Genomic DNA, 55,817 nt, shown 5'->3' with positions numbered 1-55,817 from the left:
GGAAATGATCCGTATGGCTGTTCTTCCCTTCGCCCGTGGCGGCATCATCAGCGCCGTCATGCTGGGCCTTGGCCGTGCACTCGGTGAGACCATGGCGGTAGCCTTGGTGCTTTCCTCCGGACCGCTGATCGCATCTTTGATCCGCTCCGGAAACCAAACTATTGCCGCCGAAATTGCCCTCAACTTCCCTGAGGCTTTCGGATTGCGCATGCATGAACTCATCGCCGCCGGCCTGGTGCTGTTCCTCATCACTCTGGCGGTCAACATGGTGGCCCGTTGGATCATCAACCGCCACAAAGAATTCTCGGGAGCCAACTAATGGCCACGCTCATGACCGAACGCAAACGGTCCGCCCTCACCCGCGGCCGCCTGCCACGCTACACCCCCTATGTGATCGCAGCGGCGGCTATCATCATCGCCGCCGCGCTCATGTCACTCATTGGCTTCAACACCTTTGGGTGGGGCGTACTCTCAGCTATTTTCTTCGCTGCGGGCAACGTCATCAGCTCAGCCCTGGTTGAAGGACGCCGCAAGGCTGTCGACAAGTTGGCCACGTCTCTGGTGTACGGGGCCTTCCTGATCGCTTTGCTTCCGTTGGTCTCAGTGATTTGGACCGTTCTAGTCAACGGTGTTCCCGGCTTGCTGACCTCCGGCTTCCTCAGCACCTCAATGAACGGCGTGACGGGAGCCGTCGACAACGCCTCCGTCGCGAATGGCACACCGGTTGTCGGTGGCGTTTACCACGCGTTGGTTGGCTCCGTGCTGATCACCCTCTGGGCCACCCTGATTTCGGTGCCCGTGGGTCTGATGACAGCCATTTACTTGGTGGAATACAGTGCAGACAACAAGTTCTCCAGGGTCATCACGTTCCTGGTTGACGTCATGACAGGCATCCCCTCCATTGTCGCTGGCTTGTTCGCAGCAGCCTTCTTTGCCCTGATCATGGGGCCAGGGACCAAAACCGGGTTCGTGGCCGCCGTCGCACTTTCAGTGCTGATGATCCCGGTGGTAGTGCGCTCCAGCGAGGAAATGCTCAAGATTGTGCCCAACGAACTGCGCGAAGCCGCCTACGCACTGGGTGTGCGCAAGTGGCGGACCATCACCAAGGTGGTCATTCCCACGGCGATCTCCGGCATTGCCTCCGGCGTCACCTTGGCCATTGCCCGAGTCATTGGTGAGACGGCTCCGCTGTTGGTCACCGCAGGGTTCGCCAGCAGCATCAACATGAATGTTTTTGCCGGATGGATGTCCTCGCTGCCCACTTTTATCTACACTCAGATCATGACGCCCACCTCGCCGTCGAACGCTGACCCCTCAACTCAGCGTGCCTGGGCCGCAGCACTTCTGTTGATCATCCTTGTTATGCTCCTCAACCTTGGTGCCCGCCTGGTCGCGCGCATCTTTGCGCCGAAGACCGGCCGCTAAATTCTTCTGAACGGAAAACCCACCATGTCAAAACGCATTGACGTTACCGATCTGAACGTTTACTACAGCGACTTCCGCGCCGTTGAAGACGTCAACATCAGCATCGAAGCAAAGTCCGTCACGGCCTTCATTGGCCCCTCCGGCTGTGGCAAGTCCACCTTCCTGCGCACCCTGAACCGCATGCACGAGGTCATCCCCGGCGCCCGTGTGGAGGGCAAGGTCCTGCTCGACGGCGACAACCTGTACGGCGACGGCGTTGACCCGGTGACGGTCCGCAGCCAGATCGGCATGGTCTTCCAGCGCCCCAACCCGTTCCCCACCATGAGCATCCGCGACAACGTGCTGGCCGGCGTCAAGCTCAACAGCCGTCGCATGCCCAAGTCCGACGCCGACAACCTCGTCGAGAAGTCACTGCGCGGTGCCAACCTGTGGAACGAGGTCAAAGACCGCCTCGAGAAGCCCGGCTCCGGCCTTTCCGGTGGTCAGCAGCAGCGACTCTGCATTGCGCGCGCCATCGCCGTATCCCCGGACGTGATCCTCATGGATGAGCCCTGCTCCGCCCTGGACCCCATCTCCACGCTCGCCATTGAGGACCTCATCAACGAGCTCAAGGACGAGTACACGGTGGTCATCGTGACCCACAATATGCAGCAGGCCGCCCGCGTGTCCGACAAGACCGCATTCTTCAACATCGCCGGCACCGGCAAGCCCGGCAAGCTCATTGAGTACGCCGACACGGCCACCATCTTCAACAACCCTGCCGAGAAGTCCACCGAAGATTACGTCTCCGGCCGCTTCGGATAAGCACCACTCGCCGGGCTGAGCAATTGCTCTGCGGCACTCCCACGTACGACGGCGACACTCACCACACAGGTGAGTGTCGCCGTCGTACTTGGTTAACCCATAGCTAGGCGGGCTACCGCCGAGGTTCCCTTTTGCGCTGGACCTGGCGTGGGTTCGGCGCAGAGTCTGTTGTGCGTCAGATCCGGCGTGAGTTTGGCGCATAAGGGAAGTGGCGCATAGGGAGACCGTGTGGGTTGCCTGGCGGCTAGGGAATGCCCGGCGGTTAGGCCAGCGGCGAGAGAGCTAGGAAGAACACGGCCCCGAGCGCCAGGCAGACCACAGGGGTGGCGATCCAGGCCCTCGCAATGTGGATCAATACCCGCCCATTGGTGGCAGCGAAGCGCTGATTCGCGCCGGCCCCAGCAATGGCTGCGGTGACCGCGTGCGTGGTGGACAACGGCATGTGGAGCACCATCGCACCAATGAACAACAGCCCGGCGCTGAGCATCTGGGCCACGGAACCGCGCATCGGATCCACCCGTACCAGCCGGTGGCCCAGGGTGTAGGAGATCCGCCAGCCGCCAAACAAGGTGCCCAGCGCCAACAACACCGCAGTGAAGATCGGGACCCACATGGGCAGTTCGCCAGCCCCAATGGAACCAGCGGCCACCAGCGCGAACAGGACAACCGCCGTCGTGCGCTGGCCGTCTTGGAGTCCGTGCCCAAACGCCACAGCAGCCCCGGCCACTGACTGAAGCTGCCGGGCGCGCCGGTTGACCCTGTTCGGGGCCATATTCCGCGCCGCCCAGGACGTGGGGTAAACCGCCGCGAATCCCAGCACAAAGGCCATCAGCGGGGAGATGAGTAGCGGCAGCACAACCAGTGACCACATGGTGACAGTGAGGCCATCGAGGGGACGGTGACCAATAACGGCCGAGCCCAATGATGCGCCCACCAACGAGCTGATCAGGGCATGGGTCGATGACGACGGAAAGCCCCGCCACCACAGGTAAATACCCCACAAAGAGGCAGAGATGAGAGCCGCCAGCAGCAGGATCAGGCCGTCCTTGCCATTCGGGACGATGAAAAGTTTATCCGCAAAAATAGTTGTTAGCGCCACGCTTGCTAGGGCGCCCAAGCAGTTGAAAAGGGCTGCCAACAGGACCGCTACATTCGCTGTCAGGGCGCGGGTACGCACGGAAAGGGCGACGGCGGCAGAGGCATCGCGGAAACCGTTCAGAAACGCAAAAACTGCGGCCGAGACGATCACGGCACCGAGCAGGAACGCGATCAATCTCAGGATTCCTTGACGATGATGCTGCCCACTTGGGCAGCTACCGTCCGCATCTGACGGCTGGCTGCGGCCAATTGGTCAGACAGGCTGCGATATTTTGTAAACGTTGTGGCGCTGTGGGAATCCAGCAATTCTGCGACGACCACTCGATGGGTGTGGTCGGCTCGTTTGGCTAGCCGCAGCACCTCCAACCAGTAGTCCTCAAGGCCATCCAGATCGTTGAGGGATTTCATCGCAGCGGTGGTTAGTTCCGCCTGTCGGGCGAGGATTTCCAACTGATCACTCATACGGGTGGGAATGCGGTCAAGAACGTAGAGTTCGATCAGTTCGCCTGCTCCTGTGAGAAATTCACTGGTTTCGTTCAGGAGCTGGCCCAGCGTGTACAGGTCTTCGCGGGGGAGCGGGTTGACGAAGCTGGTGCGCATGGTCGTCAAGAGGGTGGAGAAATTTGCGGTTGATTCCGCTTCTTGCTTCCGCAACGATTCAGTCAAGGGGCCGAAGCCAGCCCTGCCAGCGCCCAACAGCTCTGCCAGGGTCTGTGTACCTGCCAAGATATGCTCTGACATTTGGGCCAGTGCCTGCAACCCTGCAGTCTCTTGGGGGAAAAGTCGCAACTTCACGGCGAGACCTTTGTTTTAGCGGATTGGATAGGAAAAAATCCGGGCATCTCCAGGGCAAAAAAGTGGTGTCGAACCGGGAGCGCCTCTCGGCACTGGGCCGCTCTAGGCGGCTATAAAATGGAGCCCGGGGGTTCCACGGTTCGACACCACTTTCAGTCTTCTACGTCCGGCCCCGACTGTCAACCGGGGTATCAACCAGAGACAGTTTCAGAGAGTTGATTAGTCCAGTTCGCCCTTGCGCCACGAGGTGGCGGCACCCTCGAGATCCTCCGCAGTTCGCACCAATTGGTGGGCTTTTTTAGTCAGTGCCGAGGCATGCTCGGTGTGGGCAGCTTCACGTTCGGCAGCGAGGGTGGCTTGTCCCAAGGCGACAACTCGGCAGAACGCCGCGGAACGGTCAAGCGCAACGTCGAAGTCGCCGTCGAACGCGCCGGAAAGAATGGCGTTAGCCATGACGGTGATTTCTTCGGCGCCGGGCGGCTCGGCAACACCGGCTACAGCATTGGCCACTTGAGCTCGCTGCTGCCCGGCACGGAAGAACACGCTGATGCCTTCAGGATCCTGCAGTGTTGCGGCCCGCAGCGCGTAGAGACGCCAGAGGGCGCCAGGGAGCGAGCGGGCCGGGCTGGCTGCCCACAATTCGGCGATGGCTTCCAGACCCTGCTTATCCGCCAGCTTGACCAGGCGCTTGGTGACGGCAGGATCGTTGCTCTCCCGGCCGCCACTGACCAGGGCACGGGCGGCAAGATGGGCCGCCTCGGAGACACGGGCCGGATCGATGCCCCCGGCGTAGCTTTCAAAGTCGGCCGGTGAGAACGGCACCGGCTTGTGCGGGCGGGGGACGTTGGTGGCTGGTCGATCATTCATGACACGACACTACCCCTCGCCGCCCGGCCGGGTCGAGAGAATGGGGTTCGCTAGCCAGCAATCTGTGGAAGTCTGTGGAAGACGGTGATCCCAACAGTGGCTGTGAGGAAGTAACCGTGGCGCGATTGCATTCTGGTGCTTGCCGTGCGGTAGTCTAATATGCGTCAACTTTTGCAGGGATGGAAACATTACTACGCTAGTTGTCGTTAGGTCGGGCCTTTAGCTCAGTTGGTAGAGCATCGGACTTTTAATCCGTGGGTCGCGGGTTCGAGCCCCGCAGGGCCCACCGACTTAGCCGCAGGTCAGAACCACTTTTAGTGATTCTGACCTGCGGCTCTTTTTTGTTTTGGCCGCTAACCCGCTACTGCGGCGTTTTGGTGGCCTCGGGGCCAGGTCCCGCTAGTAGCCTCGCGAAGAGTCCTCGAGTGTGCCGGCAGAGTCGAGCGCAGCAATGAACTCATCCGATGTGGTCGGCGTGGAGAACATGGGGTAATCAAACTTGACCGCGGACTCGCCCTCTTCGACGCTGGTGGCGGCTACGGCGTCGGTCAAGGTCACCACGTTGTAGCCACGCTCGTACGCTGTGCGCATAGTGGATTCCACGCAGCAGTTGGTGAGGAATCCTGCCAGTGCCACGGTCTTGATGCCTTTGGCTCGCAGGATGAAATCGAGGTTGGTGCTGCCAAAGGCGTCCAGGCCTCGCTTGCCTTCAATAACAATGTCGGATTCCTCCGGAGCAAACCTGTCCATGATTTCAGCGCCCCAGGCTCCCTTTACAAACGCCGTGGCGTCTACCACGCCCTTAAGGATGCCGTAGGGATGCTTGGCGATCTCGTTGTAACCAGGCGCAAAGCTGATGGGGGAGTGGATCACCGTGGCTCCGGCTGCCCGTGCTGCGGCCAGCACTTTCGCTGCATTATCGAGGGTGCCGTTGGCTTCCATGGAGTCCTTGACCGCCCCGTGCAAAACACCTCCCTCAGAGGTGAAATCATTCTGGAATTCAATGAAAACTACAGCTGTTGAATCGGTGTCCACGGGGCGCTCCTTGGGCTGAGGGGAGAATTTCTCACGACATTCCTGAATCTACCGCCGTAACGCGAACATTGGTAGAGCGCGGCGAAGTGGCAAGATAGTTCCATGACTATCCATGCCCCCGCTCTTGCCCTGACCATCGCCGGTTCCGAAGCGACAGGCGGTGCCGGCGCCCAAGCCGATCTGAAGACCTTCCAGGAACTGGGCGTCTTCGGCATTGTGAACCTCACCTGCATCGTTTCCTTTGATCCCAAGAACAACTGGAACCACCGCTTTGTGCCGGTGGATCAGCAGGTCATTGCCGACCAGCTGGAAGCTACGACGGCGGCCTATGGTGCCGCTTCCGGCGCACCCACCACGCTGGACACAGTCAAGATCGGCATGATGGGCAGCCCTGCCACCATCACCACTGTGGAGACGGCGCTCAAGGCTGCCGCGTTCAAGAACGTGGTCCTGGACCCGGTACTGATCTGCAAGGGCCAGGAGCCGGGCCACGCACTGGACACCGATCAGGCGCTGAAGGCCCAGATTCTGCCGTTGGCCACCTTTGTCACGCCCAACCACTTCGAAGCCGAGTCCCTCTCCGGCTTGAAAATCAACAATGTTGAAGACCTCAAGGCTGCTGCCCGCAAGATCCACGAACTCTCCGGCGCGGTAGTCCTGGCCAAGGGTGGGGTGCGGCTGGAAGGCGATGACGCCGTCGACGTTTTCTTTGACGGGGAAACGCTGGAAGTGCTCTCCGCGCCGAAGGTTGGCGAAGTTGCTGTCTCAGGTGCCGGCTGCTCGCTCGCCGCAGCCGTGACGGCCGAACTTGCCAAGGGCGCAACCCCGCTGGAGGCGGCCCGGACGGCCAAGGCTTTCGTCACCGAGGGCATCAAGAACCGTGTGGCGTCGGGCGCACCGTTCACCGCTCTGTGGCAGGGCGGCGCGCGCGCCTAAGGAGGGCGCTTTAGGAGATAGGAAACGGGCGCCGGCCAGCTGTTGCCACGGCTTGTCCGGTGTGCCAAGCTCGCTCTATGAGTGTGAACGAAACCCTGGAATCCGACCCTTTCGACGCCACCGTGCGCATGAGCCGCAATGACGCTCTGCACCGCTATGAGCTGTTCTCGGCGGAGGAATTGGCCGTGACCATAACCTTCGCGGATCTGCCCGGCCATATCGATCTGCTCCATACCGTTGGTGAGCCCGGTTTTGAGGGAAAGGGCCTGGCCAAGGTCTTGGCGCGCTATGCCTTGGATGACGTGGTGGCGTCCGGAAAACGTATCATCCCGCACTGCAGTTACGTGGCGAGGTTCCTGGCTAAACATCCGGAACCGTACCTGCAGTACACCGATTTCCCTGATTTCCCTGATTTCCCTGATTCCCCTGATTCCCATGAGGAGGCCTAAATGGACCGCCCCGTGGCACTGATTACCGGCGCAACGTCCGGGCTGGGTGCTGAATTTGCCCAGCAGCTTGGCCGTTCCCAGCATGATTTGGTGCTGGTCTCCCGTGATGCCGCCCGCCTCGAGGTAAAGGCGGTGCGCCTGCGCAACGACTTTGGTATTGATGTTCAGATTCTGCCAGCTGACCTTGTTACGGACGACGGCGTCGCTTCCGTCAGCGCTCGGCTGACGGACCCGCAGCGGCCAGTCTCGATGCTGGTGAACAACGCCGGCTTCAGTCTGGTGAAAGCCTTCGAGAAGAACTCTGTTGAAGAAGAAACAGCGCACCTGCGTATCTTGGCTCAGACTCCTATGGAACTCACCCATGCCGTGCTGCCCGGAATGTTGGAGCGCGGGGCGGGACGCATCATCAATGTTTCAAGCGTTTCAGCGTTTATCCCGCGCGGCACGTACGGGGCGGCTAAGGCTTGGGGTGTCAGCTTCAGCCGTTTCGCGAACCTGCGTTACGGCCCGCGCGGCGTGAAAGTAACCGCCGTGTGCCCCGGTTTTGTGCACACCGAGTTCCACCAACGCATGGGCGCTGATATGAAAGGTGTGAAGCCGTGGATGTGGCTCAACGCCGAGCAAGTGGTGCGTGAAGGCCTCGCCGATAACGCAGTGGGCAAAGCGGTGTCGATCCCGTCCAAGCGCTACGCCACTCTCATGGCGTTGGCCAAGCTGGTCCCCGACAGCGTGGCTGCCGCAGCTGGCAATCGCGGACGCTGATTAAACCGAGTTAAATCGAGAGCGTGCCATGGTGGCGAGGACCCCGAACTCTTGGGGCACTAGGCACCATGGCACGCTCTCGGCCATGAACTCCGGGGTGAACCGGGTGGGGATTACCCCTCAGACTCCGGGCGGCCCACGGTGACCGGGATACCAGTGCCTGGGGTGGGCGGCTCGTAGGATTCGTCAAAGGGCAGGTAATCCATGTCCAACAGCGGATTCTCGTCCTGCGACTTCACCAGTTCCTGAGCTTCCTGGACAGTGGCCACGCTTGGCATGGAGCCAGGCAGGTGCTTTTGTGCAGATTCACGCAGGAAGTAGATACCCACAACGCCAATGGCGGAGGTCAGCATCAGATAGTAGGCCGGCATCAGTTCGTTGCCGGTGAGGGTGATTAGACCCTTCATGATGAACGGAGCGGTACCGCCAAAGATGGCCACGGCAAAGTTGTAGGAGATTCCCATGCCACCGTAACGGCTGGACGTGGGGAACAACGCTGGCAAGGATGATGCCAGGTTGGAGACGTAGAAGGTTACCGGGAAGGCAATCAATGCCAGACCAAGCATGGTGGTCCAGACGGGGCCCACGGCAATGAGCATGAAGGCAGGGACGGCCAGTACCACGGTGCTCACAGCGCCAACCCAAAGTACCGGGCGGCGTCCAATACGGTCCGACAATTTACCGGTCAGTGGAATACACAAGGCCATGACGACCAAAATGGGGATGGTCAGCAATGTTCCATGGACTGGATCGTAGCCCATTGAATCCGTCAGGTAGGTGGGCATATAGGAGGTGAGAGCGTAGCCTACCGTGTTGGCTGCTGCCACAAGAATCATGGCCAGCAGCACCTGCCGCCAGTAGACCTTGACCAGATGAACCGGCCCGTTTGAGGAGTCCTCGTCGCTGGCTGCAGCGGACTTGGACGCCTCCTCATTAGCATCCAGAGTGGCCTGGAACTGAGGTGATTCCTCGATCTTCATGCGGAAGTAAATGGCAATCAAGCCCAAGGGCCCTGCGATGAGGAACGGCACACGCCAACCCCACTGCTCCATGACCTCCTGGCCCAGAGTCAACTGCAACACCGAGACCATGGCGGCACCAATGGCGAATCCCAGGTAACTCCCAAGATCCAAGATGCTGGCAAAGTAGCCACGGCGCTTGTCCGGAGCGTATTCGCTCACAAAGGTGGTGGCGCCAGCATACTCACCACCGGTGGAGAAGCCTTGAACCAGTTTGAGCAGGACCAGCAGGGCCGCAGCCCAGATGCCGATTTGCGCGTATCCGGGCAGGAGCCCCACGGCGAAAGTTGAAGCAGCCATGACCATCAAGGTCGTGGCGAGCACCTTTTGACGCCCGATTTTATCTCCGAGCCAGCCGAAGACCACGCCGCCGAGCGGCCGGGCCAAGAAGGTGGCCGCGAAGGTCCCCAGCAGGAACAAGGTCTGAACATCTGGGTCTGCCTCAGGCAGAAATACTGGTCCCATGGTGGCGATGAGGTATCCGAAGACACCGACGTCGTACCATTCCATGGTGTTTCCAACAACGGTGCCGCCCAGTGCTTTTTTGAGCATTGGGGCATCAACAATATTGACGTCATCGACGCCGAGCCGGCGTTTTTTGAGTTTGGGCACACGGGACCTTTTCGGCCGGGTATGCGGGTGATCTGCGGGGTCCTTAACACCTGGTTCCGGTTGAGTCATGCTTCGGTCTATGGGCATTTGTTCATCCCCTTAAAGGAGTTCATTTGCTTGCGACTTCCTGCTGCATCGCTACGGGCAGACCATAAATTCTAGCAGATGGGATATTTTCACCCCTGAAACCGGGTGCTGTCAAGGGCAAAAAACCCCGCCATTGCAACCAAAAATGGTTACAGTGACGGGGTTCTTGGAACGTGGGGGCTAGGCGTCGTGGTTTGTCTCAAGGATGGTAACCAAGAAGTCCAAAGCGGCGCCTGCAGAGTCGTCGTCGGTGCGCAGCACAACAACTTCGCCGAACTCCATGCCGAGGCTCATCAAGGCGAGCATGCTGTCGGCGTCCACCGCGTCCTCGATGGGATCGCCCACGCGCGCAATGGTCACTTCGGCGTCCAGCTCGCCGGCGGCCTCGGCAAAGATCGATGCCGGGCGGGCGTGCAGTCCCACAGTGCTGGCAATGGTGGCGGTACGTTCAATCATGATTCTCTCCTCAAGCAGGTAATGAATAAAACAAGTACTGAATAAAAGTCGCTTAGAGCCCCAGCTCGGCGAGGGCCGGCAGCCCTGCCCTGACCAGCTCGCGGGCTTCGGCAGCGGAGGAGGCCCCCACCGCCCGGTATGCCAACACTTTAGCCTCGGCGAGCGAAACGGTGCGCAACACGGCAGCCACGGCCGGTAGCGCCCGCGGCGTCATGGACAAGGAACTGACTCCCAAACCGGCAAGCACGACGGCGAGGGCCGGGTCCGCGGCCGACTCCCCACACACACCAACCGGCTTGGGCGCCGACGTCTCCAGCGATGCTGAGTGCCTAGCCTGCTCGACAGCTCCTTCGACAGTTGCCTGAATCAGGGCCAGTACGGCTGGCTGCCAGGGATCATTCAGAGCCGCGAGCGGCCCCAGTTGCCTGTCGGCCGCCATGGCGTACTGGGTTAGGTCGTTGGTGCCGAGGCTGGCAAATTCCACATGGTTCAGAATGTGCCGGGCCGTGAGGGCTGCGGAAGGAACTTCCACCATGACCCCCGGAACGCGCAGTCCGGCTGCGGTGCACAGCGCGGCGAAGTCAGCTGCCTCGGCAGGTGTTGAAATCATCGGTGCCATGACCCACACCTCGGCCTGGGAAGACCCAGCGGCATCGGCAATAGCAGCCAGCTGACGGGCCAAAACACCCGGAGTGGTGATATCTGTACGGTAACCACGCACACCCAGGGCAGGGTTGGGCTCTGTGGTGTCAGTGAGGAACGGCAGTGGTTTATCGGCGCCAGCATCGAGCGTGCGCACAACAACCTTTTTGCCCGGGAAAGCCTCGAAGACGCCCTTATAGGCGGCCACCTGATCCTCGTGGCTGGGCTCGGTGCTGTTGCCCAGGAAGCAAAATTCTGTGCGCAGCAGACCCACACCTTGGGCGTTGGCGGCAGCAGCCTCCTGAGCATCTTTCGCCCCGCCAACATTGGCCAACAGTGGGATTAGCGTACCGTCGGCAAGCTGTCCCACACCGTCAAAGACGCTCAGTAGCGAAGCCTTTTCCTGCCATACCGCTACGGCAGCATGTTCGGCATCGGCTGGTTCAGTGCTCACAATCCCGGCAGAGCCGTCCACAAAGACCACGTCGCCGTCGGCAACTCCGAGCACCCCAGCAGCGGCAACAACCGCCGGTAGCCCTAAGCTGCGAGCAATGATGGCTGTGTGTGACTGCGGCCCACCTCCTGCCGTGACCAGCGCAATGACCTTTGCGGGATCAAGGGTGGCCGTGTCAGCAGGGGCCAGGTCCTCGGCAAGCAGAATGAACGGTTCAGCGGAATCAGGGATTTCCGGGGCGGGCACACCTCGAAGCACGGCCACAATCCGCGAACGCACATCCAACACATCGTGGGAGCGTTCGGCCATGTAACCGCCCAAGTTGGTGAGCATCTGGGCTACCGAATCGCCGGCTTCCCAGATGGCCCGCTCAGCCGAGGTGCCGGTCTTGACCAACTTGATGGCGGCCTTGATCAGCATGGGATCGGTCGCCATCAGGGCTGTGGCCTCAAGAACGTCCTTCCCGGCGCCTTCAGCCCGGCCAGCACGCTCCAGGAGCTGCTCTTTCACGGTTGCCCCAGCAGTCTTGAGGGATGCAGCGGCAGCCTCGGGCGTCGTCGAACCTTCCAACTTTTCACCAGCGGGAGGCTCGGTGAGGGCTGGCGGCATGTGCCGGACCGGGCCAATGACCCGGCCGCGGAAGACTCCGACTCCAACAAAGTTCTGCACAGTAGCTCCTTCGACAATCATGGCCAGGGCCTAGGCGGCCTGGGTGGCAGGCTGCGTTGCTGCAAGGGTATCAACGGGCTTGCGAACAGCCCAGCGTTTCAGCGCTACGACTGCCAGCGCGGCGACCACGGTGCCCACCAGGATGGACACGGCGAACATGGCCAGGTTGCCGATGGCGAAGAAGACGAAGAATCCACCGTGGGGAGCCTGCGAGGTCACGTGGAAGGCCATGGTCATGGCGCCAGTGACGGCGCCGCCCAGCATTGATGCCGGGATGACGCGCAGGGGATCGGCAGCGGCGAACGGGATGGCGCCTTCGGTGATAAATGAGGCGCCCAGCAACCATGCTGCCTTGCCGTTTTCACGCTCAGCCAGGGAGAAGCGCTTCTTATCGAGCACGGTAGCCAGCGCCATGGCAAACGGCGGAACCATGCCGGCGGCCATAACCGTGGCCATGATTTCCCACGGAGCCTGGGCGGCAAGGCTACCCGCACCGAGCCCGGCCACTGCGAACGCGTAGGCCACCTTGTTGACAGGACCACCCAAGTCGAAGCACATCATGAGGCCCAAAATAATGCCCAGCACGACGGCGGATGCGCCAGTCATGCCTGTCAGCCAGCTATTTAGACCGTCAGAGAGTGAAGCAATCGGTGAACCAAGGAATAGGAGCATGGCCCCTGAAGCGAGGATGGAACCCAACAGCGGGATGATGACCACAGGCATGAGGCCACGCAGCCAGCGCGGGACCTTCCAGCTGCCGATCCAGTAGGCCGCGAGGCCTGCCAAGATGCCGCCCACCAGGCCGCCGAGGAAGCCGGCGCCCATGAACACGGCAATGGAACCGGCCGTGAAACCGGGTGCGATGCCGGGGCGGTCGGCGATGCCGAAGGCAATGTAGCCGGCCAAGGCCGGGACCAAGAAGGCCATGGAAAGGCTACCAATTTTGAATGCCACGGCACCTAGGTATGCTCCGAGCGGGCCCAGCGCTTGTTCAGGGTAGTCGGTGGGCAGATTGGCCAAGCTATTGCCGGTCAGGATCTTGTCCGCGAAGTCTGGAATCTGGAAGCCACCCAGCAGGAAGCCAAGTGCGATCAGCAGGCCGCCACCAGCCACGAACGGGATCATGTAGCTGACGCCGGTCAGCAGGACCTTCTTGATTTTGGCGCCGAGGCTTTCGCTCGAGGCCTCAGCCCTGTTTTCTGCATTCTCTTCCGCGCCAAAATGCGGCACGCGGTGGGCATTCGGGTTGTCCGAGGCGGCAATTGCCTCCTGAATCATCTTGGCTGGCTCGTCGATTCCGCGCTTCACGGGCGAACTGACGAGCGGCTTGCCGGCAAAACGTTCCTTGCCGCGAACATCCACGTCGACGGCGAAGATCACAGCATCTGCGGCCGCGATTACGGCGGGATCCAACGGAGTCACAGCACCGGAACCCTGGGTCTCCACCTGCAGGTCAACACCGGCTTCCTGAGCGGCCAAAACCAGTGAATCGGCGGCCATGTAGGTGTGGGCAATGCCCGTAGGGCACGCCGTCACAGCAACAAGGCGCTTCTGACGGGTTGCGGGGGCAGCGGCGGCCCCGGCGGCGCCGGGATCGGTGGAACCGGCTGCGCCCTGAGCGACCGGGGCCGGTGTTGGCGTTGCCGCCTTAGGCTTGTCCGCCAGGGCGCCTTCGACCAGGGCAACGATCTCTGCCGGGGATTTTGCTGCGCGCAGGGCCGCGGTGAAGTCCTTCTTAATGAGGGAGCGGGCCAGCTTGGAGAGCAGCTTGAGGTGTTCGTTGTCGGCGCCTGCGGGGGCGGCGATGAAGAAGATGATGTCGGCCGGGCCGTCCTTGGCGCCAAAGTCAACAGCCGGGTTCAGGCGTGCCATGGCGAGGGTCGGTTCAAGCACAGCCTCGGAGCGGCAATGCGGGATGGCGATGCCACCCGGGACGCCGGTTGCGGTCTTTTGCTCGCGGGCGAGGGCGTCGGCGAACAGGCCTTCTACCTCGGCGGCACGGCCGGTTTTTGCGATGAGCTCGGCCAAATTGCGGATGACCGAGGTGGTATCAGTGCCGAGATTGGCGTCAAGAAGCACCAGATCATCGTTGATAAGGGTTGTCATATCAGTTCTCTTCAGCTGGGGCCAGCACCGTCACAGAGACGGTTCCGGGGGTTGTTTGTGCGAGGGAGGGAACCATGGTTCCGGGGAGGGAAGCTGCGGCCGCGCCATGCGCCACTGCTTGCTGCAGGCACGCTTCGGGGGAATCCCCACGAAGCGTTGCCAGCAGATATCCGGACAGTGCGGAGTCACCCGCACCGACGGTGCTTTTTGCCTTGATGGCGGGGCCGCGGCCATGGAAGCTGCCGTGGCTGGTGGTCAAAACTGCGCCCTTGGAACCGAGCGTCGCCAGAACAGCACCCACCCCGTTCTTGAGCAGAGTAACGGAGGCCGCTGCGGCCGCCGCCGGATCTGCCTCAAGCTCAGGTCCGGTGGAAAGGCCCGTCAACTCGGCCAATTCCTCACCGTTGGGCTTGAGTAAGTCAGGGGCTGCGCGTAGGCACTCTTTGAGTGGGGCGCCCGAGGAATCGACGGCGATGCGTGGTGCCCGCGAACCATGCGCGGCACGGACGGCCTCAATCACCAACGCATAGAAATCACTCGGCACCCCCGGCGGAAGTGAGCCGGCCAGCACGAGCCAGCCCGCGCCGTCGGACTTCTCAACGGTGAGCGCCAGGAGCTCGTTGAGCTGGGTCTGGGTGAGGAAGGGGCCGGGCTCGTTGACCTTGGTCGTGGTGCCGTCGGGCTCGGTGATGGCCACATTGCTGCGCAGGGGTGCCCCGATCGGCATGGCCAGGTGGGGGATGCGCTCGAGATCCAAAGCCAGGACGACGGCGTCACTTGCGTCCCCGGGCAACAGCGCCAGCGCCTCGATTCCGGATGCGGAGAGGGCCCGGACAATGTTCACGCCCTTGCCGCCGGGATGCGCAGAGGAGGCCGTTGCGCGCTGAACCTCGCCGCGCTGTAACGGAGCAGCCAGATCGATGGTGCGGTCCAGGCTGGGGTTGGGCGTCAGGGTGAGGATCATGCGATCACGACCTTTATGTCGGCGCCGGCCAAGGCTGCGGCAAGCTCGCCGGTGGGTTTTGTGGTGGTGACCAAGATATCGATCTCCTCGAGGGTTGCGAAGCGGACAAGTGTTTCGGCGCCGAGTTTGGAGGCATCGGCCAAGACCACCACCTGCCGGGCCGCCTTGACCATGGCGGTTTTGGTGGCGGCTTCGACAGGGTCTGGGGTGCTCAGACCAAAGGCGGCGTGGATGCCGTTCGCGCCGAGGAAGGCGATGTCGGGGCGCAGTGCGCTGAGCTGTTCCGTGGCGCGAGCTCCGACGACGGCGCTGGTCAGGGCTCGGACGCGGCCACCAACGATGTCCAACAGCAGATGCGTGTTGGTGCTCAGTGTCCCGGCCATGGGGAGTGAATTGGTGATGACGAGCAGTTCATCGCCAGCGTTGGCGGGGGTCCAGGTGGCCAGCCTCTCGGCCAACGCCGCCGTGGTAGTGCCCGAATCCAGCAAGATGGAGGCCGTTGGGGCGTGCGGAATCAAGGCCAGTGCAGCTGTGGCAATGCGCTGCTTCTCTTCGAGGTGTTGGCTCTGGCGTTCGCTTAGGCTGAGCTCTGTACGCGTCAACCGGTCCACACTCACCGCCCCGCCGTGCACGCGGCGGAGCTTGCCCACTTCTTCCAGCGCAGCCAGGTCGCGGCGAACCGTCTCTTGGGTAATGGAAAACAGTTCTGCCAAGTCATTGACGCCAACCCTGCCTTGGGCGCTGACGAGTTCGGCGATCCTGCGCTGCCGTTCCTCCGCAAACATGTCATTTCCTTCCGGTGGTGGGCGGCCAGCCTGATTTTTCTTGGCTGCCCTACTCCCGTGATCCGAATCACAGCTGTTGTTTCAGATGACTTTATCTGTGTTTATCTTCGATTGTCAAGATCATTCCCACATAAACACAGATGCGGGTCTGTTTTGGGGTTTATGTTTGCTGTGGGTGGGCCTGTTGGGGGCCTGTTGGACTGGTCAGGCCCACGGGGCGCTTCGAACCGTTAGAAAAGGTCGTTTTGAACCGTCAAAGCGACCTTTTCTAACGGTTCGGCGAGGAAGCCCAATGAGGGAACCTGGCGAGCGGGTAGTCTGACCGCATGGAAACTGTTCTCTGGTCCCACCCGGAAGCTGAGCGAGCCGGGAAGCCGTTGCTGCTGATGCTGCACGGGTACGGTTCGGATGAGTCCCGCATGAGCGCGGCATTCAAGGACCTGCCACGGGGATTCGTGTGCGCCGCGCCGCGGGCACCCATGGACATCGCTGGGGATTACGGCTGGTTTTTGCTGGACTATTTTCTGGTCAACGACTTCGCCGCGGTGGTCGGAGCCGCCACGAAAGTCCTCGCATGGCTGGATACCGAGATGGTCCGCCACAAATTCAGCTCGGTCTCAGTGCTGGGATTTTCACAGGGCATGGCCATGGCAACCACATTGATCAGGCTGCGTCCGGACATGTTCATGACCGGCGTAGGACTTTCAGGCTTTGCTCTGAATAATGAACTGCTCGCCACCATGGAGCCGCTGGAGCGCAAGTTGCCGTTTTTCTGGGGTCGCGACGTTGCGGATCTTGTCATCAACCCCGACGCTACGGAGTTCACCTCCGAATGGTTGGCCGCCAACACCGATCTGCAACAGGCGCGCTACGACGCAATGGGCCACACTATGCGGGCGGACGAACTGGCCGATGTCTCCTCCTTCCTGACAGCGAACGTGCCCGGCTCCTTCACACCGAGCAGCTAGGAGAAAATCATGACCGGTCAGGCAAACGGTTTTGAGCACATCATCGGTCCGGGTGGCGAGGTCACCATCACCCATCATGGCCGCAAAGCCACCACCCTGCGCGGGCCGATGGCCTAAAAATTCTTGGTTGATCTACTCACCGCCGAGCCTCAGGAGCTCAGGGCCCGGCTGACCGGAAACTATCGCCGCGGCAATGAACGCACAGCAAAGAACCACCCGCGGAACTCGGATAACCGGCGCTAAACCTAAACGGCACTAAACCTGACCGGCGCTGAAGCTGACCCGCGCTGACGCCCCCAACAGTAAAAGCAGCCGAATGTCGGTGCGCAGTCAATCAAAAGGTTGATGGCCGGCGTCGTGCGGGTCAATACGCTTCAAAGAAAGGCCCGAACTGGGGCCCAGTAGCGAAGGAAACCTCATGAAGAAGCTCTTTTACTCGGCGTTTGCGTACATGGTTATCGGGGTCCTCTCCGGCCTGTTCTACCGCGAATTCACCAAAGGCAAGCAGTTCGACGGCTTCACCCAGCTCTCCGTAGTCCACACGCACCTACTCACCCTCGGCTTCATAGTCCTGCTCATTGTGCTCATCCTGGAAAAGTTGTTCACGCTGTCCAAATCGCGCCTGTTCAACTGGTTCTTCTGGCCGTACAACGCCGGCCTGATCCTGTCCGCGGCCATCATGGTGGTCCACGGCATGCTGCAGGTCAACGGCACCACCGACGTCTCCGCAGCCATCCCCGGTATCGCGGGCCTGGGCCACATCCTGCTCAGCGCCGGCATGGTGTTCATGTTCCTGGCCCTGCGCACCCGCCTGTTCGCCCCGGCCGTGAAGGTCCCCACTGTGAAGCACGACGACGGTACTCCCGTAGCGCTCGCAGGCTAAGTCTGCGCGGGGCTGGCTGCGAATCCTGGGCCTAGAGTGGATTTCCTGACGGTTTGGTTTTCCTGACAGTGAACTGCCGCAAAGATCCGCAGGGGGCCGTTACGCTGGAGGCAAAGAGTTGGGGGCAAAAGAGGCAGGGGAGAACATGGCCAACAAGGATCTCAATCACGGGGGCATGGCGCAATCGCCGGGCTTCGCTAAACAACGTGGTCCGGTGAACCCGGCCGTTCAGATGGCAGCGGGTGCTGCATTCGATCCGAGTGGAAAGCCCACGCCTGCCGTCCATGGCATGCTACTTAAGGCTGTGGAAGTGCAGCGGCCGCTGGTGCTGGCCAACTTGCGCCGGCTGCGCAAACGGTACCCGAACGCCACCGCCTACGAGCTCAGCCAGCGTCTGGAACGAGACTTCCTCAATGGTGTCAGTGGCGGTGGGGCTGCCGTTGGTGCCACGGCCATCATCCCTGGCATAGGCACAGTGGCGGCGTTGTCCATTTCCGCCGCGGCAACCGTGGTCTTCCTGGAAGCCACGGCGCTTTACGCGCAATCCATTGCCGAACTTCACGGAGTGCGCCTGGCGAATCCGGAAAGTGCTCAGGTCACGGTCATGGCCATTATCTTGGGCGAAGAAGGCCAAGCCATGCTGCAGGGATTGACTGGGCATGCACTGGGAACCGGCAAGACACCCATGCAAGCTTGGGGCAAGACCGTCAGCAAGAACTTGCCGCTGAACACCATCAAGGGTCTCGTGGCACCTATGCAGAAAATGTTCCTGAAGAAGATGGCGGTCAAGGGCAGCGCCTCGGTGGTTGGCAAAGCTCTGCCCTTTGGCATTGGTGCAGCCGTGGGTGGCGTGGGCAACTACATGATGGGCAAGGCAGTTATTGCCTCGGCCACCCGTGCCTTTGGCCCGGCGCCCATGATGATTCCGCAGGAACTGCTAGCCGAGCTTGAATCCACAGCCAAACTCCCCAAGCCGCCGAAGGAACCGAAGCCCCCCAAGGAACCGAAGCCGCTCAAGCCCGGCAAGGCCCCCAAAGCCCTGAAATCCCCCAAAGCCCCGAAAGCACTAAAGCTGCCGAAGCGGTGACTGCTCCGCTAGCCGAACACCAGCGTGGCTACAGTGAAAATCGCCAGCCCTGCGAGTGAACCAACCACGGTGCCGTTAATACGGATGAACTGCAGATCCTTGCCCACCTGAAGTTCGATCTTCTCGCTGGTCTCCACAGCGTCCCAGCGTCCAACTGTGTCGGTGATCAAGGAGGTGATCTCGTGCTTGTAGGTGCCCACGAGGTAGGCGGCAGCGTCGGCAATCCACTTGTTGACCTTGTCCCCAAGGTCCATGTCGGAGACCAGACGGGCTCCGAAGTCCTGCACCGCCGAGGTGAATTTCAGGCGAAGTTCTGACTGTGGATCATCCACGGCGTCCGTTAGCGCCGTCTTGATGGTCTCCCAGGTTCGTCCAGCCAATTCCCGAACCTCAGGATCCCCGAGAACCTGGGCTTTGATACCTTCAGCCTTGGCGATCATGGCCGGATCATGCTGCAGTTCCTGGGCGAGGTCCTTCAAATAATTATCGAGCTGCTGGCGGACCTCGTGGTGAGGATCGTTCTGGACTGCGCGGGCAAACTTGTAGATTTCCGCGTGGATCTTATCCCCTACCAGGCCGTCCACAAAGACCGGAACCCAACTGGGGGAGCGGTCGGTCACCAGACCGGAAATGGTGTCGTGGTTGGCTTGGATCCACGTGGTGGACCGGTCAACGAGTAGGTCCACTAGGGCATGGTGGTGGCCTTCGGCAAAGATCCGTTCCGCGAGCTTGCCCACGGGTGGGCCCCATGGTGGTTCCAACACATGTTTGCGGACCATAGACTCGATGACGTCTTGGATGTCCTCGTCCTTCAACACCGAGATGGCGCCTCGCAGCGCGGCAGCACCCTCGGTGGTCACCCGCTCGGCACTGGCCGGTTTGGATAGCCAGCTGCCCACCTTCTGGGCGATCTGTGTGGAGGCCAACTTCTGCGAGACTACCTCTTCGGAGAGGAAGTTAGTTTCCACAAAGTCAGCAAGAGAGGCACCAATCTCATCCTTGCGGTTGGGGATGATGGCGGTGTGCGGAATCTTGATACCCATGGGGTGTTTGAACAGAGCCGTGACCGCAAACCAGTCGGCCAGCGCACCAACCATGCCGCCTTCGGCAGCGGCCCGAACATACGCCAACCAGGGAAAACGGGGCTGTAGGGCAAAGGCGAAACAGAACACCACAGCCATGAACAGCAGCAGGCCCAGCGCAATATTCTTCATACGCTTGAGCGCTGCGGCCTTCTGAACGTCCGGATGCTGGGGTGGAACTGACTGCTCGAGCCTTCGTGTTTGCGCCATGGAGTAAGCGTAGCGTGGAGCCATGACAGTTCAGATCTACGCGCACCGCGGTTCCAGCGCCGCCTTCGCCGAGCATACTCGCGCCGCGTATTTGCAGACCCTCGCTGACGGTGCTGACGGGGTTGAATGCGACCTTCACCTCACGGCGGACGGGGAACTTGTCCTGCTACATGACGATGATGTGGCGAGGACGTCCAACTCGGCAGGGTTGGTGGCAGAGCTGACACTGGCCCAGTTGCGAACCCTCGATTTCAGCAGCTGGCACGGCGTCGTCATCCCGCCCGACTACGGCACCATTGCTACCCAGCTCCTGACCTTGCCTCAGCTTTTGGAGCTGCTGGCCGCTGCCGGGCGCCCCATTGCCTTGGCGCTGGAATTCAAATACGGGGCCACGTTCAAACCGCAGCTGGTCGATGCCGCGCTCAAGACGTTGCGCAGCTTCGGCTGGGACTCTGAAAAATCCAGTGCCGGTAACATTCACGTTTCCTTCATGAGCTTCCACCCCGACGCCGTGAAGCACCTCGCCGCGCAGATCCCTGCCGCGCACCTCTGCCAGTTGCTCGAAAACGTCCAGGTGGCCGGTGTCCGTGAGGAGTTGGACATGGGTGCCATCACCGGGCGCACCGCGGCTTTTCTGATGCGCCGAGCCATGGCCGAAGGCGAAAGGTTAATTGACGACGGCGTAGCTCAACTCGCCGGACCCGGCGTCGAGTACCTGCGTGCTCACCCGGGCAACGCTGCTCGTTGGGTTGCCGCCGGACGGGTGCTGCGGGTGTGGACCGTGGACACAGCGGAGGATCTAGCCTTGTGCCTGGCAGCCGGGGTTGAACAGGTCACCAGCAATAGGCCACGCGAAATTCGGGAGCTGCTGCGCTGATCCCTGAGCGAGTCCCTGAGCGAGTCCCTGCGCTGATCCCTGAGCTGATCCTGCGACAGGCCCGACAGGCTTGGCTGACTCGGCAGACCTTGACGCCATGTGATTGCATGGAAGCATGGCATCGCGAATTGAAGACTATGCACTGTTGTCCGATCTGCACACCGGGGCCCTTGTGGGCCGCGATGGGAGCATTGACTGGTTATGTTTTCCGCGCTTTGACTCACCGGCGGTCTTTACCGCCCTGCTGGGTACGAGCGACCACGGCCGGTGGCTCATGGCGCCCACGCACCCGGAAGCCGCCGTGGCGAAACGCTCCTACCGGGGGCGAACCTTCGTGTTGGAAACGCTATGGGAAACCCCTGAAGGCACCGCCCGTATCACCGATTTCATGCCGGTGGGCGACCGCCGGGCTTCCATTGTCCGCCGTATCGACGGGGTCAGTGGCCGAGTGGAAATCGGCCAGAAAATCACTGTCCGGCCCGGCTACGGCAAGGTTTTGCCGTGGGTTAGGCGCATTGACGAAGCTGATGGAAGCGAAGCAATCGTGGCCGTTGCCGGACCAGACGCACTGGTGCTGCGTGGCGATGAGCTGCCCCACGCCGTCGACCATCAGCACAGTGGAACTTTCTTGATCGCTGCCGGCGAGAGGGTCGAGCAGGAACTGATGTGGTACCCCTCGCACCGACCCGTCCCCACACCCATCGACACGGAACGGGCGCTGGTCGAGACCGTGAATTACTGGGACAAGTGGGCCGCCCGCTACAACCAGAACGGCAAATATTCGGTCATTGTGGAGCGCTCGCTGTTGGTTTTGCGTGCGCTGACGCATGAGGATACGGGTGGGATTGTCGCGGCACCCACCACCTCGTTGCCGGAAGATTTTGGTGGCGCCAGGAACTGGGATTACAGGTTCTGCTGGCTGCGTGATGCAGCGTTGACGCTCGAGGCCATGCTCACCCACGGCTATGCCGAAGAGGCGCTGAAGTGGCGAGACTGGTTGCTGCGCGCCGTGGCCGGAGACCCAGAAGATCTGCAGATCATGTACGGGCTCGGCGGTGAACGTGATCTCACGGAGGGCGAGTTGAGCCATCTGCCCGGCTACGAAGGTGCGCTGCCGGTGCGGATTGGCAACGGCGCCGTGGGGCAATACCAGGCAGATGTTGTAGGTGAGGTACTGGTGGCGCTGGAGAAGCTGCGTCTGGCCGGCGGGCATGAGGACCACTTCTCCTGGCCCTTGCAGCAGGCCATGCTGGGCTTCGTGGAGAAGCACCTGAATGCCAAGGATCACGGCATTTGGGAAATGCGCGGGGACCAGCTGCACTTCACACATTCGCGCGTCATGATGTGGTCCGCCTTCGACTGTGGCGTGCGGGCCGTCCGCGACCACGGCTTGTCCGGCCCTGTTGAGCGCTGGGAGGAACTGCGCAGTCAGCTGCATGCCGAAATCATGGAGTTCGGCTTCAACAAGGAACTCAACACGTTCACCCAAACCTATGGTGGCACAGCTACCGACGCCTCATTGCTGGTCCTGCCACAGGTCGGTTTCGTAAGCTATAGCTCCCCGGAAATGCTGGGCACGGTGGATGCTCTGGAAGCGGAACTGGTAGATGCTCATGGTTTGATCCTGCGCTACCGAACGGAAACCGGGCTGGACGGGCTGGCACCCGGCGAGCACCCGTTCCTGGCCTGTTCCTTTTGGCTGGTTGAGCAGTACGCCCACACTGGCCGCCGCAAGGACGCCGTGAAACTGATGGATACTTTGGTGGGACTGGCCAACGATGTGGGCCTGCTCAGCGAAGAGTACGACATGGGGCAGGGTCGCATGGCGGGAAACTTCCCGCAGGCTTTCTCCCATCTGGCTTTGGTCCGTGCCGCAGATGCCCTCCACGGCACCGAGCACCTGAGCTTGTCCGACGAGCCGATCGACACCCACACCATGCCCATCGTCGTGCCGTCATGATCATGCCGTTTGAGAGGAGCTTCGGGGCGGGCTCTGGGGGCACGGTCGTCGGTCTTTCAAGGGTGCTTGACGTTCTTGCCATGCGGACCATGGTGAATCTGTGAGCTGCAGCGTGAAACTATGGGCTCATGAAACTTAGCGAGTCACCGGCGGCCAAAATTGGTGCGTCGATCTCGATCGCCACAGGACTGTACGGGATCTCCTTCGGCGCACTTTCGGTAGCCTCAGGGCTGACGCTCTGGCAGACCATGGCGCTGAGCCTGCTGCTCTTTAGCGGTGGCTCTCAATTTGCGTTCATCGGTGTTGTGGCGGGCGGTGGATCGGCCGTGGCGGCCATGAGCGCCTCGGCCCTGCTGGGCATTCGCAACGGGGTTTACGGTATGCAGATCAATGCGCTCCTGCGGCCCACCGGCTGGCGGCGTTTTGCCGCTGCCCACGTCACGATTGATGAATCCACCGCCACGGCCACCGGGCAGAGCGATCCGGTCGAACAAAAGCGCGGATTCTGGGTGGCTGGGCTGGGCATTTTTCTGCTGTGGAACATCATGACCTGCGTGGGAGCTCTTGTTGGTGCCGCGCTGGGAGATCCCAAACAGTGGGGGCTCGACGGTGCAGCCGTGGCAGCGTTTCTGGGCCTGTTGTGGCCTCGAATCAAGTCATTCCAGCCCGCAGCCATTGCCGTGGTGTGTGCGCTGGTGACCCTTTTAGCGGTTCCTTTGGTGCCGGCCGGGGTGCCCATTTTGGTGGCTGCTGTGGTGGCCGGGCTTATTGGCTGGTTCCGCCCCGCTAAGGATAGCGGTCATGACGCTGACGGCATGGAGCCGGACCTTGACCCATATAAGCACGACGCCGGAACCTTGCCCGTGCACGAATCTGGCCTTCGTAGACACAAAAGTGGACACAAAGAGAGCCACAAGGGGATGGAACTATGAGCCTGTGGTTTTGGCTGTTGGTTGCGGCAGTATTGGCTTACGCCACTAAGTTACTGGGCTATTTGGTGCCGGCAAAAGTGCTGGATAATCCCCGAATGTCGCACGTGGCCGGGACGCTGACCATTGGCCTGCTCGCCTCACTGACCGTGGTGAATGCGGCCGCAACTGGTACCTCTGTGGTGCTTGACGCCCGAATAGGCGCGTTGCTTGCGGCGGCAGTGGCGCTCTGGCTCAAGGCACCATTTTTGGTGGTGGTCCTGGCTGGCGCTGCTGCCGCCGCGGGGCTTCGATTACTTGGTTGGCCCTGAACCGTACGGGTTCTGGTTGGGATCCTGCGGCTGGCCGTAAGGCTGGTTGGGATCCTGGCCGTACTGAGGCTGCGCCTGGGCCTGACCGTACTGCTGAGCGTTAGGATCCTGGCCGTACTGTGGCTGCGCCTGGGCCTGACCGTATTGCTGGTTGTACTGCTGGCCGTACTGGTTGGCGTACTGCTTCTGCGCCTGGCTCAGATAGGACGGGCCGCGGTACTGGGCATCGCCGTAGGAGAGGATAGCGGCAAAAACCACCGGGAGGAAGATCAAGCCAACGGTGAAGCCCGTTTCCTTGCCGAACGACTTGGACATGTCGTTCAGGATGACAATCATCATGTAGATGTTGAAGTAAGGGATGAGTAGGAACCAGAAGTGGGACTCCGGGCGGCCCACCATCTTCACCATGATCCACGTGTTGTAGAACGGGATGTAGGCCTTCCACTTTGGATGCCCTGCCTTGGCAAAGGCGCCAGCCCAGACAAATCCGTTAACCACCAAGGCGATGACAAAGAAGAGGAAGTAGAGGCCCATCATGAGCATGATGAAGGCCGTAGCTTCAGAAGAAGTCATGGTGCCTTCATAGTTGTAATCATAGTTGTAGGTGTCCGGTGTTGGCGCCAGCGGAAGGGCGCTAAGAAGAGAGGCAAGCATGCCAGCAACTTTATCTGCATCAAAACAATGCACCAATGGGGTGAACTACCCATAATGAAAGCTAACTAACGGGGACAACCCCGGAAGCCATTAGATACAGGAGAATCTCATGATTGTGGCCTTTTCAGTAGCACCCAGCGGCGCTCCCACCGGCGTTCCGGCAGGAACGGGTGGCGACGCGTCCGTCCACACGGCCGTAGCGGCAGCGGTCAAGGTGGTCCGCGAGTCCGGGCTGCCCAACCGCACCAGTTCCATGTTCACCGAGATTGAGGGTGAGTGGGACGAGGTCATGGACGTCATCAAACGTGCCACCGAGGCGGTAGGGCGTTACGGATCCCGAGTTTCCCTGGTACTGAAGGCAGACATCCGTCCCGGCCACACCGGCGAACTCACTGGCAAAGTGGATCGGCTGGAAGGCGCGCTGGACGCTCTGGGCGAGTGACCGGCGTCGTACGTGAGCAGGTGCATGAACGATGCGAAGGGCAGTCCATGACTGAGGCTCGAGAAGTGGCCCGGCGAGAGCTCTGGGCGGCGGTCGCTGCAATCCCGGGATTGGCCGAGGGGTTGAAGCTAAGCCAGGAGGAGCTGTGGACCGAAAATCCCTGGTTGTGGCACGTCAACGGGGACGTTTCGTACACGGTCGCAATTGATGACAACGGTCTTTTTCTGCTCACAAGATTCGATCGAGGCCAAGGAGAGCCGGCATTTCGGAGCAATGATGCGCGGGCGTGCGTTGCCAGCATGGTGCTCCAGTGGCTCAGCGGTTCCAATGATTTCTATCCCGGCCATTCTCCCTACGAAGAAATTCCTCGGATTTTTGAGGTCTCGGAACACCATGAGATCGACGAATTTGGCCGTGATTGCTCCGTCATTCGTTGGCACTGGGGTGAGGGATCCTGGGCGCAATCCTGCGGGGCTTACTCGTTGCTCAACGGACTAAAGTGGGCGTGGATCTTCACCGCTAGTGACAAGACGATTGCCAATGCGGCTTCCTTTCCGGACGGCTTTCCACTGTTCCTGCCTCATCCGGGGCCCAGGCTGGAAACTCCCCCGGGAGATCTCTCGAACTTGAGCCTTGAACGGTGGCAGGCGTGGCGTTCAGCTCGGACGGCAGCTGGGGAGGTGCAAGGCGCCGGGCCGGAGCAAGGTGCTGGTGCCGGTGAAGCGCAGCTTTGACTGCGGCTACGCTGGCAGGGTGACTATTTTGCCGCACGCCATGCACTACCTGAGCGAAGTGACGCCCTGATGGGACGTAAACGAGTACCCAAAAATGGTGCTGTCGAACCCGAATCGGCGCTCAAGGGAGCGCCGAAAGGTCCCGTAGCCGGTAAGTTTCAAACGGACACCGGCACGGCCGAGCTGATCCCCGACGGCGACAATCCCAATGGCTGGCTGCTCATGCTCAACGGGGTCCAAAGCTCCCACGTGGACTTGGCAGACCCCCTGCGTCTGGACTTTGAGTACATGCGGTGGATCATGGAGCTCGTTCACGACAGGTGGCCGGCTGGGGAGAAGCTGCGCACCCTAAGTCTGGGTGGTGCTGCGTGTGCCATGCCGCGCTACCTTGTAGCGGCCTATCCCAACTCTCGCAATGTGGTGGTGGAGATCGACGGCGCGCTGGCCAGTTACGTCCGCGACTGGTTCGATCTGCCCCGGGCACCGTTGCTGAAGATCCGTGTGGGTGAGGCCCGTGAGGTGACTGAATCTCTGACCGAAGCCAGCCGGGATCTCATCATTCGGGACGTTTTTAGCGGCTCCAAGACACCGCATGCACTGACCACAACCGAGTTCACAGAAGCGGCCCGAAAGGTACTTATTCCTGGTGGCGTATATGTTGTGAACTGCGGTGACGCGCCAGCATTGACTACCGCACGGCGGGAAGCTGCCACCATTGCAGCAGCGTTTGAACACACCGTCATCATTGCCGATCCGGCCATGCTCAAGGGGCGGCGCTCAGGCAATATCATCATCGCCGGTAGCGATGCTCCACTGGGCGACGGCGCGGGACTGCCACGAAACCTGCTCGGCGGAGCCATGCCCGCCCACCTCTGGGACGATGCCAAGGTCCGCCAGTTCGGCCGCAGCTCTGTGGTGCTGAGCGACGATGTCTTATAGGCCGGGATTCTGGCTCTGAACACTCACCGGTGGCGGGCCGGTCAGTGGGAGGAGGGGACCGGCGTCGAACGTGTCTGTTCTGTCGAGTCTGTAGTGCCTGCCGCAGAAGGGCTTTCGTCAACGAGGACGGCGCGCTCCTTGCCCTTGCCGCGTACCCCGAACTTAAAGGCGACCGCCAGCAGGACCAGCCAAATGGCGCCAACATAGAGGGCCACGCGGGTGTCGGCGTACACGCCCAAGAGCACGATCACGCCCGCCATAAAAAGTGCCGTCAGGATTGAGGCGAGCGGCCAGAGCGGGACCGGGAATGCGGAGGGGGCCAGCGCGTTGCGGGCGATCTCGCGCTTCATGGCCACGTGCGACGCCAGGATCATGATCCACACCCACACCGTGGCGAAAGTGGCGATCGAGGCTATAAGCAAGAAGACGTCCTCGGGGATGGTCGCGTTCAAAACCACGCCCACCAACAGTACGGCGGTCATCAGCAGCACGGTCATCCACGGTACACCGCGCTTAGAGATGCGGCCAAAGGCGGCGGGTGCGTGACCTTGCGCAGAGAGGCCGAAGAGGACGCGACCGGCACCGAAAATATCGGAGTTGATCGCCGAGAGTGCGGCGGTGATAACGACGGCGTTGAGGATGTGCGCGGCCAGTGGGATGCCCAGAGAGTCAAAGATTTGCACGAACGGACTGGTTTCGCCGGTGATTTCGTTCCACGGGATCAGAGACATCAACACGCCCAAGGTCAGTACATAGAACAGCAAGATACGGACCGGAACGGTATTGACGGCCGCCGGGATGGACTTGCTGGGATCCTTGGCTTCGCCGGCTGTCACGCCGATGGTTTCAATGCCACCAAAGGCAAACATGACGACGGCGAACGCGGCCAGGAGCCCCACCCATCCGTTGGGCATGAAGCCGTCGTTGTTCACGAGATTACCCAATCCTGAAACGGCCTGCGCGCCTTCCATCTGGAATCCGAAGACAATGATGGCTGCGCCACCGGCGATCATGGCGATGATGGCGGAAACCTTGATGAGTGAGAACCAGAATTCCAGCTCACCAAAGACCTTGACGCTGAGTAAGTTGACGGCGGCGAGGAAGAAGACGATGGCCAGAACCCAGATCCAGCGCGGCACGTCCTGAAACCAGAAGCCCATGTAGATGCTGAAGGCCGTCACATCGGCGATGGCGACGATGGCCATTTCGAAAACGTAGGTCCAGCCGGTGATGAATCCGGCCAAGGGGCCCAGGTAGCGGCTGGCATATTGGCCAAAGGAGCCGGAGACGGGGTGCCGGACAGCGAGTTCACCCAGAGCGCGCATCACCATGAACACGGCTGCGCCGGCAATGATGTAGGCGAGCAAGACCGCGGGGCCTGCCTTTTGGATGGCACTTGAGGAGCCGTAGAACAAACCGGTGCCGATGGCCGAGCCCAAAGCCATGAAGCGAATGTGGCGGGCAGTCAGGCCGCGGGTCAGGACGGATCCATGGGAGTTCATGAGTGGGCTTTCTCACGTAGCACAGCAAGTGGGCTACGACACTGTTAAGGCAAAGGAGGTGGCGATGGTCACCAATTTGCCGAATTTTAGGCTGAAAGTGCCCGATTAATCCCGAGAATCTGGGATTTCAGACGCCAATATTCTATATTGTGCAAAGAACTATGGCGATTTGAGCCAATGATGAGGGGACCATGACAACCAACGACCGCAAACCCTCCAAGGTACCGGCCGCAGAGAACACTTTGCGCATTCTGAAGCTGCTTTCATCCAAGCGCGGACCCCTGGCAGCCTCCACCATTGCCACCACTTTGGAGCTGCCCCGCTCCAGCGTCTACCACCTGCTCGGTGTCATGGAGCAAAGCGGCTTTGTCATGCACCTGCATGAAGAGCAGCGCTACGGGCTTGGCGTCGCAGCCTTTGAGCTCAGTAGTGCCTACTCTCGGCAGGAGCCGCTGTCCCGGTTGGGCCGCCCACTGCTTGCTTCGCTCGTGGACAAGATTGGCGAAAGCGCGCACCTGGCCGTCCTGCATGGGCGCGATGTTTTGTACATTGTGGAGGAGCGGGCCAAGAACAGACCGTCTCTGGTGACCGACGTAGGGGTGCGGTTGCCCAGTCACCTCACAGCCAGCGGTCGGGCAATTCTGGCGGCCCTACCTAAATCACAGGTCCGGGCACTCTATCCCAATGCGGCCGCGTTCAGCTCGCTGACCGAGGTGCCAAACCCCATCATCAAGTACTCCACCTTGTCCGGTCACTTGGATCAGGTGCGGATTCGCGGCTACTCCACTGAGAGTGGGGAAGTCAGTGACGGATTCGGCTCGGTTGCGGCTGCCGTGACCGATCACCTCGGCTGGCCGGTTGCTGCTGTCGCCGTGACATTCCTGGACGAAAAAGTGCCGGTAGAGCAGCGGATCAAGTTGGCTGAGCGCGTCGCCAAGGTGGCCGGGGAGCTTTCCACAAGGATTTACGGCCGCCGCGAGGGTTAACTCGCTGCTGGGCCGGCGGGCGCGGCCGGCGGGCGGCGGGCCAGGCTGCTCGGGGTGCGCCGGGAGTAGTCCGAAGCCGCGGTGGCATGTCTGGAATCCCGGATACCCCGAGCTGAATAGCGCTGATTTCCTTGCGGATAGGGGGAATAGTGGGGATCAAGATTGCCTCAACTTAAGGATCCGCCATGACTGCCGCCCAGCCCCAAGAAGTCACCCTCTCCGCAACCGGGGTCACACCCGAGGACGTCATCGCCGTGGCCCGCCACAATGCCAAGGTGATGATCAGTGCGCAGGCTCTGGCCGGCGTCGAACGCGTCAGGGAACATATTGAGAAGTTGGCGCACTCCGAGACGCCCGCCTACGGTATTTCCACGGGCTTCGGGGCGCTGGCAAACCGCCATATTCCGGCGGAGATGCGCACGCAGCTGCAAAAATCGCTCATCCGCAGCCACTCTGCAGGCATGGGGCCGGCCGTGGAACGCGAGGTGGTGCGCGCGCTGATGTTCCTGCGCGCCAAAACTCTGGCCAGCGGCCGGACCGGCGTGCGCCCGGTGGTCCTGCAAACCATGGTGGACGTGCTCAACGCCGGCATCACGCCCGTGGTCCGCGAATTCGGCTCGCTCGGCTGCTCGGGGGATCTGGCACCGCTCTCGCATTGCGCCCTGGTGCTCATGGGCGAGGGTGAGGCGGCAGGGCCCGACGGCGTCATCCGTCCCGTCCCGGAGTTGCTCGCCGAAGCTGGCATCACTCCGGTGGAGTTGGCTGAAAAGGAAGGCCTGGCGCTGGTCAACGGCACCGATGGCATGCTCGGAATGCTGCTCATGGCCATCGCTGATCTGCGGCTTTTGCTCACGACGGCGGACATCACCGCCGCTCTCAGCGTCGAGGGCCTGCTGGGTACCGACCAGGTATTTGTGCCCGAGCTGCACATGGAACTGCGCCCCCATCCCGGGCAGGCCGCCAGTGCCGAGAACATGCTGGCCGTGCTGGCCAATTCGCCGATCGTGGCCTCACACCGGGTGGGCGATTCCCGTGTGCAGGACGCCTACTCGCTGCGCTGCGCCCCGCAGGTGGCCGGCGCCGCCCGCGACACCGTGGACCATGCGCTCATGGTGGCCACCCGCGAACTTGCCGCCGCGATCGACAACCCCGTGGTGCTCCCGGATGGCCGGGTGTCCTCCAATGGCAACTTCCACGGCGCCCCGGTGGCCTACGTGCTGGACTTCCTCGCGATCATCTCAGCCGACGTCGCCTCCATCGCCGAGCGCCGCACCGACCGCATGCTGGATCCCGCCCGCTCACACGGCCTGCCTGCGTTCCTGGCCGGCGATCCCGGCGTGGACTCAGGTCTCATGATTGCCCAGTACACGCAGGCCGGTCTGGTCTCCGATTCCAAGCGCCTGGCCGTCCCCGCTTCCGTGGATTCCATCCCCAGCTCTGCCATGCAAGAGGACCACGTCTCCATGGGCTGGCACGCCGCCAGGAAGCTGCGTAAGTCCGTAGAAAATCTGCGCCGCGTCCTCGCCATTGAGCTCGTCACGGCCACCCGCGCCATCGATATGCGCGCATCCATGTCCGACGGCGTACTGGTCCCCGGCCCGGCCGGCGCCGCTGTGATTGAGCTGCTTCGTGCCACGGTTCCCGGCCCGGGCAGCGACCGTTTCCTCTCGCCGGAACTTGAAGAAGCGGACCGTCTGGTGGGCTCTGGCGCCATCCGCGACGCCGCAGAGACAGCCACCGGCCCGCTTAACTAGCCCGTGCTCGCGCGGTTCTAGTCCTGCCGCTCATCGAGTTGCCTCTAAACGTTGATGTTGCGGCGGCAAAATATCAACGTTAAGTGTCACATCGATCTGGCGGAGCGGCGCCCGCCCCTGTAAAAATTCCCCTTCGATTACTCTCCACAGTCCAAGCCCTGCGGTGTTTAATGTTTGGTACGTTGTGATTCAAACGTATATTCGAATGGAATCTTTTCTTGAAACTCTTCCGTCTGGCCATCCACCACGCAAAACCATACTGGGCTTGGGTTGTGGCCGTGCTGGTGCTGCAACTCATTTCCACCATCGCGGCACTGTACCTACCCAGCCTCAATGCCCAGATCATTGATCAGGGCATCTCCAAGGGCGACACCGACTTCATTTGGTCAACCGGCGTCACCATGATCGTGGTGTGCTTTGTCCAGGTAATTTCGGCCATTGGCGGCATTTATTTCGGTGCCCGCACGGCCATGGCCATTGGCCGGGACCTGCGCCGTGAGGTCTACTATCGGGTCAATGCCCTCGGCGCCCTGGATGTGAGCCGCTTTGGCACGGCCACGCTGATCACGCGCAATACCAATGATGTCCAGCAAGTCCAGATGCTGGTGCTCATGGCGTTGAACTTTATGGTTTCCACGCCCATCATGTGCATTGGCGGGATCATCATGGCCCTGCGCGAGGATGTGGGCTTGTCGTGGCTGCTGTGGGTGTCCGTGCCGCTGTTGTTCATTGTGGTGGGCTTCCTGGTGGTCAAGTTGCTGCCGCTGTTCCGCGAAATGCAGGACCGGATCGATACCGTCAATGGCGTACTGCGTGAACAGATCACCGGCATCCGCGTCATCCGTGCCTTTGTTCGCGAGAAGTTTGAGGCGCAGCGCTACCGCGAAGCCAACTTGAACCTGACCCGTGTTTCGGTGCGTGTGGGCAACTTGTTTGTGCTCATGTTCCCCGTCATCATGATGATCCTGCACCTGGCCACCGCCGCCGTGCTGTGGTTTGGTGGGCACCGGGTCGACTCCGGATCCATGCAGGTGGGTTCGCTCACCGCGTTCCTGCAATACCTGCTGCAAATCCTGGTCGCCGTCATGATGGGCGTCTTCATGGTCATGATGATTCCCCGCGCTGCCATCTCCGCAGAACGCCTCGATGACGTGCTCACGGCCGAGCCGAGCCTGACCGTGCCCTCGGCTCGAGAGCTCCCGGTGACTCACGCCGTCGAATTTTCATCGGTGTCCTTTGGCTATCCAGGGGCCGAGCGGCCCGTTCTGAATAACGTTTCGTTTACCGCTGAGGCGGGAAAAACGACGGCGATTGTCGGCTCCACCGGTTCCGGCAAGTCCACGTTGTTGAACCTCATACCCCGCCTTTTTGATCCGCAGGACGGTTCGGTGCGCATTGGTGGCGTGGACGTCAGCGAGCTCAGCCGCAAGCAGTTGGCGGAATTGGTGGGCCTGGTGCCGCAGAAGCCGTACCTGTTCTCTGGATCTGTGGCGTCCAACCTGAAGTTTGGCCGCCCCGACGCGGACGATTCCGAGCTGTGGGAGGCCCTGCGGGTGGCCCAGGCCAAGGACTTTGTGGAGGAGAAGCCCAAACAGCTGGCCTCACCTATCGCCCAGGGCGGCACCAACGTCTCCGGAGGGCAACGGCAGCGGTTGTGCATCGCCCGTGCGCTAGCGGCCCGCCCCCGCATTTACCTGTTCGATGATTCCTTCTCGGCGCTCGATGTGGCCACCGACCAGAGGCTGCGTGAATCCCTGCATGGCGCCACAACCGGGGCCACCATGATCATTGTGGCTCAGCGCATCTCCACAATCCGGGAGGCCGATCACATCATTGTGCTCGACGGCGGCGAAATAGTGGGCGCTGGCAGCCACGAAGAACTGCTCGAGAGTAATGAAACGTACCGCGAGATTGTTGAATCTCAGCTCAGCATTGAAGGAGTTTCCTGATGGCGCGCAAAGCAAAGGACACGAAGTCCTTGGAGCAGGCGCCCGAGCCAGACGCGCTGGACGAAGAGCTGGTCCCGGAATACCAGCCCAGCGAGGCCGATGGGGATATGTTTGGCGGCACGCCGGCCAAGAAGGCCGAGCACTTCTGGCCGTCGGTGAAGCGGCTCGTAGGGCTGTTGCGCCCGGAGCGGCTCATGTTCTCAGCGGTTATTGCCTTGGTGGCAGCCTCAGTGGTGCTCACGGTGATCGCGCCCAAGATTCTGGGCCGGGCCATGGATGTTATCTTCAACGGTGTGATTGGCTCGCAGCTGCCCTCCGGAGTGCCTCTCGAGACGATCGTGGCGGGGATGCGTGCCGAGGGCAACAACCAAATGGCGGACATGCTCGCCAAGACCAATCTGGTGCCCGGAGCTGGCATCGACTTTGTGGAACTGAGCCGGCTCATCATCATTGTGCTGGCCCTGTATATGGTGGCCTCAACACTGATGTGGCTGCAGGGATTTCTGCTCAACGCCCTCGTGATGCGTGTGGTGTTCCGCCTGCGTGAGGACATTGAACGCAAGCTCAACAGACTGCCGCTGGGTTACTTTGACACCCGGCAACGCGGGGACTTGATGTCCCGGGTGACCAACGACGTCGACAACATCCAGGCAGCGCTGCAGCAGGCCTTTTCGCAACTGGTCCAGTCTGCCCTGACGGTCATTGGCATCGGTGTCATGATGTTCATCGTTTCCTGGCAGCTAGCGCTGATTGCGCTGATTGCCCTGCCGCTCTCTGCCATCATCGCCGGTGTCATTGGCTCCCGCTCGCAGAAGCTCTTCGCCGCCCAGTGGAAGCACACCGGCTCCCTCAACGGGCACATTGAGGAGACGTTCTCCGGCCTCGAACTGGTCCGCGCCTACGGCCGCGACGAGGAAATGCTGGCCGAGTTCGACGAGCGCAACGAGCACCTGTTCAAGGCCTCCTTCGGAGCACAGTTTGTCTCCGGGATGATCATGCCAGCCATGCAGTTCGTCTCCTACCTCTCCTACGTGCTGGTCGCCGTCGTTGGCGGGCTGCGTGTGGCAACGGGCGGCATGACACTCGGTGATGCCACCGCGTTCATCCAGTACTCGCGCGAGTTCTCCCAACCCATTGGCGAGATGGCCGGCATTGCCAACATGATCCAATCCGGCGTGGCCTCAGCCGAGCGGACCTTTGAGATCCTCGACGCCGAGGAGCAGGAAGAGGAAAGCGATTCGGCGCTGCTGCCCGCACAGACCGACGGGCACGTGCGCTTTGAAAACGTCTCCTTCAGTTACGCGCCGGAAACCCCGCTGATCCGCGACGTCTCCTTCACGGTGCAACCGGGCCAGACAGTGGCCATTGTTGGTCCCACCGGCGCCGGAAAGACCACACTGGTGAACCTCGTGATGCGCTTCTATGAGCTCACCGGTGGGCGGATCATGCTCGACGGTGTGGACACCCGTGAGCTGTCCCGCGAGCAGGTGCGAGCCCAGGTGGGTATGGTGCTGCAGGATGCGTGGCTGTTCGAGGGCACCATCCGGGAAAACATCCGCTACGGACGGCTCGACGCCACGGACGAAGAAATCGTGGCCGCAGCCGAGGCCACCATGGTGGACAGGTTCGTCCGGCAGCTGTCCGACGGCTATGACACCGTGATCGACGCCGACGGGGGCACCGTCTCGGCCGGCGAACGCCAGCTGCTCACGATTGCCCGCGCCTTCATCGCGAAGCCATCACTGCTGATCCTAGACGAGGCCACGTCCTCGGTGGACACCCGCACGGAGCTGCTGGTCCAGCACGCCATGGCGGCACTGCGCACGGACCGGACCTCATTCGTCATCGCCCACCGGCTCTCCACTATTCGCGACGCCCACACCATCCTGGTCATGGAAGACGGCGACATCGTCGAACACGGCAACCACGAGGAACTGCTCAAGCGCCGCGGCGCCTACTACAAGCTGTACATGACCCAGTTCCAAGGCGGTCACGATCTGGAAGACGAAGTCGCGGCCGAGGTCCACTAGTAGCCGGCGGCCCCGGCCAATTTTCGCGCCCGTCCCCCATAAATGCGCCCCGTCTACCGGGCGCATTTATGGGGGACGGGCGCATTTCTTGGTGGGGAGTCGCCTTAGCGCAGCAGGGTGTCGATCAGGCGGGCCGCTACTTTGGCTGTGCGGTTGTCGATGTCGAACTCGGGGTTCAGTTCGGCGACGTCGAAGTGGAAGAGTTTTCCGCTCGCGGCCACTTGGCGGCACACAGCGGTGATGACTGGCAGCGGCACCCCGTAGGCCGCGGGGGCGCTGACGCCGGGGGCCACGGCGGATGGCAGCACGTCAAGGTCAATGGTCAGGTACACGATGTCCACGGTCTCCAGGAATGACGCCACGAACGCCTCTGTACGCTCGGCCGAACAGTCCTCATCCAGCAGATATTTCACGTCTAGATCGTCTGCCGTATCGAAGAGAGCCCCCGTATTGTTCGGTTCACTGATGCCGACGACGGCGTAATTGAGTTCCCGGCCAGCGGCGGCTTCGGCCCGGGCCATCTGCAGAAACGGTGTGCCCGAGCTGGGCGCCGGAGCATCGCGCAGGTCAAAGTGGGCGTCCAGGTTCAGCACACCCAGCCGTGCACCGTTGGCTACCGCAGCGGTGCCAGCCACACCCAGATAGCTGGCAAACGCGGTTTCGTGGCCCCCGCCCAAGACCACGGTGAGGTGTCCGTCGTCGAGCATGGCGGTGACGGCAGCGCCCAAGCGGGTCTGGCCCTCCTCCAGCGCGTCGCCAATGACCACCATGTCCCCGGCATCGGTCACTGAACGGGTGCCGTGGTAGGCGAGTGAGCCCAGTGCGGCGCGGATCGCGGCCGGGCCAGTGGCTGCGCCGGTACGCCCCAGGTTGCGGGCTACGCCGGCGTCGGAACGGAAGCCGATGAGCGCGGCCGGGCCGGGAAGTGCGGCATCCAAGGAAGCATCCTGGGCGGGTGCGGCTGTGGTGGGCACCGACTGCCACCAACGGCGGTGGGCGGGGGAGTCGCCGTCGTTCCTTCCAGTCCACGGGGTGGGCGGCACATCAACGGCAAATGAAGAAAAGGTCATGGTTCCAGCGAACAGCACCGGGGCGCACAATGCCAGCCCGGGAGCAAATGCAGCGTCTGGCATGGCAGAAAAAAGATCGAAAGGTGAGCCGTGCTCAATGTTCAAGGAAAACACTGTGCGCGGCTCACCTTTCGATGAGATGGAGCGGGGGAGGAGGCGGGTTAGTTGACCCCGAACATGTCCTCAATGACGCCGATGCCGAAGAACAGCATGAACGCTGCGGCCACGGCCCACATCAAGGGGTGGACTTCCTTCGCGCGGCCCTGGAACAGGCGGATCAACACGAACGCGATGAAGCCGGCGCCGAGGCCGTTGGCGATCGAGTACGTGAACGGCATGAGCGTGAAGGTCAGGAAGGCCGGGATGCCGATGCCCCAGTCGGACCAGTCGATCTTGCCCACCTGGGAGACCATCATGAAACCAACCACTACAAGGGCGGGGGCCACGGCTTCGAAGGGGACCAGCTTGATCAGCGGGGTGGCGAACATGGCTAGCAGCAGGAGCAAACCGGTGACGATCGAGGCCAGACCCGTACGGGCGCCTTCGCCAATGCCGGCGCCGGATTCTACGTAGATCTGGTTGGAGGATGCGGCTGCGCCACCGCCGGCGATGGCACCAAAGGCATCTACGAGCAGGACCTTGTCCACGTCGGGGATATTGCCGTCCTTGTCCATGGTGCCAGCCTCTGCGGCCAGGCCAACCATGGTGCCCATGGCGTCAAAGAAGATGCTCAGCAAGATCACAAAGGCCAGCAGCACAGCAGCCAGGGCGCCGAGTTTGGAGAACGCACCGAAGAGGTTGACATGGCCGATCAGGGACAGATCGGGCCAGGACCAGGCTGAGAGCTGCGGGGAAACCAATGACCAGCCCTGCGGGTTGTTGGTGGTGCCGTCGAAGGACGGGCCAATGTGCAGCGTCATCTCAAGGATGTTGGCCAGCACAGTGGAGATGAGGATTCCGATCAGAATGGCGCCCTTGACCTTGCGCACCACCAAGCCGATGGTCAGGATCAAGCCGACCAGGAACACCAACGTGGGCCAGCCCATGAGCTTGCCGTCAAAGCCCAGACCAACGGGAACTGTGGTGCCGGCAACGTCGGGGATGCGACGCACAAAGCCGGCGTTGACCAGACCGATCAGCGCAATGAACATGCCGATGCCCACCACAATGGCCGTCTTCAGTCCCTCCGGAACAGCCCGGAAAACGGCTGTGCGGAAGCCTGTCAGCACCAGAATGAACATGGTGATACCGGAGAGGACCACCAAGCCCATAACGTCAGGCCAGGTCAGGCCCGGGTTGGTGGCAACGGTGACGGCGATGAACGCGTTGACGCCCAAGCCGGCGGCCAGCGCGAAGGGGTGTTTGGCCCAGGCGCCCATGAGGATGGTCAAAATACCGGCCACGAATGCTGTCACTGCGGCAACGCGTTCCAGACCCAGCACTTCACCGGTGGAGTCGGCGCCGCCGAGGATCAGCGGGTTGAGCACCACGATGTAGCTCATCGCGAAGAACGTGGCGAAACCGCCGCGGATCTCCCGCGAGTAGTTTGAGCCGCGCTCAGTGATCTTGAAATATTTGTCGACCGCTGACAGCCTGACATCCGTTTTGGTAGCCATGTAAAGAGCCCTCCGGGCAAAGTGATATGAAATTAAGTTATTCGAGGAAATACTAGCTGGTCATGCGGTGCTGCAAGATAGTGGAGCAGCTGAATTTCTGCCATGCCAGGAAGTACGACGCCGGCCCGCACCGTAGCGTCGATTCCGCGCCTGTGTGCCGCCCTTGTTGGGCAAACTCCCATAATGGTGGGATAGCGTGAGGTGGCATTCCCCAACGATTTAAGGACGATCTGCTGTGATTTCTCCCGTCAGCCACCGTGTGGATGAGACGAACATGACATCAAAAAAACTGCTGCGCCGCTCTTTGGCGGGTATATTGGCGCTTTTGCTTGTTTTCTTCGGCACGGCCACGGCAGCTTTTGCTCACGATGCCGTGACAGAAACGTCCCCGTCTGATGGTTCTACTGTGGCTACCGTTCCGGCTGAAATTCAGATTACCCTGAGCAACACCCCGGCCGTGATTGGCTCCCAAATCCTGGTGCTCGATGAGGCTGGCACTAACTGGGCTTCTGGTGATGTGCAGGTTCTGGATAAGGCGGCCACTCAGGCGCTGCGTTCGGGAGCTCCGGCAGGCAAATACACGGTGCAGTGGCGTTTGGTGTCTTCCGATTCCCACCCCATCGAGGGAACGTTTAGCTTTACGGCGACCGCTGCCGGATCCGGCTCGGCTGCGAGCACAGGCGCGGGTGCAGGAGCTGGACCGGTTGTGTCCGTCCAGGCCCAGCCGGAACCACAAGCGGAACCCGTTCCGGATAGCTCAGCGGTGCCGTGGAGCATTGTTGGGCTGGTGGTTGTGCTGCTCGGCGTGGTGGTGGCCATGGTGGTTGTTGCCCGGCGCCGGCTTTCGAGCGAGGACTAGTTTTGCCACAATAAATTCTCAACGTATAGGCCAGTGGCCAGCCCCGAGGCTTGCCGCTGGCCTATTTGATGTGTGAGTTGTTGTGTGAAAGCTCAGGCGGTCGCGGCCAAGGAACCCGGTTCCAGTGCGGCAATGCGGGCAGAAATGGACTGGCTGGCCCGCTTGGCCTGATGCAAGATTTCCTGGGTGGTGGGCAGGGCAAGATCGCCCACGCCCACGAGGTAAAGGCCAAGAGCATGCATACCCGTGCGGACCTCGGTGGCGGTGGTGACACCTGCACCATGCAGAACTTTGCGCAACTGGCTTAGCGCACCCCGAGTAAAGACAATGCTGTGAGCGGTGAGGGTGCCCGAAGTTGTCAGTATCCGCCATTGACGCTGGGCCATCTCGTCGCCGTTGTGGTGGGTGAAATCCAGGGCCTGAGTTGCCGGGCGGATATCCATCTCATGGCGCCGGGCATAGTGCTCCAGAAGCCGAACGATCTCGCTACGTTCGTTCAAGGCAGCCAAGCTGATGCCACCTGTGGTGGGCGGCGTAGCGGAGTGTTTCAGAGGGACGGAGCTGTCCACCACAATGGTCTCAACTCCCTGCCTGTTGAGCTCGGTTGCAATGGCTAGAGCAGAGAATCCAGAACCAATCACTACGGTGGTGGTACTTTCAGCGGTGGTTCCCCGCGGAGCAACCGCGTTTGTGGTAGCTGCGCCGGCGGTTTGACCCGGCATTGTCATGGCCCGGGGCAGGGCAGTTTTTATCGCAGCCATCATGGCAAATGCCTCCTCGAACGGTAGGAGAATTCACGGGCGGCACAGGCCAAGTAGGGCTGCGCCGAAGGGCGGTTGAAACGATGAAACGTCTAGGGCTCGTCCTGAAACTTGAGGCCTAAAATCAGGGCAGCACTCGATCTAAATAGGCGTTGCGAAACACCTTTTTGGGATCCAGAACATCCCGAACACTACAGAACTTTTCTAGATCTGGGTAGAGCTCTATAAAGTCCTTCGATTGGAGGAAATGCCACTTGCCCCAGTGCGGTCTGCCCGAGTGTGCTCGGAAGATTTCTTCGGCGGCTCGGAAGTACTCGAAGGGCGAGGATTTTACGTGCTGGTGGATGGCGATGTAGCCACTGTCGCGGTGATTGGCCGTGGATAGCGCTATGTCATCTGCCGCCGCACTGCGAACCTCCACAGGGAAGGAAATCTGCAGGCCGCGGCGGGCGATCATGGCCTCGAGCTCAGCCAGTACCGTTGGGATTTGTGCCAGTGGCACGGCGTACTCCATCTCCCTGAAACGCACCGTCCGTTGCGTGGCAAACACCTTGTGTGAGGCATCGCCAAACTCCCTGTTGCCTGTCAGTTTGGCGGCCATCTTGTTGATCCCGGGGATCGCCGAGGGTACCTTCGCAGAAAAATTGCACAGGGCCGAGAACGCCGTGTTGGAGACCAACACGTCATCCACCAAACGCGAGGCCGGGGACAAGGAGCCCACCCCCTGCGGCAGCCCGCCTGGTGGATAGCGGGTATTGGTCTTGGTCAGGGCCAGCTCGGTGTGCGGAAACCAATAGAACTCAAAGTGGTCGCGGGTGGCGTTGCGTTCGGCGAGTGACTCCAGAACGGCTGGAAGCGGCTCCGGCCTTTCCACGGCATGGAGCATGAAGGAGTCCACACAAGCCAAGGTGACTTCAACAATGATTCCAAGTGCGCCAAGCCCCACCCGGGCCACCGCGAACAAATCTGGATTCTCGGTGGCGGAACAGCGCTTGAGTTCACCTGTCCCGGTGACAATCGTCAGGGCCCGGACCTGGGTGGCAATGCCGCCAAACTTCAGGCCGGTGCCATGAGTACCAGTGGAGATGGCGCCGGAAATGGATTGCTGGTCAATGTCACCCAAATTCTCCATGGCGAGCCCATACGGTGCCAACAGAGCAGGGATCTCGTGCAGCCGGGTGCCGCCTGCCACGGTGGCCAGTTTCGCCTCCCTGTCAACCCGCAGCAGTCCGCTGATGCCGTCGAGGCGCAGCTGGACGCCAGAGGTCAGGGCAATATCGTTAAAACTGTGCCCGGAACCCACAGCTTTGATGGTGACACCGCTTTTGGCCGCAGCCATGACTAGGGCCGAGACCTCGGCCACCGTGCTGGGCAGGGCCACGGTGCTGGGTCGGCAGCGCTGGTCCCCGGCCCAATTCCGCCACTCACTCATACGAACGTTTTCCCTTCCCCGCGATAGGTGAGCGCCCTGCCCACCCTTTGGCCGCCGTCGAGCATCTCAAGAGCGTCAACATGCTCACAGATCTCCCCAGACTTTGCGTGCCGGAACCACACCTTCTCACCCAGGCTCAACGTGGCGGCCGCTGCCCCGCGCAGAGGTGTCTGAACTTCACCGGCGCCCTCTGTGCCCACGAGCGACAACCCGGCCGGGTAGACGGCCACGGGGGAGCGGTCAGGGCCTGCGGGACCGGAGGCAATCCAGCCTCCGCCCAGAACGGTCACCATGTCCGGTGCCGGGCGCCTGACCACAGGCACGGCAAATCCGACGGCGTGGGCTGGGGTGAAGCGCGAATAGCCATCGAAGAGGGTGGGGCCGAAGAGTCCCGACCCGGCTGCCAGCTCTGTCACGGAAGGATCGCCGGCGGTCAGTTCCAGGCTTCCGGTGCCGCCGCCGTTGACGAACTCGAGATCGTACACATTGCGTACAGCAGCGACAACGGTGGCGCGGCGGTCCATGATCTCGGCCATGGACGAACGCTGGATTTGTTGGAGGAGCTGCGACTTGGCCACATCTGCCACCTTGTTGCCCGTGTGTGGGGTGTCCTGCAGGCCAGCAATTTGGGCCTCATAGGCCATGATGCCCACGAGTCGGAAGAGCTGGGCGCCGCCAGCACGGTGGCCGGCGATCGCCAGTGCCAGGCTGATGGCATCGGCGCCGGTCCGCACGGGCGAGCGGTACACGCCAATGTGCCCCAGGGCTCGCCCTGCGACCTTGGGCCGCCAAGAAGCATCCAGATCCAGGCAGAGGCGGAGCGGGAGTACTGGGTGCAGGTCTGCCAGCGTTGCCACCATCCAGTCCAGTTGCTCAGTGGAATCCACCATCAGTGTGATGCGGGCGCAGGCTTGGGGATTGGCCGCGAGGGCGAGCAGGGCTGCGGCGTCGGAAGTTGGGTAGGCCACCACAATGTCGGTGAAAGCGTCAGAGGGATCTGCGGCGAGCCACAACGCCTCCGGCAGGGTAAATCCGAGGATCCCGGCAAAGCCTGGCTGGGCCAGTACGGCTCGCAAAATCTCTTTACTGCGGATGGATTTGCTGGCCACCCGGATAGGCTTGCCCGCAGCGCGACGCAGCAGGGAGCCGGCGTTCAGGGATAGCGCGGGAACATCCACAACAGCTAAGGGCGCCGACAACTCGGCGCAGGCAACATCAGCCTGCGCCCAGAGAGCATTCTGGGTGCCGGAATCTGCCTCCGGCTCACCGCGCAGACCGCGCGCTACCGCCGATTCAAGCAGTTTCAACATGGTTAACCACCCTCCTACTCGCGAGTAATGCCCACTCTGTCACATGTGCGCGGCCAGATGTATAGATGGCAGATGATGTCATCTTCGGCGCTCGCCGCACCGCAACTTGACGTGCATCACTGAACCCGCAATAGTCACAAGTACAGGCCGCGACGGTGAGGCAAACGATGATTCTTTGTCTCTCCTGTACGTATGAACTAGGAGGCGCACGATGACCAGTCAAGAGCAATCACCGCAAGGCGCAGCGCACCAGCCCATCCCCGCACCGACAGGGATTGTGGTCGGGATCGACGGCTCCCAGCAGAGCAACTGCGCCCTGATCTGGGCTGCCCGGCAAGCCAAATTGCGCAAAGTTCCGCTGCATCTTGTCACCGCCTACACCGTCCCTATCTTCGCCGCCTCAGGCCTGGATGGCGGCTATGCAACTGTTGACGATGACGTCATTCGCCAAGGTGCCGAGGCTGTCCTTCGCGAATCGGCTGCCAAGGTAGCCCACCTAGACATTGAGATGGATGCCCGGGTTGAAAATGGCGACGCCGCAGGCGTGCTGCTGGACCTGAGTGAAACCGCTGAACTGTTGGTCTTTGGTTCACGCGGGCGTGGCGGTTTCATTGGCAGGCTTCTGGGTAGTGTTAGCTCCGCCCTGCCGGCCCACGCAAAATGTCCCACCGTTACGGTGCCCCTGAGCTGTGCCCCACGGTTGGAAGAAGAGCTAGAGCCAGGAACAGCTAAAACCAGTGTTGAGCTGGAAAAAGTTATCACCGTGGGCGTCGATGGTTCGGACCAGGCCCGGTACGCGGTTCTCGTCGCAGCTGAACAGGCAGAGCGCACCGGCTGCATGCTGCGGATCATCTGCGCCGTCCAGCCGTACACCGGATCGTTGGCGTGGATGCCCGCTCCGGTGGACCGAGACGCCTTGTTTGCTGAAATTCAGGAACAGTTGGACGCCGGTGAAAAGTGGTTGCGCAATCACTTTCCGAAGCTGCCCATTGAGGTCAATCTGCTGGAAGGCTCTGCCGTTGAAGCTCTCGTGAAGGCCACGGAAACCACGGAACTGGTGGTCATGGGAACCCGTGGCCGCGGCGGCTTTGCCGGAATGATGCTCGGCTCCACCACGGACGGGGTGCGGCACCACGCCAAGGGTCCGGTCATGGTGGTCCGGGACAGGGAAGATCCCCGTCAAGAGGACCGTTCGGCATTTGGTCCCCTGCTGCAGGCCTAATTTGCTGCGGTCCTATGAGCCTGCAGGCCTATGGAAACTGGTAGATGCTTAAAACGCCGTGGGGCCCTTCCGAATTGGAAGGGCCCCACGGCGTTTTTGGTGAGCTAGCTGCGCTACTGCTAGATGATCTAGTTGCGTTAGTACCTAGCAGCGTACGGGTACAGGCTCATGTAGTTGGGGACCATGTCCGACAACCTTGTGACGGCCACGGGCTGGCTTTCGTTCAGTGCCTGGACCACCTGGCCGTTGCCAATGTAAATGGCCACGTGGCTGAAACGGCCGTTGCCATCGTGGTTGAAGACCAACAGGTCACCGTACTGCATCTGCGACAGCGGAACCCGCACTGGGGCAGCCCAGAACTGGTCTGAGCCTTGGCGCGGCACATACTTTCCAGCTGCAGCGAAGGATTGCTGCACCAAACCTGAACAGTCAAAGGCGTTGGGTCCGTTGCCACCCCACTGGTACGGGCTGCCAATTTTAGACATGGCGTAGTTGACCATGACCTGGGTGTAACTGCCTGTTGGGGGAGCAACGGGCGGAGCGACAGGCGGCTTGACCGGTGCGACCGGTGCCGGAGTGGTGGGTGGCGGTGTTGTCGGTGCGGGCGGTGCTGGCGGCCTGGGCGCAGTTGTGGCAGGCGTGGTGGGGGCTGGAGGCCTCGGTGCGCTCGTGGCCGGAGTTGTGGGAGTTGCAGTGACCGGTGGCTTAGGTGCTGACGGCGCTGGCACTGCAGGAATGACCGGCGGATTGCTTCCGGACACTGGTGGGCGGGCGGGCGCCGGCGTGTCCCCGGATGACTCAATCTGCTGTTTCAAAGCTTCCTCACGGGCCTTCTGCGCCAGCGCATCAACCCTGGCACCTTCCAGTTCCACTGTGGTGTTGTGGAGGCTGGCGAGCCTTTGCAGGAGAACATCTCGTTGCGACTGGTTTTGTGCCACGACGGCGGCCTGGGCGTCGGCGGCTCCCTGAGCTAAGGCGCGGGAGGACTCGGCGGCTGCAGTGGCCTGCGCAGCGGCAGTGCTTGCGGCCAGGGCCTGTGCGTCCAAAGCGGCAGAGGTGGAGGCGGCCGCTTCGGCTGATGCGAAGGTGTTGGCCCGGTTGGAACTCAGAGCCATGAGTGTGGAGGCCTGATAGAGGGCGTCATCACTCTCATCGCTGGTTAGCAGTGTTTGGACGCTCAGTCCTACGCCGCCGGACTTATAGAGATTGCCTGCCAGCTGCCCCAACTGCTTTTTGGCTTTGCCGTGCGCACTACGAGCCGCCTCGGATTTCGCGCTAGCGGTTTCGGCCTCGTTCCGACGCTCGTCCAGAACTACCAAAGCTTCCGTGTAGGCATCACTGGCGCCCAGGGCAGCCATACTGGTGGCCTGCAGTCGGTCATTGGCCGAGGACAGAATAGCTTCGAGCTCGGCAGCGGCTGCAGCGGTGGCCGCTTCAGACTTCTTGGCCTGAGCGATCTCATCTTCACTGGGGATGGATGGAAGGTGAGGTTGCGGCGCAAACTTTTGGAACGCCGTCGAACTTAATGCACTTGCGCTGACTGCGCCGGACACGCTGAATGATGTTTGCGAAGCTGGTGCGGCTGTGACGGGAGAGATGACTGCGGCCGAAGCCAAGGTGGCACATGCCAAGGTGGCGGTGCCGCGAAGTAAAAAGCGCATACTCATCCAAGGGCCTCACAGTGGTTAGGAGCGTTACATGATGCGGTTTTCACGCCGCGGGCCGGAGTCTGGTGACTCACAGCTCATTTACACAGCTATCCCAGACCCTACGGCCCCACAGATTGCTTTGGCAACATGAGAAACACCATTCACATGAACCACACCAGTGTCATTTAGCCCCAGCCCAAGTCGTGTAGTCGCTCGTCGCTGATGCCGAAGTGGTGGGCGATCTCGTGAACCACTGTCACAGTGACTTCGTGGATGACCTCTTCGCGGCTGTGGCAGATGTCCAACATGGGCTGCCGGAAGATGGTGATCCGGTCCGGCAATGAGCCGGCTTCCCACCAAGAATCCCTTTCGGTCAACGGTGTTCCCTCATAGAGGCCCAGGAGTACCGTGTCTGGATGTTCGCCGGGGGCCGGCTGGTAGTCATCGGCGATGAAGATCGCCACATTGTCCATTTCGGCGCGGATATCGGCGGGAATCCGGGCAATGGCAGCCTGGACTGCGGCGTCAAACTCCTCCTCGCCCATGCTGAAAGGGAGAAAGGAGGGAATGCCTGCCAAGGGGTTGTGATGCATGACTCAAGCCTAGTGACTTATTGGTGGCTTGGCCGCGTAAATACTGGGTTTTGCGTCTGTGCGCCCACGATTCTGGTGCTTGCTGGGCGTCATTTTTTGGCTCCCGACCTCGATTGAGCGCTGCGTGGTGAATGTTCGTTTTGTGTTCTGAGCAAATAGGACCTATAGTTTTTGAAGTCCACTTCGGACCAATGCGGTGGCAACAACGCAGAGGATAAGAAGCTGACTTAGGCCCCCATCGTCTAGCGGCCTAGGACACCGCCCTTTCACGGCGGCGGCACGGGTTCGAATCCCGTTGGGGGTACTTGCGAGTGAGTGGTAAATCAGCCGGAAAAAGGCTGGTACGCTATAACTCGTGAAAATCACACGAGAGTGTTGATAGCAACAAAAGCAGTAAATGTATGGCCCTGTAGCGCAGTTGGTTAGCGCGCCGCCCTGTCACGGCGGAGGTCGCGGGTTCGAGTCCCGTCAGGGTCGCTTTGGTTTTCTTGACTAGTGCAAGAGGATCTGGTGACGAGATTTTCAGATCACCAAGGCTCTGTAGCTCAGTTGGTAGAGCGTTCGACTGAAAATCGAAAGGTCACCGGATCGACGCCGGTCGGAGCCACCAGTAAGACCCCGAGGAATCGGGGTCTTTCTCATTTAAGTGCCTTGGTGGCCGCTAACCCGGTGGCTTCGGGTTCGCCATCTTCTCCGCTAACCCTAACCCGCTAACCCCGAGCCGCCCCTAACCCCGAGTCGCTCCTAACCACGAGTCGCCACATCTGGCCCCGAAAATGCGATTAAAGGGGCCATATCTGAGGACTCGAGTGCGGCATCTGGGAACTCGCGTGTGGCCAAGGTCTCTGTGGCACCCCCAGCTAGCCAAAATGGTGTTTTATGCCACAATGGCCATTAGGGTCGGCTTCATCTTGGCTGACCGTGGGCTTCAAACTGGGGGTCTCCATGCGATCGAAACGATCTTTGCGGCAAGTATTCCTTTTATTGGTAATCCTGCTTATGGGATCTTTGACCGCTACCGGCTGCTCTGATCCCCGGTGTTGGTGATCAGAGCAGCGACTCCGGTAGTGGCACGGATGCGGGCCAGCCCCGCGACATAGGCACGGACATAGGCGCGGACACAGGCCAGTCGGACACGGGTGCAGACACTGATCCGGACACACTAGCCACAGAGCTGGGTGACTTGGGCGTCCTAGGTGGCAACGCCGAAGCCTGCGTCAGTGTGACGGCGGTGGTCATCACCGGCAGTACCTTGGCATTCCTGGCGAAGATTGACCCGAGTGGCGAGAGCTCCCAGAAAATGGCTGATCAAGTGCAAGAGTCCATGAAGAAGGTTCCGGCAGAGATTAAGGGTGATCTGGAGAATCTTCTGAAGGTCATCAATGACTCAGCCGTCGACGGCAAGACCTGGGACGATACCAAGTTTCAAAAGGCCATGGAGCCCATTGGTGCCTGGGCCAAGAAGAATTGCGGAAGCGAGTAATTGGTCCGGATAAATACGTCAGTGGCGGGGCTACTCACGGTGGCGCTTAAGGCCTGCGGCGTTGCCCCCCAACATTTGGGTGAATAGGCTTACCGTAAAGGAAACAGAAAGGGCGCGTTGATGGACTCGCACTACAAATCTTCACAAGATCCTGCCCCCGCCAATCCCGTACAGGGTGAAGGACGAACAGTCATCGCAGAGACGGCTGTCGCCAAGGTGGTGGGCATTGCTGCCCGCAATGTTCCGGGAGTTCACGCACTCGGTTCCGGAGCCTCACGATCCATCGGTGCCATTCGCGAAGTGGTAGGTGCTACGGATCTCACTCAGGGTGTCAGGGTTGAGGTCGGCGAATCGCAAGTGGCCGTAGACCTGGTGCTCATGGCTGAATACGGCTACCCCCTGCAAACACTGGCCAATTCGGTCCGGGCGGCTGTCTACACGGCGGTTGAAGAGTTGGTGGGCCGCGACGTCATTGAGGTGAACATTGAGATTACGGATGTGTTCATCCCGTCTGCGGACGCGGAGAAGCCCGCGCCACGGTCCCGTCTGACGGACCGTTTGAGCAGTGCCAAATCCGCTGTCACAGCTCCCGCAACAGCCACGGGGTTCGCCCCCGTGGCACCGCAGAACAGCGATTCAAGAGAAGCCGAGGAACAGCTGTGAATCTCAGTGTTGTCTGTGCAGCGTTTGGTGCGTTCCTAGCATTTATGGCCTTTGCCTTCGGCTTTTGGGGCTTCGTCATCAGTGCCCTCTTTGTCGCTGTGGGGGCCTTCATAGGCCGGGCCGCCAGCGGAAAACTTGATTGGCGCGGTGCCCTCGATGCGCTCACGGGCCGCCGTTCGTCGTCGTGAGTGAGAAATCGGTGCCCACCCCCGAGCGCGATCTCGCGGGACACAACCGCATCAGCACGCAGGCGTTGACCTCGGTTGCCAAGGCTGCTGCGGCAGAAGTCCTCGCCGCCCCTGCCGCCCAGGTGCGCGTGAGCTGGAATGACGACGACGGATTGTTGGCGCTGTCTATTTCCTCGGCTATGGGTGCGCTCCCCTTGAGTACGGTCGGCCGTGACGCCGTCCGTCTCGCAGCGGCAGGGGGGAGCGTTTTGAGCCGCGCGACCGCAGCCAAAGCCAGCATCCTGAAACAGGTTGAACATCTCAGTGGCTCGAGCCTGAGTCGGGTTGATGTGCGGATTTCCGGACTGCTGCTGCGCGAAGACGGGAGAGTTTCATGAGCGAGTCAGCTCAAGAACGTCCGCGGAACTTGGACCGGCAGATTCTGCGCCGGGAGACCCATTCGGCGCGATCCGGTGCCTCCGTTATCGCTGCCATCGTGGTGGCAGCCGCAGCACTGTACTTCATGTTGGAATCTGTGCTGGCCGCCTTGGGTCAGCCCACCTGGCTCGCCAGCCCAGGGACAATGCTGCAGTTGCTCGTCGATCTTCCAGGGGACATCCCGCGGGTTCTGCTTGGGGCAGCCGGTGTGCTGCTGGCTCTTTTTGGGCTGATCTTTTTCTGCCATGGGATCCTCCCCGGCCGGCGTGCGCGGCACGTGCTGAACCATCCGCGGGTTGCCATTGTGGTGGACGACGAAGTGGTTGCCTCGGCTCTAGCTAAAGCTGCCCGCATGGCTGCGGGGGTGACCCGCGAACAGGTCATGGTGGTTGTTTCCGCCCGCCAGGTGCAGGTCAATGTGCGGCCCACATCAGGGTCCCTTCTCTCGGAATCGCACATCAAGGGCGCTGTTGAGGCGCAGCTCGCTGACATGGGCTTGGATCCGGTGCCCGCCGTGAGCGTGAAACTGGCTGAAAGTGGGGTGATCGGCGTATGAACGGCACACCACGAGGACTGAATAGGTTCCTACTGACACTGATCGGCCTGATTTTCATGATTGCCGGGGCCGGTGCTGCAGTTCTCGCCGCAAGCCCCGCTGCGGCCCGCTGGTGGCAGCGATACGCGCAGGCGCAGCTGGACTGGTTGTTGGATCTGGAGGCTCGCACACGGCTGCTGTTGACCTCGCAGAGCTGGATTTGGTTCGCCGTGGCGCTCTTCTTCTTGATCGTGGTGATCGTGATGATCTCCTGGATCGGCAATCAGGGCAAGGGCCGGGCGAGCACTTTGCTGGACTACCAAGGAAACCCGGACGACGACGGAGCCGCCGGAGCGGTTAGGCTCAGTTGCGCTGTGGCTGAGCAAGCGCTCAAGAGTGCTCTGTTGGAACGCACAGACCTTGTGGGCGTCACTGTCACAAGTTATGACTTCCGTAAGCGGACCGCCATCAAGGTGAGGGTTTTGCCCCGCCAAGGAGTCTCTCCCCATCTGGTGGCCGGTGAAATCGCAGAGCTGGTGGCTGCCTTGGATGAGCTGCTGGGCTTCGAAGTTCCTGTACTACTCAGCATCGGCAGCGGCGCGAGGTCACGGTTCACTAAAGCCGAACGAGTCCGCTAGTCTCTTTTCATCATCACCCTTGGGAGTTTCTGGCTTGGGGGCCCTACCGCAAAGCATCAAGGAAGGCATCATGACCGAGAACAACGCAGCCAACGGCGGAGCAGAAGCAGTCGACAAGGCCAAGGAATTTGCGGCAGACGCTGTGGATAACGTAAAGGATTTTGCCGGAGACGCCGCCAGCAAGGCTAAAGATGTAGCAGCCGATGCAACTGAGAACATCAAGGAATTCGCCGGGGATGCTGGCGAGAACATCAAGGAATTCGCCGGGGATGCTGGCGAGAACATCAAGGAATTCGCGGAAGACGCAGCGGAGAACGTGAAGGAATTTGCGGAAGACGCTGTGGAGCACGCCAAGGGCCTTGGCGCCAAGATCGCTGGTATCTTCAAGCACGATAAGTAATAACCGCAGGTAAAAACGGCTTCACCAAGAGACCCCACCACCGCCCCTGTTGCATTGGCAACACAGGGCTGGAGTGGGGTCTTTTGGGTTCAGTTGGAGCGTGCCAGCTGCCGCACGGGCATCCAACGGTTTGCTAGCCTGCGGTAGGCTGCCGCGGCACCGGTGAGGTCCCCGTCAGCTAGGCATTGCAAGCCCATGTGTACATCGGCGGGGGAATCGTCCGGATGGACTCGCTGGGCCACCGGGCCGTAGTCCAACTCCACCACCCCGGCGTCATTGAAACCGGCCAGCCAGTGGCCTAGATCCTGTAGCTCCTCAAAGAGATCCAGTTCTGGTGCCATGGCGGACAACATGCCCAAAGTTCGCTCCACTCGGCCTAATGCGGTGACGACTGGCACCTGGATCCGCACCGTCAGGACGCGTCCGTTGGCCTCCACCACTTCCATGCGGTCATTGGCATATACCAAAATGAACCAGCTGAACGGGATGCCCCAGGTCGAGGTTCGGGTCTGCAGGGGCAGTTCAAGATGGCTTGCCTTTGAGGCATGCTCCAGCTGCCGCCTCCACTCATCCTGTGGCAGCATCAGCGATGCCAGTTGCCTCAAGTTTCCCGAGAGTAGCTCGGTGGCGCTAGCAATGGAGCGGGCCACAATCTGGTTGGGCGCATACAAGGTCGGTTCGCCCGCGCCCATGGTGAGTACGCGCACCCGGTCTTCCGCCGGCGTCGGAAGTCGGTTGGGGTTGGGGCGACTCACCCGGCTGAGGGAATCGGTCAACTCACTGGCATCGATGCTGATTCCGTTCTGCTCGGGGACGAGCAGGCCCTCAATGTAGGCAAATTCAGAGAGTGTATATGCCTCGCGGGGTAAGTAAATGCGCAGGCTGGAGACAAAAGGAAGCTGAACGCCGCCCAAGTACAGCCCGCTATTCATAGCTCAGCCCAGTTCAACAATGACCGGGGCATGGTCCGAGGCGCCCTTGCCCTTGCGTTCTTCGCGGTCGATTTCGGCGCCAGTCACGCGCGCGGCCAGAGCGGGGGAGGCCAGCGTAAAGTCGATGCGCATGCCCTCCTTTTTCGGGAATCGCAGCTGCGTGTAATCCCAGTAGGTGTAGACGCCGGGGCCCGGGTGCAGGGGGCGGACGACGTCGGCAAAACCTGCCGCTTCAAACGCCGAGAACGCTGCCCGCTCGGGTTCGCTGACGTGGGTGAGGCCTTGGCTGCGGAAAAAGTCGATGTCCCAGACGTCGTCGTCCTGGGGCGCGATGTTGAAGTCGCCCATGAGGGCGATCTGGGCGTTGGGGTCTTGTGCCAACCAGCCGGCGGCCTGGTTCTTGAGCACGTCGAGCCACTGCAATTTGTAGGGCATGTGCTCGTCGTCAAGGGCACGCCCGTTGGGCACATACAGGCTCCAGATACGCACCCCGTTGCAGGTGGCACCAATGGCCCGGGCCTCCTGGACCGGATCCTTGCCACCCTTGCCAAAGGCAGGCTGGCCGGAAAAGGTCCGCTCCACATCTTCGAGGCCAACGCGGGAGGCAATGGCTACGCCGTTCCACTGGCTGAAGCCAAAGTGGGCCACCTCGTAACCGTTGTTTTCAAAGAGCTCCCACGGGAAGTTCTCGTCCTTGCATTTGGTTTCTTGGATGGCCAGAACATCCGCGTCGGTCCGGCGCAGCCAGTCCTCTACACGGTCGGCACGGGCACGCAGGGAGTTCACATTCCAGGTAGCAATCTTCACCCCTCCAAGCTATCAAGTTAAGGGCTCGGAAGGCGCTGCTCACCGGTGCCGTTGCGGTGGGAGGCGCCGTGGCGCTGTTGTTGCACTGCCTCAGCGGCACCACCACATCGGCGCTGTGGCGGCGGAAATTGTGGGGAGGGACACTATCCCAGGGCGGATGAAGTTGCCTAGGGTTACAAAGTTGTAACGCTTGCTTCGCCGTGTAGCTGCGGTGCCACAGCGTGTGAGATGTCGCTCGGTTAGGGGCTAGAACGGTCATATTAAGCTGATAGCGAAACTGCCTCTGTTAGCGTGGAAAGCGAACCAGTAGACCGACAAGCCTGCGGGCAACTGCCACAAAGCTGCGTGAACATGACGAATCATGCTCACCCGGGGAGTGGCAGCCAGACACAGGCCGTCGAACTGGCGGTAGGGATAGCTTCCCGATTCTTGCCTTGAACAGCAAGACCGTCTTTCCTTGCTGCCCCGCCGGGGCGTGCGGGGAAGCGAAGAGTTTGACGCGTAACAACGCCTGCAGCACGAGATCACCAATTGCGCTCGTTTAGGCCACCGCCACAGCGGGCCCTGAACGTTCGTGTAGATGGATACTACGTGTACGAATCCACAGACAACGTGACAAGCGAGCCGAAAATTGCGTCCGAATCCGGGCGCAAGCCGGCTCAAAACGACAACGACAACGACAACGGCATTGCACTGAGTGTCAGCAATGTTTACAAAGTCTTCGGCAAACGACCCGCCGAAGTCATCAAACGACTCAAGGGCGGCAAGAAGCGCGAGGAACTGTCCGCGCTGGGAACTGCTGCCGTCATCGACGCCTCTTTCGAGGTTAAAAAGGGTGAGATCTTTGTGGTTATGGGGCTTTCAGGCTCCGGAAAATCCACGCTCATCCGCACCCTCAATGGTCTCTGGGCGCCCACCGAAGGTTCCGTCGTGGTCGGTGGCACCGATATTTCCAAGATCAGCGACAAGGAATTGCGTCGAGTTCGTCAGCAGAAAATCTCCATGGTTTTCCAGCACTTTGCACTCATGCCGCACCGAACTGTCGTCGAAAACGCCGCTTACGCACTTGAGGTGCAGGGTGTGGCAAAGGCTGAGCGATTGGCCCGGGCCGAGAAGATCCTGAACTTGGTGGGACTTGAAGGCTGGGGTGAGAAGTACCCAGGCGAGCTTTCCGGCGGTATGCAGCAGCGAGTTGGCCTGGCCCGTGCCCTGTGCGCCGAGACCGACATCCTGCTTATGGACGAGGCGTTCTCCGCACTGGATCCGCTGATCCGCCGCGAAATGCAGGAACAGCTGGTGCTGTTGCAGTCCGAGCTGGAGAAGACCATCATCTTCATCACCCATGACCTCAACGAGGCCATGTTCCTGGGTGATCGGATCGCCGTCATGCGTGACGGTGAAATCGTTCAGATCGGCACCCCGGACGAGATCCTCACCAGCCCGGCCAACGATTACGTTGCCGCGTTTGTGCAGGACGTGGACAGGACCCGTGTGCTCACCGCAGGCGGTGTTATGGAGCCGGCGTTGGCCGTGGTGAACCTCTCCGGAGGCCCGCGCAACGCACTGCGCACCATGCGTGATCTGCAGGTTTCGGCCGCCTTTGTGGTGGACCGCCGCCGCAACTACCTGGGCACAGTGCGTGACCGCGATGTCATGAAGCAGGTTGAGGCGCACAGCTCCGATCTCTCTGCCGTGATTCGCGACAGCATCGAGCCGGTCAGCCCGGACACTGCCCTGAACGATCTCTTCGGCCGTGCCGTGGAGAGCCCCATTCCCTTGCCGGTAGTGGACGACGCCGGACGGCTGGTAGGTGCGTTGCCGCGAGTGACGCTGCTGGCCGCCTTGGGCAACGTCCCCTCCACCACGGGCGAATTCCCAGTGGTGGATACGGCCGTGGCGCCCATCCCCGAACAAGTAGTCACCGAAGCGCTGGCTAAAACCGAAGGAGACGCATAGTGGAACCGATTTTTAGGATTCCCCTGGGCGACTGGGTGGAAGTGGGCCTTGACTGGCTGATCAACACGCTTGATAGCGTATTCGTCTTTTTCAGGGCAGTTTTTGTTGGCGCCTATGACAGTCTTGACTGGCTCCTGACAGCTCCGCCCTACTGGGTGGTCATCGTGGTATTCGCCGCGATTGCTTGGTGGGCCAGCGGCTGGAAGTTGGGCGTTGGTACCCTGGTCAGTTTCGCTGTCATTGTTGGTGTGAACCAGTGGGACAACGCCATGCACTCCTTGGCACTGGTCGCCATTGGCACCATTGTTGCCGTGGTCATCAGCGTTCCACTGGGTATCTGGGCAGCGAGATCGGACAGGGCATCCTCGATCATCCGCCCCGTTTTGGACTTCATGCAGACCATGCCCGCCATGGTTTACCTGATTCCGGCTCTCGCCATGTTCCGGGTGGGTGTGGTCCCCGGCATTATCGCCACGATCATCTTTGCCATGGCCCCCGGCGTCCGGTTTACGGAACTGGGCATCCGCGGTGTGGATAAGGAAGTGGTAGAGGCCGGGCACGCTTTCGGTTCCAGCCCCGCACGCATCCTGTTCCAGATCCAGCTGCCCTTGGCACGGCCCACCATTATGGCCGGTATCAACCAGGTCATCATGTTGTCGCTGTCCATGGTGGTTATCGCCGGCATGGTCGGCGCCCCCGGATTGGGTGCGGAAATCGTTCAGGCGCTGAACCGCATTGATGCCGGAAAGGGCTTTGAAGCAGGCATTGCCGTGGTCATTGTGGCGATCTTCCTGGACCGGGTGACGGCCAGCTTCGGCACCAATTCCACACGCAAGACCAACAAGGCCGACAAAGCAGACAAGACCGGCAAGACAGCCAAGACCAACAAGGCCAGCAAGACAGACAACGTCGGCGCGGCCGCGTAAACGTAGTTCCAACAGTTGTACCAATCAATCGGCGGCAGCGCTTTGCAGCTGCCAATGAAAGGAATGAACCATGAAGAAGAAATTTTTGGGTGCAGTCGCCATGGCGGCAACACTGGCACTGGGTTTGACTGCTTGCGGCTCCGGCTCAGGAGAAGCAGCGACCGTCGATAACGGTGACAAGCAGGATTTGAAGATTGTCGTGTTCAACGGCTGGGATGAAGGCGTGGCCGCATCCGAGCTGTGGAAAGCAATCTTGGATAAGAAGGGCTACAAAGTAGAGCTCGAATACGCTGACGCTGCTCCTGTCTACTCAGGCCTGTCCACCGGTGACTACGACGTGGTCCTGGACACTTGGCTGCCCATTACTCATAAGGATTACATCGACGAGTACGGCGACAAGATGGTGGACCTCGGCGCATGGAACGACGACGCCAAGCTCACGATTGCCGTGAACGAGGACGCTCCCATTGATTCCTTGGAGGACCTGGCTGCTAACGCCGACAAGTTCGGCAACAAGATCATCGGCATCGAGCCCGGTGCAGGTCTGACCCGGGTCACTACCGAAGACGTCATCCCCGGCTACGGTCTGGACAAGATGGACTACATCACCTCTTCGACCGCCGGCATGCTGTCTGAGCTGAAGACGGCAACCACCAAGGGCGAGAACATCGTTGTCACGCTGTGGCGCCCGCACTGGGCCTACGACGCTTTCCCGGTGAAGGATCTGAAGGATCCGAAGGGGACGCTCGGCGAGGCTGAAGGCATCCACAGCTTCTCCCGTCTGGACTTCGACAAGGACTACCCCACGTTGGATGGTTGGCTGAAGAACTTCAAGATGGACTCCGAAACCCTGTATTCACTGGAGAACGTCATGTTCAACGGTGACGGCAGCGACGACTACGCTCCCATCTTGGAGAAGTGGATCGGCGAAAACCAGGATTACGTGGACGGCCTCACCAAGTAGCCCCACCCCTCCCGCGCGCCTCTAGGGACGCTATCGCACCAACGGTATTTGTCAACCTGCTTGAGAGAGGTTGGTGGTTTGGGTGTGGTGTTTGGGGTCGTTGATGGCGACGTAGTCGTCGATTTGGGGTGTTA

The 55,817-nt window shown here is 61.1% G+C and carries 53 protein-coding genes, 4 tRNA genes and 1 pseudogene (1 of these 58 running past the window's edge); 36 read left to right on the top strand and 22 right to left on the bottom strand.

Features of this window, described 5'->3' with window-relative positions; genetic code table 11:
* The 3 genes in view from pstC to pstB are tightly spaced (at most 24 nt apart) and all read left to right on the top strand, a layout consistent with a single transcriptional unit that may run on beyond the window.
* Positions 1–319: the 3' end of a phosphate ABC transporter permease subunit PstC gene (gene pstC / locus AB0O97_RS09245; protein WP_363842395.1), read on the top strand. Its footprint begins 629 nt before the window's first position; the window shows 319 of its 948 coding nt (coding positions 630–948); its start codon lies off the left edge, out of view; it ends in the stop codon at positions 317–319.
* Complete coding sequence (pstA, locus tag AB0O97_RS09240; RefSeq protein ID WP_363881905.1) at positions 319–1,425, top strand: phosphate ABC transporter permease PstA; 1,107 nt, start codon at positions 319–321, stop codon at positions 1,423–1,425. Before pstC ends, pstA begins: the two co-directional genes overlap by 1 nt.
* Before the next feature lie 24 nt (positions 1,426–1,449).
* Entirely contained in the window at positions 1,450–2,229 is a 780-nt protein-coding gene (pstB, locus tag AB0O97_RS09235) for a phosphate ABC transporter ATP-binding protein PstB (RefSeq protein ID WP_363881903.1), read from the top strand.
* A gap of 262 nt (positions 2,230–2,491) precedes the next feature.
* Here pstB and AB0O97_RS09230 read toward each other — a convergent pair whose 3' ends face one another.
* From AB0O97_RS09230 to AB0O97_RS09220, 3 genes are all read right to left on the bottom strand, one after another.
* Positions 2,492–3,502, bottom strand: coding sequence for an inorganic phosphate transporter (locus tag AB0O97_RS09230; protein ID WP_363881901.1), 1,011 nt, complete (start codon positions 3,500–3,502; stop codon positions 2,492–2,494).
* A 2-nt stretch (positions 3,503–3,504) separates the two neighbouring features.
* Entirely contained in the window at positions 3,505–4,122 is a 618-nt protein-coding gene (locus AB0O97_RS09225) for a nuclease PIN (protein ID WP_363842406.1), read from the bottom strand.
* A gap of 219 nt (positions 4,123–4,341) precedes the next feature.
* Positions 4,342–4,989 carry a hypothetical protein gene (locus AB0O97_RS09220; protein WP_363881899.1) on the bottom strand — a complete coding sequence of 216 codons (648 nt, stop codon included), beginning with the start codon at positions 4,987–4,989 and terminating at the stop codon, positions 4,342–4,344.
* 213 nt (positions 4,990–5,202) lie between these two features.
* On the opposite strand from AB0O97_RS09220, the gene AB0O97_RS09215 reads away from it, so the two are divergent.
* A tRNA-Lys gene (locus AB0O97_RS09215) sits at positions 5,203–5,275 on the top strand.
* A 113-nt stretch (positions 5,276–5,388) separates the two neighbouring features.
* On the opposite strand, the gene AB0O97_RS09210 is transcribed toward AB0O97_RS09215, so the two are convergent.
* The gene (locus tag AB0O97_RS09210) at positions 5,389–6,024 is read right to left on the bottom strand and encodes a cysteine hydrolase (RefSeq protein WP_363842412.1); all 636 of its coding nucleotides are present in this window, start codon (positions 6,022–6,024) and stop codon (positions 5,389–5,391) included.
* Between the two features lie 102 nt (positions 6,025–6,126).
* On the opposite strand from AB0O97_RS09210, the gene AB0O97_RS09205 reads away from it, so the two are divergent.
* From AB0O97_RS09205 to AB0O97_RS09195, 3 genes are all read left to right on the top strand, one after another.
* Positions 6,127–6,960, top strand: a complete 834-nt coding sequence (locus AB0O97_RS09205) for a hydroxymethylpyrimidine/phosphomethylpyrimidine kinase (protein ID WP_363881897.1) — start codon at positions 6,127–6,129, stop codon at positions 6,958–6,960.
* A 77-nt stretch (positions 6,961–7,037) separates the two neighbouring features.
* On the top strand, positions 7,038–7,409 hold the full coding sequence (locus tag AB0O97_RS09200) for a GNAT family N-acetyltransferase (RefSeq protein ID WP_363881895.1): 372 nt from the start codon (positions 7,038–7,040) through the stop codon (positions 7,407–7,409).
* Entirely contained in the window at positions 7,410–8,171 is a 762-nt protein-coding gene (locus tag AB0O97_RS09195; protein ID WP_363881893.1) for an SDR family NAD(P)-dependent oxidoreductase, read from the top strand. It begins immediately after the preceding gene.
* A gap of 113 nt (positions 8,172–8,284) precedes the next feature.
* On the opposite strand, the gene AB0O97_RS09190 is transcribed toward AB0O97_RS09195, so the two are convergent.
* The 6 genes from AB0O97_RS09190 to AB0O97_RS09165 form a co-directional block, all read right to left on the bottom strand.
* Positions 8,285–9,871 (bottom strand): MFS transporter, encoded by a 1,587-nt coding sequence (locus AB0O97_RS09190; RefSeq protein WP_363881891.1) that lies wholly within the window; start codon positions 9,869–9,871, stop codon positions 8,285–8,287.
* 198 nt (positions 9,872–10,069) lie between these two features.
* A complete protein-coding gene (locus AB0O97_RS09185) occupies positions 10,070–10,345 on the bottom strand; it encodes an HPr family phosphocarrier protein (protein ID WP_363881889.1) in 276 nt (91 codons plus the stop codon).
* A 52-nt stretch (positions 10,346–10,397) separates the two neighbouring features.
* Entirely contained in the window at positions 10,398–12,110 is a 1,713-nt protein-coding gene (gene ptsP, locus AB0O97_RS09180) for a phosphoenolpyruvate--protein phosphotransferase (protein ID WP_363881887.1), read from the bottom strand.
* A 30-nt stretch (positions 12,111–12,140) separates the two neighbouring features.
* The gene (locus AB0O97_RS09175) at positions 12,141–14,216 is read right to left on the bottom strand and encodes a fructose-specific PTS transporter subunit EIIC (protein ID WP_363881885.1); all 2,076 of its coding nucleotides are present in this window, start codon (positions 14,214–14,216) and stop codon (positions 12,141–12,143) included.
* 1 nt (position 14,217) lies between these two features.
* Complete coding sequence (locus AB0O97_RS09170; RefSeq protein ID WP_363881883.1) at positions 14,218–15,180, bottom strand: 1-phosphofructokinase family hexose kinase; 963 nt, start codon at positions 15,178–15,180, stop codon at positions 14,218–14,220.
* Positions 15,177–15,965: a DeoR/GlpR family DNA-binding transcription regulator gene (locus AB0O97_RS09165; protein ID WP_363842439.1), complete on the bottom strand. Its 789-nt coding sequence runs from the start codon at positions 15,963–15,965 to the stop codon at positions 15,177–15,179. The genes AB0O97_RS09170 and AB0O97_RS09165 overlap by 4 nt, the downstream gene beginning before the upstream one ends.
* A 326-nt stretch (positions 15,966–16,291) precedes the next feature.
* Here AB0O97_RS09165 and AB0O97_RS09160 point away from each other — a divergent pair, with 326 nt between their 5' ends.
* From AB0O97_RS09160 to AB0O97_RS09150, 3 genes are all read left to right on the top strand, one after another.
* Positions 16,292–16,933, top strand: coding sequence for a phospholipase (locus tag AB0O97_RS09160; RefSeq protein WP_363881881.1), 642 nt, complete (start codon positions 16,292–16,294; stop codon positions 16,931–16,933).
* Positions 16,934–17,351: 418 nt separating this feature from the next.
* A complete protein-coding gene (locus AB0O97_RS09155; RefSeq protein WP_363881879.1) occupies positions 17,352–17,816 on the top strand; it encodes a DUF2871 domain-containing protein in 465 nt (154 codons plus the stop codon).
* 145 nt (positions 17,817–17,961) lie between these two features.
* Complete coding sequence (locus AB0O97_RS09150; protein ID WP_363881877.1) at positions 17,962–18,903, top strand: hypothetical protein; 942 nt, start codon at positions 17,962–17,964, stop codon at positions 18,901–18,903.
* A gap of 8 nt (positions 18,904–18,911) precedes the next feature.
* On the opposite strand, the gene AB0O97_RS09145 is transcribed toward AB0O97_RS09150, so the two are convergent.
* Complete coding sequence (locus AB0O97_RS09145) at positions 18,912–20,195, bottom strand: DUF445 family protein (RefSeq protein WP_363842454.1); 1,284 nt, start codon at positions 20,193–20,195, stop codon at positions 18,912–18,914.
* Positions 20,196–20,217: 22 nt separating this feature from the next.
* On the opposite strand from AB0O97_RS09145, the gene AB0O97_RS09140 reads away from it, so the two are divergent.
* The 4 genes from AB0O97_RS09140 (at position 20,218) to AB0O97_RS09125 (ending at position 24,272) form a co-directional block, all read left to right on the top strand.
* The gene (locus AB0O97_RS09140) at positions 20,218–21,072 is read left to right on the top strand and encodes a glycerophosphodiester phosphodiesterase family protein (protein WP_363881875.1); all 855 of its coding nucleotides are present in this window, start codon (positions 20,218–20,220) and stop codon (positions 21,070–21,072) included.
* Between the two features lie 115 nt (positions 21,073–21,187).
* Entirely contained in the window at positions 21,188–23,032 is a 1,845-nt protein-coding gene (locus tag AB0O97_RS09135; RefSeq protein ID WP_363881873.1) for a glycoside hydrolase family 15 protein, read from the top strand.
* Positions 23,033–23,160: 128 nt separating this feature from the next.
* Positions 23,161–23,964: an AzlC family ABC transporter permease gene (locus tag AB0O97_RS09130; protein WP_363881871.1), complete on the top strand. Its 804-nt coding sequence runs from the start codon at positions 23,161–23,163 to the stop codon at positions 23,962–23,964.
* The gene (locus AB0O97_RS09125) at positions 23,961–24,272 is read left to right on the top strand and encodes an AzlD domain-containing protein (RefSeq protein ID WP_363842466.1); all 312 of its coding nucleotides are present in this window, start codon (positions 23,961–23,963) and stop codon (positions 24,270–24,272) included. The genes AB0O97_RS09130 and AB0O97_RS09125 overlap by 4 nt, the downstream gene beginning before the upstream one ends.
* On the opposite strand, the gene AB0O97_RS09120 is transcribed toward AB0O97_RS09125, so the two are convergent.
* A complete protein-coding gene (locus AB0O97_RS09120; RefSeq protein WP_363881869.1) occupies positions 24,255–24,926 on the bottom strand; it encodes a DUF5684 domain-containing protein in 672 nt (223 codons plus the stop codon). The genes AB0O97_RS09125 and AB0O97_RS09120 overlap by 18 nt on opposite strands.
* 109 nt (positions 24,927–25,035) lie before the next feature.
* On the opposite strand from AB0O97_RS09120, the gene AB0O97_RS09115 reads away from it, so the two are divergent.
* The 3 genes from AB0O97_RS09115 (at position 25,036) to AB0O97_RS09105 (ending at position 27,041) form a co-directional block, all read left to right on the top strand.
* Entirely contained in the window at positions 25,036–25,368 is a 333-nt protein-coding gene (locus tag AB0O97_RS09115) for a thiamine-binding protein (protein ID WP_363881867.1), read from the top strand.
* 47 nt (positions 25,369–25,415) lie between these two features.
* A complete protein-coding gene (locus tag AB0O97_RS09110; RefSeq protein ID WP_363842475.1) occupies positions 25,416–26,102 on the top strand; it encodes a hypothetical protein in 687 nt (228 codons plus the stop codon).
* 69 nt (positions 26,103–26,171) lie between these two features.
* Positions 26,172–27,041 (top strand): fused MFS/spermidine synthase, encoded by an 870-nt coding sequence (locus tag AB0O97_RS09105; protein WP_363842478.1) that lies wholly within the window; start codon positions 26,172–26,174, stop codon positions 27,039–27,041.
* A gap of 41 nt (positions 27,042–27,082) precedes the next feature.
* Here AB0O97_RS09105 and AB0O97_RS09100 read toward each other — a convergent pair whose 3' ends face one another.
* Positions 27,083–28,543 (bottom strand): amino acid permease, encoded by a 1,461-nt coding sequence (locus AB0O97_RS09100; protein WP_363881865.1) that lies wholly within the window; start codon positions 28,541–28,543, stop codon positions 27,083–27,085.
* Positions 28,544–28,734: 191 nt separating this feature from the next.
* Here AB0O97_RS09100 and AB0O97_RS09095 point away from each other — a divergent pair, with 191 nt between their 5' ends.
* The 4 genes from AB0O97_RS09095 (at position 28,735) to AB0O97_RS09080 (ending at position 35,262) form a co-directional block, all read left to right on the top strand.
* Positions 28,735–29,529 carry an IclR family transcriptional regulator gene (locus tag AB0O97_RS09095; RefSeq protein WP_363842484.1) on the top strand — a complete coding sequence of 265 codons (795 nt, stop codon included), beginning with the start codon at positions 28,735–28,737 and terminating at the stop codon, positions 29,527–29,529.
* A 185-nt stretch (positions 29,530–29,714) separates the two neighbouring features.
* Entirely contained in the window at positions 29,715–31,283 is a 1,569-nt protein-coding gene (gene hutH / locus AB0O97_RS09090) for a histidine ammonia-lyase (protein ID WP_363881864.1), read from the top strand.
* Between the two features lie 218 nt (positions 31,284–31,501).
* Complete coding sequence (locus AB0O97_RS09085; protein WP_363881862.1) at positions 31,502–33,232, top strand: ABC transporter ATP-binding protein; 1,731 nt, start codon at positions 31,502–31,504, stop codon at positions 33,230–33,232.
* On the top strand, positions 33,232–35,262 hold the full coding sequence (locus tag AB0O97_RS09080; protein ID WP_363881861.1) for an ABC transporter ATP-binding protein: 2,031 nt from the start codon (positions 33,232–33,234) through the stop codon (positions 35,260–35,262). The genes AB0O97_RS09085 and AB0O97_RS09080 overlap by 1 nt, the downstream gene beginning before the upstream one ends.
* 104 nt (positions 35,263–35,366) lie before the next feature.
* On the opposite strand, the gene hutG is transcribed toward AB0O97_RS09080, so the two are convergent.
* Both hutG and AB0O97_RS09070 read right to left on the bottom strand, forming a co-directional pair.
* Positions 35,367–36,332 (bottom strand): formimidoylglutamase, encoded by a 966-nt coding sequence (gene hutG, locus AB0O97_RS09075; RefSeq protein WP_363882010.1) that lies wholly within the window; start codon positions 36,330–36,332, stop codon positions 35,367–35,369.
* A 161-nt stretch (positions 36,333–36,493) separates the two neighbouring features.
* Entirely contained in the window at positions 36,494–37,948 is a 1,455-nt protein-coding gene (locus AB0O97_RS09070) for an NCS2 family permease (protein ID WP_363842496.1), read from the bottom strand.
* A 274-nt stretch (positions 37,949–38,222) separates the two neighbouring features.
* On the opposite strand from AB0O97_RS09070, the gene AB0O97_RS09065 reads away from it, so the two are divergent.
* Positions 38,223–38,807, top strand: coding sequence for a copper resistance CopC family protein (locus AB0O97_RS09065; RefSeq protein ID WP_363842498.1), 585 nt, complete (start codon positions 38,223–38,225; stop codon positions 38,805–38,807).
* A 92-nt stretch (positions 38,808–38,899) separates the two neighbouring features.
* On the opposite strand, the gene AB0O97_RS09060 is transcribed toward AB0O97_RS09065, so the two are convergent.
* The 3 genes from AB0O97_RS09060 to AB0O97_RS09050 form a co-directional block, all read right to left on the bottom strand.
* Positions 38,900–39,571 carry an FAD-binding protein gene (locus AB0O97_RS09060; protein ID WP_363842501.1) on the bottom strand — a complete coding sequence of 224 codons (672 nt, stop codon included), beginning with the start codon at positions 39,569–39,571 and terminating at the stop codon, positions 38,900–38,902.
* A gap of 121 nt (positions 39,572–39,692) precedes the next feature.
* Positions 39,693–41,000, bottom strand: coding sequence for a D-arabinono-1,4-lactone oxidase (locus AB0O97_RS09055; protein ID WP_363881859.1), 1,308 nt, complete (start codon positions 40,998–41,000; stop codon positions 39,693–39,695).
* A complete protein-coding gene (locus tag AB0O97_RS09050; RefSeq protein ID WP_363842507.1) occupies positions 40,997–42,310 on the bottom strand; it encodes an amino acid deaminase/aldolase in 1,314 nt (437 codons plus the stop codon). The genes AB0O97_RS09055 and AB0O97_RS09050 overlap by 4 nt, the downstream gene beginning before the upstream one ends.
* A 211-nt stretch (positions 42,311–42,521) precedes the next feature.
* Here AB0O97_RS09050 and AB0O97_RS09045 point away from each other — a divergent pair, with 211 nt between their 5' ends.
* Complete coding sequence (locus AB0O97_RS09045; RefSeq protein WP_363842510.1) at positions 42,522–43,532, top strand: universal stress protein; 1,011 nt, start codon at positions 42,522–42,524, stop codon at positions 43,530–43,532.
* Positions 43,533–43,669: 137 nt separating this feature from the next.
* Here AB0O97_RS09045 and AB0O97_RS09040 read toward each other — a convergent pair whose 3' ends face one another.
* Entirely contained in the window at positions 43,670–45,199 is a 1,530-nt protein-coding gene (locus AB0O97_RS09040; protein ID WP_363881857.1) for a C40 family peptidase, read from the bottom strand.
* 167 nt (positions 45,200–45,366) lie between these two features.
* Positions 45,367–45,774, bottom strand: coding sequence for a metallopeptidase family protein (locus AB0O97_RS09035; RefSeq protein ID WP_363881855.1), 408 nt, complete (start codon positions 45,772–45,774; stop codon positions 45,367–45,369).
* Between the two features lie 231 nt (positions 45,775–46,005).
* Here AB0O97_RS09035 and AB0O97_RS09030 point away from each other — a divergent pair.
* The 10 genes and pseudogenes from AB0O97_RS09030 (at position 46,006) to AB0O97_RS08985 (ending at position 50,098) form a co-directional block, all read left to right on the top strand.
* Positions 46,006–46,078 (top strand) — tRNA-Glu (locus tag AB0O97_RS09030).
* A 99-nt stretch (positions 46,079–46,177) separates the two neighbouring features.
* Positions 46,178–46,251 (top strand) — tRNA-Asp (locus AB0O97_RS09025).
* Positions 46,252–46,308: 57 nt separating this feature from the next.
* Positions 46,309–46,384 (top strand) — tRNA-Phe (locus tag AB0O97_RS09020).
* 573 nt (positions 46,385–46,957) lie between these two features.
* Positions 46,958–47,257, top strand: a complete 300-nt coding sequence (locus AB0O97_RS09015) for a hypothetical protein (protein WP_363881854.1) — start codon at positions 46,958–46,960, stop codon at positions 47,255–47,257.
* A gap of 120 nt (positions 47,258–47,377) precedes the next feature.
* A pseudogene (locus AB0O97_RS09010) lies at positions 47,378–47,767 on the top strand (Asp23/Gls24 family envelope stress response protein); the annotation flags it as partial.
* 149 nt (positions 47,768–47,916) lie between these two features.
* The gene (locus AB0O97_RS09005; RefSeq protein ID WP_363842522.1) at positions 47,917–48,108 is read left to right on the top strand and encodes a hypothetical protein; all 192 of its coding nucleotides are present in this window, start codon (positions 47,917–47,919) and stop codon (positions 48,106–48,108) included.
* Entirely contained in the window at positions 48,105–48,485 is a 381-nt protein-coding gene (locus tag AB0O97_RS09000; RefSeq protein ID WP_363881852.1) for a hypothetical protein, read from the top strand. The genes AB0O97_RS09005 and AB0O97_RS09000 overlap by 4 nt, the downstream gene beginning before the upstream one ends.
* Complete coding sequence (locus AB0O97_RS08995; RefSeq protein WP_363842527.1) at positions 48,482–49,081, top strand: DUF6286 domain-containing protein; 600 nt, start codon at positions 48,482–48,484, stop codon at positions 49,079–49,081. Before AB0O97_RS09000 ends, AB0O97_RS08995 begins: the two co-directional genes overlap by 4 nt.
* The gene (locus AB0O97_RS08990) at positions 49,078–49,698 is read left to right on the top strand and encodes a hypothetical protein (RefSeq protein ID WP_363842530.1); all 621 of its coding nucleotides are present in this window, start codon (positions 49,078–49,080) and stop codon (positions 49,696–49,698) included. The genes AB0O97_RS08995 and AB0O97_RS08990 overlap by 4 nt, the downstream gene beginning before the upstream one ends.
* A 70-nt stretch (positions 49,699–49,768) precedes the next feature.
* Positions 49,769–50,098 (top strand): hypothetical protein, encoded by a 330-nt coding sequence (locus tag AB0O97_RS08985; protein ID WP_363881850.1) that lies wholly within the window; start codon positions 49,769–49,771, stop codon positions 50,096–50,098.
* Between the two features lie 89 nt (positions 50,099–50,187).
* Here the strand turns inward: AB0O97_RS08985 and AB0O97_RS08980 are convergent, their stop codons facing one another.
* Both AB0O97_RS08980 and AB0O97_RS08975 read right to left on the bottom strand, forming a co-directional pair.
* The gene (locus tag AB0O97_RS08980) at positions 50,188–51,030 is read right to left on the bottom strand and encodes a hypothetical protein (protein WP_363881848.1); all 843 of its coding nucleotides are present in this window, start codon (positions 51,028–51,030) and stop codon (positions 50,188–50,190) included.
* A gap of 3 nt (positions 51,031–51,033) precedes the next feature.
* Positions 51,034–51,837 (bottom strand): exodeoxyribonuclease III, encoded by an 804-nt coding sequence (locus AB0O97_RS08975; protein ID WP_363881847.1) that lies wholly within the window; start codon positions 51,835–51,837, stop codon positions 51,034–51,036.
* A gap of 693 nt (positions 51,838–52,530) precedes the next feature.
* On the opposite strand from AB0O97_RS08975, the gene AB0O97_RS08970 reads away from it, so the two are divergent.
* The 3 genes from AB0O97_RS08970 to AB0O97_RS08960 all read left to right on the top strand — a co-directional run bounded on the left by AB0O97_RS08970 (position 52,531) and on the right by AB0O97_RS08960 (position 55,683).
* A complete protein-coding gene (locus tag AB0O97_RS08970; RefSeq protein WP_363882008.1) occupies positions 52,531–53,793 on the top strand; it encodes a glycine betaine/L-proline ABC transporter ATP-binding protein in 1,263 nt (420 codons plus the stop codon).
* Positions 53,793–54,719 carry a proline/glycine betaine ABC transporter permease gene (locus AB0O97_RS08965; protein WP_363881845.1) on the top strand — a complete coding sequence of 309 codons (927 nt, stop codon included), beginning with the start codon at positions 53,793–53,795 and terminating at the stop codon, positions 54,717–54,719. The genes AB0O97_RS08970 and AB0O97_RS08965 overlap by 1 nt, the downstream gene beginning before the upstream one ends.
* A 70-nt stretch (positions 54,720–54,789) precedes the next feature.
* Positions 54,790–55,683 carry a glycine betaine ABC transporter substrate-binding protein gene (locus AB0O97_RS08960; RefSeq protein ID WP_363881843.1) on the top strand — a complete coding sequence of 298 codons (894 nt, stop codon included), beginning with the start codon at positions 54,790–54,792 and terminating at the stop codon, positions 55,681–55,683.
* The last annotated feature ends 134 nt before the right edge of the window (positions 55,684–55,817 follow it).

Source organism: Specibacter sp. NPDC078692 (assembly GCF_040686835.1).
GTDB lineage: Bacteria > Actinomycetota > Actinomycetes > Actinomycetales > Micrococcaceae > Specibacter.
This window is presented reverse-complemented; position numbering and strand designations above follow the sequence as displayed.

Excerpts from the sequence above, each read along its gene's own strand:
- AB0O97_RS09095 (WP_363842484.1), top strand. The coding sequence starts at position 28,735 with ATGACAACCAACGACCGCAAACCCTCCAAGGTACCGGCCGCAGAGAAC.
- AB0O97_RS09040 (WP_363881857.1), bottom strand. The coding sequence starts at position 45,199 with ATGAGTATGCGCTTTTTACTTCGCGGCACCGCCACCTTGGCATGTGCC.
- AB0O97_RS09115 (WP_363881867.1), top strand. The coding sequence starts at position 25,036 with ATGATTGTGGCCTTTTCAGTAGCACCCAGCGGCGCTCCCACCGGCGTT.
- AB0O97_RS09050 (WP_363842507.1), bottom strand. The coding sequence starts at position 42,310 with ATGTTGAAACTGCTTGAATCGGCGGTAGCGCGCGGTCTGCGCGGTGAG.
- AB0O97_RS09065 (WP_363842498.1), top strand. The coding sequence starts at position 38,223 with ATGACATCAAAAAAACTGCTGCGCCGCTCTTTGGCGGGTATATTGGCG.
- AB0O97_RS08980 (WP_363881848.1), bottom strand. The coding sequence starts at position 51,030 with ATGAATAGCGGGCTGTACTTGGGCGGCGTTCAGCTTCCTTTTGTCTCC.
- AB0O97_RS08995 (WP_363842527.1), top strand. The coding sequence starts at position 48,482 with ATGAGCGAGTCAGCTCAAGAACGTCCGCGGAACTTGGACCGGCAGATT.
- AB0O97_RS09070 (WP_363842496.1), bottom strand. The coding sequence starts at position 37,948 with ATGGCTACCAAAACGGATGTCAGGCTGTCAGCGGTCGACAAATATTTC.
- AB0O97_RS09200 (WP_363881895.1), top strand. The coding sequence starts at position 7,038 with ATGAGTGTGAACGAAACCCTGGAATCCGACCCTTTCGACGCCACCGTG.
- AB0O97_RS09060 (WP_363842501.1), bottom strand. The coding sequence starts at position 39,571 with ATGATGGCTGCGATAAAAACTGCCCTGCCCCGGGCCATGACAATGCCG.
- AB0O97_RS09170 (WP_363881883.1), bottom strand. The coding sequence starts at position 15,180 with ATGATCCTCACCCTGACGCCCAACCCCAGCCTGGACCGCACCATCGAT.
- AB0O97_RS09035 (WP_363881855.1), bottom strand. The coding sequence starts at position 45,774 with ATGCATCACAACCCCTTGGCAGGCATTCCCTCCTTTCTCCCTTTCAGC.
- AB0O97_RS09185 (WP_363881889.1), bottom strand. The coding sequence starts at position 10,345 with ATGATTGAACGTACCGCCACCATTGCCAGCACTGTGGGACTGCACGCC.
- AB0O97_RS09140 (WP_363881875.1), top strand. The coding sequence starts at position 20,218 with ATGACAGTTCAGATCTACGCGCACCGCGGTTCCAGCGCCGCCTTCGCC.
- AB0O97_RS09150 (WP_363881877.1), top strand. The coding sequence starts at position 17,962 with ATGGCCAACAAGGATCTCAATCACGGGGGCATGGCGCAATCGCCGGGC.
- AB0O97_RS09055 (WP_363881859.1), bottom strand. The coding sequence starts at position 41,000 with ATGAGTGAGTGGCGGAATTGGGCCGGGGACCAGCGCTGCCGACCCAGC.
- AB0O97_RS09160 (WP_363881881.1), top strand. The coding sequence starts at position 16,292 with ATGGAAACTGTTCTCTGGTCCCACCCGGAAGCTGAGCGAGCCGGGAAG.
- AB0O97_RS09105 (WP_363842478.1), top strand. The coding sequence starts at position 26,172 with ATGGGACGTAAACGAGTACCCAAAAATGGTGCTGTCGAACCCGAATCG.
- pstA (WP_363881905.1), top strand. The coding sequence starts at position 319 with ATGGCCACGCTCATGACCGAACGCAAACGGTCCGCCCTCACCCGCGGC.
- AB0O97_RS09120 (WP_363881869.1), bottom strand. The coding sequence starts at position 24,926 with ATGCTTGCCTCTCTTCTTAGCGCCCTTCCGCTGGCGCCAACACCGGAC.
- AB0O97_RS09125 (WP_363842466.1), top strand. The coding sequence starts at position 23,961 with ATGAGCCTGTGGTTTTGGCTGTTGGTTGCGGCAGTATTGGCTTACGCC.
- AB0O97_RS09100 (WP_363881865.1), bottom strand. The coding sequence starts at position 28,543 with ATGAACTCCCATGGATCCGTCCTGACCCGCGGCCTGACTGCCCGCCAC.
- AB0O97_RS09110 (WP_363842475.1), top strand. The coding sequence starts at position 25,416 with ATGACTGAGGCTCGAGAAGTGGCCCGGCGAGAGCTCTGGGCGGCGGTC.
- AB0O97_RS09145 (WP_363842454.1), bottom strand. The coding sequence starts at position 20,195 with ATGGCGCAAACACGAAGGCTCGAGCAGTCAGTTCCACCCCAGCATCCG.
- AB0O97_RS08985 (WP_363881850.1), top strand. The coding sequence starts at position 49,769 with ATGACCGAGAACAACGCAGCCAACGGCGGAGCAGAAGCAGTCGACAAG.
- hutG (WP_363882010.1), bottom strand. The coding sequence starts at position 36,332 with ATGACCTTTTCTTCATTTGCCGTTGATGTGCCGCCCACCCCGTGGACT.
- AB0O97_RS09130 (WP_363881871.1), top strand. The coding sequence starts at position 23,161 with ATGAAACTTAGCGAGTCACCGGCGGCCAAAATTGGTGCGTCGATCTCG.
- AB0O97_RS09220 (WP_363881899.1), bottom strand. The coding sequence starts at position 4,989 with ATGAATGATCGACCAGCCACCAACGTCCCCCGCCCGCACAAGCCGGTG.
- AB0O97_RS09080 (WP_363881861.1), top strand. The coding sequence starts at position 33,232 with ATGGCGCGCAAAGCAAAGGACACGAAGTCCTTGGAGCAGGCGCCCGAG.
- pstB (WP_363881903.1), top strand. The coding sequence starts at position 1,450 with ATGTCAAAACGCATTGACGTTACCGATCTGAACGTTTACTACAGCGAC.
- AB0O97_RS09155 (WP_363881879.1), top strand. The coding sequence starts at position 17,352 with ATGAAGAAGCTCTTTTACTCGGCGTTTGCGTACATGGTTATCGGGGTC.
- AB0O97_RS09165 (WP_363842439.1), bottom strand. The coding sequence starts at position 15,965 with ATGTTTGCGGAGGAACGGCAGCGCAGGATCGCCGAACTCGTCAGCGCC.
- AB0O97_RS09205 (WP_363881897.1), top strand. The coding sequence starts at position 6,127 with ATGACTATCCATGCCCCCGCTCTTGCCCTGACCATCGCCGGTTCCGAA.
- AB0O97_RS09045 (WP_363842510.1), top strand. The coding sequence starts at position 42,522 with ATGACCAGTCAAGAGCAATCACCGCAAGGCGCAGCGCACCAGCCCATC.
- AB0O97_RS09175 (WP_363881885.1), bottom strand. The coding sequence starts at position 14,216 with ATGACAACCCTTATCAACGATGATCTGGTGCTTCTTGACGCCAATCTC.
- AB0O97_RS08990 (WP_363842530.1), top strand. The coding sequence starts at position 49,078 with ATGAACGGCACACCACGAGGACTGAATAGGTTCCTACTGACACTGATC.
- AB0O97_RS09190 (WP_363881891.1), bottom strand. The coding sequence starts at position 9,871 with ATGACTCAACCGGAACCAGGTGTTAAGGACCCCGCAGATCACCCGCAT.
- hutH (WP_363881864.1), top strand. The coding sequence starts at position 29,715 with ATGACTGCCGCCCAGCCCCAAGAAGTCACCCTCTCCGCAACCGGGGTC.
- AB0O97_RS08960 (WP_363881843.1), top strand. The coding sequence starts at position 54,790 with ATGAAGAAGAAATTTTTGGGTGCAGTCGCCATGGCGGCAACACTGGCA.
- AB0O97_RS09135 (WP_363881873.1), top strand. The coding sequence starts at position 21,188 with ATGGCATCGCGAATTGAAGACTATGCACTGTTGTCCGATCTGCACACC.
- AB0O97_RS09195 (WP_363881893.1), top strand. The coding sequence starts at position 7,410 with ATGGACCGCCCCGTGGCACTGATTACCGGCGCAACGTCCGGGCTGGGT.